Below are 55,451 nucleotides of genomic sequence, written 5' to 3'. Positions count from 1 at the left end.
GACGGGCTGATCATCGCCTTCAACCGCAAGGCGGGCGGCGGCCGCGTCGACCAGCAGGGCGGGCTCCTGCTCACCTCGGTGTCGGGCGACGACTGCCGGGTGCTGCTGCCCGCCGCCGGCCGCGGTCTGCCGGGCGCCTGCCGCCGGGAGCTGCCGGACGCCTCGGCCACGGGTCCGTTCCAGCCGCGTGACGCCGCCTGGACGGCCGACGGCACCGGCCTGGTGTTCAGCTCGCGTGCCCAGCTCGCGGCGAACAGCCCGGAGAAGCTGAGCCGGCTGGAGGTGGAGTCGGGTGCCCTGACTCCGCTCACCACCGGGCTGGGGGGCCGCCAGAAGGAGCCCTCGGTGCAGCAGTCCGTGGACCTGGCGGTACGGGCTCCGGACACGTCGGGGCAGGTGGTCGTCGGCCGTACCGGCACCGTCCGCGTCGACGTCGTGAACCAGGGCCCCGCGGCCTCGCCCGGCACCCGGTTCACCGTGGCGCCGCCCCTCGGGGCGACCGTCACCGGGCTGACCGCGCCCGGCCGGAACTGCGACGTGCGCGGGCTCACCTGCGACCTCGGCGTGGTGCCGCCCGGCGCCACCGTCCCGGTGACCGTCACCGTCACCGGGGTCACGCCCGGCGCCCAGCCCGTGGACTGGTCGGTGACCGGCGCCGTGATCGACCCCGACCCGAGCGACAACACCGACCGCACGGTGGTGCCGGTGCGTGAGGCACCCACGCCGCCCGACCCGACGCCGACGCCGAGCCCGACCCCGCCCACTCCGACCCCGCCCACCACGCCGCCGGTGCCGCCCGCGCCCCCGGCACCCCCGGCTCCGGAACCCCCGGCGCCGAAGGCCGGCCCGGGCGTCCAGGTCACCGCGAACCCGAACCCCGGCTATGTCGGCGGCCGCGTCGTCGTCACGTACACCGTCCGCAACGGCCGCAACGCGCTGGCCACCGGGCTCCGGCTGCGCATCGGGCTGCCCGCGAACGTGCCGAACAACGGGCGCCCGCCCGGCTGCGACACGAACTGGCTGTGCGCGCTGCCCGACCTCGCGCCCGGCGCCCGCAGCACCCTCCAGGTCGTGCTCAGCCCGAAGAGGGCGCTGACCGCCGAGGTGACCGGCACCCTGACCACCACCGGCACGGACGCCGACCGGAGCGACAACTCCGCCCGGCAGCGGCTGCGTGTCCTCCAGCCCCGGATCGTCGCCGTGCCGCCGATCGGCAAGCCCGGCTTCGTGACCTCGGTGCGCGGCAAGGACTTCCCGCCGGGCGTGCCGGTCCGGTTCCGCTGGAAGCCCGGCATCACGGCCGCCGCCGCGCCGACGGTGCCGCTGCCGGACGGCACGTTCATCGGACAGCTCCTGATCCTCGCCAAGGACCAGACGGGCCCGCGCACCATCACCGCGAGCGGCCCCGGCTTCTCCCCGGTGAAGACGGACTTCCTGGTCGTCAACGGCAGTGTGCAGCCCCCGGACGAGGTGACCCGCCGGTGATCCACGAGGTCGACGAGGCCCTGCGGGGCCTGCTGGAGGAGTCCGGGCTGGCCGCGTCGGGCGTCGAGGTGGTCTTCGACGCGCCGACCAGCGACTGGGCGGCCCGGCGCAGCGCGCCCACGGTGTGCGCGTTCCTGTACGACATCCGCGAGGACAACTCCCGGCGCAACAGCAGCGCGGGCGAGATCTACGACGAGGACGGCTTCGTCGTCGCCCGCCGCTCGCCCGCCCGCTGGTTCGAGCTGACGTATCTGGTCACCGCGTGGGCGAGCCGCCCGCAGGACGAGCACCGGCTGCTGTCCCAGGTGCTGTCCACCCTGGCCTCCACGGACACCCTGGCCCCGCATCTGCTGACCGGCACGCTCGCCGAACTGGGCCTGATCGTGGGCCTGGACGCGGGCGGTACCGGCCTGGACGCCCCGGCCGCGTCCGACGTGTGGTCCGCGCTGGGCGGCGAGCTGAAGCCGTCGCTCGGGGTACGGGTACGCGCCCCGCTGGCCGGCATCGAGCGGGTGGCCGCGCCCCCGGTCACCGAGGGCCTGGTCGTCCGGTCGGTGCCCCAGTCCCTGCCGGACGAGGCGGAGTCGGCGCGCCGGCTGCGCTACGCGGAGATCGACGACCCCGGCGGGGAGGGCTTCGGCGGGTCCCGGGAGCGGCGCCCCGCGCCCGCCCGGCGCCGCAGGAGGGGTGACCGCCAGCCATGACGCACACCGTGGAACCGGAGCTGTGGCGGCGGCTGCACACCGTGGAGGAGCGGGTACGGAAGGCGGTCGCCGCGCGGCGGGCCGTCGACCCCGACCCGGACGACCCCTACCGCGGCCAGTACCTCACCCCCGAGGCGGCCCAGCGCGTCCTCGACACGCGCCCCGAGCCGTCCGCCGCCGAGCCGGAGCAGTCGGCGGAGGACTCTCCACTGGGCCGTCTGGCGCGGGAGTTCGGCCTCTCCCCGCTCGACCTTGACCTGTTGCTGGTCGCCCTGGCCCCGGATCTGGACGCCCGCTTCGAGCAGCTCTACGGCTACCTGAACGACGACCTCACCCGGCGCCGGCCCACGGTCGGACTGGCCCTCGAACTGTGCGGCCACACCGGGCTCTCCCCGGCCCGATTCCGCCTCTCCCCCGGCGCCCCGCTGCTCACGGGCGGTCTGCTGGAGGTCCAGGAGCCGGAACGGCCACCTCTGTCACGGGTGTTGACGGTGCCCGACCGGGTGACCGCGCATCTGCTGGGCGACACCGCGCCGGACGCCCGCGTGGGTTCCGTGCTCGGGGAGCACACGGCCGACCCGGCGGCCGACCCCGTGCTGGTCCGGCGGGCCGCCGCCGGGGTCCAAAGCGGCACCGGGCATGTGCACCTGCGGGCAGTCGGCGGTGCCCCCGAGGGCCTGGCGGACGCGGCCCTGCGCGAGGCGGGCCGCGCCCCGCTGGTCCTGGACGCGGTGGCGCTCGCCCGGCACGCCCGTGACCTGCCCGGACTGGCCGCGGCCGCCGCCCGCGAGGCCCGGCTGACCGGCGCCGGGGTGGTGCTCGGCCCGCTGGACGACCTCCCGGACAAGCCCTCCGAGCGGACCCACGTGCTGCGCACGGTGTGCGCGGCGCTGTCCGGCATCCCGCTGTTCACCTACGGCTCGCAGGTCTGGGACCCGGGGTGGGCCGTGCGTACCCCGGTGTCCTTCACGGTGGGCACCTCCTCGCCGGAGCAGCAGGCCGTGCGGTGGCGGTTCGCGCTGGAGGCGGCCGGGGCTCCGGCCGACGGGTCGGGCGGCGAGGACCTGGCCCGTGCCGTGGCCGCGCACCGGCTCGACTCGGGCCAGCTCCGGCGTGCGGCCGACGCCGCGGTACGCACGGCGGCACTCGCCGGGCGCCCGGTGGGCGCGGAGGACGTACGGGCCGCGGTGCGGGCGCAGAACGGCGCGGGGCTCGCCCGGCTGGCGCGCCGGGTGGAGCCCGCGGTCGGCTGGGACGACCTGGTGCTGCCGCCGAGGACCCTGCGGGGCCTGCGCGAACTCGCGGTGCGCGCCCGCCACCGCGACCAGGTGCTCGGCCGGTGGGGGATGCGGCCGGGCGGCGGCCGGGGGCGTGGCGTGATCGCGCTGTTCGCCGGGGAGTCCGGCACCGGCAAGACGATGTCCGCCGAGGTGGTCGCCACCGACCTGGGCATGGATCTGTACGTGGTCGACCTGTCGACCGTGGTGGACAAGTACATCGGGGAGACCGAGAAGAACCTGGAGCGGATCTTCACCGAGGCGTCGGCGGTCAACGCGGTGCTGCTGTTCGACGAGGCCGACGCGATCTTCGGCAAGCGCTCCGAGGTGAAGGACGCCCGCGACCGGCACGCCAACATCGAGTCGGCGTACCTGCTCCAGCGCATGGAGTCCTTCGACGGCATCGCCGTCCTGACCACCAATCTCCGGGCCAACCTGGACGAGGCGTTCACCCGGCGGCTCGACGTGGTGGCCGACTTCCCGATGCCGGACGCGGCGCAGCGGCTCGCGCTGTGGGAGCGGTGCCTGGGCGAGCGGCTGCCGCGCGCCGAGGACGTCGACCTGAAGTTCTGCGCGGACCGGTTCGAGCTGGCGGGCGGCTCGATCCGGTCGTGTGCGGTGACGGCCGCGTATCTCGCGGCGGATTCGGGGAATGAGCTGACGATGCGGCAGGTGGTGGAGTCGGTGGCGCAGGAGTACCGCAAGCTCGGCCGGCTGGTGCTGGCCGCCGAGTTCGGTCCCTGGCTCGCGCAGGTCACGGCCACCTGACCCTGCACGCGCGGTGCGGCCTGCCCGCCCGCGCGGGCAGCCGTGCTGCCCCCGGGCAGGGCCCGATGTCCCCTGCCCCGGGGCACGGTCCGAGGAAAGGGTGAGGGAGACCCGGACCGCAGGACCCGTGAAGGAGCGAGCATGCCGACGTACCTCACCCCAGGTGTTTACGTGGAGGAGGTGCAGTCCGGTGCTCGCCCGATCGAGGGTGTGGGCACCGCGGTCGCCGCGTTCGTCGGCTTCGCCGAGGACGGCCCGTTCCACGAGCCCACGCTGGTGACGAGCTGGGACCAGTACAGCCGGATCTTCGGCGGTTTCGTGCAGGGCGCGTACCTGCCGCACTCCGTCTACGGCTACTTCGCCAACGGCGGCGGCTCCGCCTACGTCGTACGCATCGGCGGCTCCGCCGACGACTCCTCCGCCCCGGCCGGGAACGGCGACGGAGCGCGGCGCGAGCAGGCGGCGCTCGCCGTCGAGGTGGGCGGCTTCCAGATCGCGGCCAAGCCCGGCGTGAGCGGCGTGTCCATCGAGATCGCCGACCCGGAGGGCGAGAACCCGCCGGAGGACCGCTTCCGCGTCCTGGTCCGCCAGGGCGAGCAGGTGGCCGAGACCTACGACGCCTCGACCCGCCGGAACGTCAAGGGCTACCTGCCCACCCAGGTCCGCACCTCGAAGCTGATCGAGGTGACCGAGCAGCGCGGCGGGAACGCGACCCGGCCGGCCGCGCAGACGATCGCCGTGCCGGACGCCCCGGCCACGCCCGCGCCTTCGGCCTCCGGCCAGGTGGCCCGGCTGGACCCGGCCGAGTACGTCGGTGACGCCGACGCGCGCACCGGTTTCGCCGGTCTGGAGAGCGTGGACGAGATCACGATGGTCGCCGTCCCCGACCTGATGAGCGCCTACCAGCGCGGCGACATCGACGCCGAGGGCCTGCGCACGGTGCAGCTCGCCGTCATCTCGCACTGCGAGCAGATGGGCGACCGGGTCGCCGTCCTCGACGCCCCTCCCGGCCTCTCCGCGCAGGCGGTACGCAACTGGCGCAACGACGAGGCGGGTTACGACTCCCGCTACGCCACCCTGTACTACCCCTGGGTCCGGGTGCTGGACCCGGCCGCCGGCCGCAACATCACCGTCCCGCCGAGCGGGCACGTCGCCGGCCTGTGGGCGCGCAGCGACGCCGAGCGCGGGGTGCACAAGGCGCCCGCGAACGAGGTGATCCGGGGCGCGGTCGACCTGGAGCTGCGGCTGAGCAAGGGCGAGCAGGACCTGCTCAACCCGATCGGTGTGAACTGCATCCGTACCTTCCCCGGCCGGGGTGTGCGGGTCTGGGGTGCGCGCACCCTCTCCTCCGACCCGGCGTGGCGCTACCTGAACGTGCGCCGGCTGTTCAACTACCTGGAGGAGTCGATCCTGCTCGGCACCCAGTGGGTGGTGTTCGAGCCGAACGACGACCGGCTCTGGTCGAGCATCCGGCGCAACGTCAGCGCCTTCCTCACCGAGGAGTGGCGCCGGGGCGCGCTGTTCGGGCGGACGGCGGCCGAGGCGTTCTACGTCAAGTGCGACCGGGACAACAATCCGCAGGAGTCCATCGACCAGGGACGCGTGGTCTGCGAGATCGGCGTCTCGCCGGTCAAGCCGGCCGAGTTCGTGGTGTTCCGGCTGGCGCAGTTCTCCGACAGCACCAGCCTCGTCGACGAGTGACCTCCGTCGCTTCCGGCACTTATCCACCCAGAAAGGTGACAGACAGTCATGGCTGAGGGCGATGCTCTTTCCACCCATATCTTCGGCGTCCAGCTCGGCGGCTACCTGGTCGAATCCATCCAGGAGATCAGCGGCCTGAGCGTCGAGGAGGAGGTGGTCGAGGTCCGGCAGGTCAGCTCCGAGGGCAAGCAGATCATCCGCAAGCAGCCGGGCGCCCGCCAGGCCGGCGAGATCACGATCACCCGGGGACTCGACCAGAGCAGCGAGTTCACCTCGTGGATCAAGGAGACGCTGAACAACGGCGCGGTGGACACGGCGCGGCAGAACCTCACCATCGAGATCAAGGACTCCACCGGTGAGACCGTGCGGCGCATCCAGCTCATGCAGGGCTGGGCGTCCAAGTGGGAGGGCCCGTCCCTCAAGGCGGGCGAGTCGTCTGCCGCCACCGAGTCCGTGACCATCGTGTTCGAGGAGATCATCGTCGAATGAGGCGCCGTACGGTCACCGCGGGCAACCTGGACGAGATCCTCCAGGCCACGGCTCCCGCGAAGGACGAGGCGGAGGCGGTGTCCAAGCCGTTCACGCCTTCGCCCCCTCCGCGCCAGGAGCCCGCGCTGCGCACGGAGTTCGAGTTCGAGCTGCCGCGCGGGTACGTCGACGAGGCGGGCACCGTGCACCGGCACGGCTCGATGCGCCTGGCCACGGCCCGCGACGAGCTGCGTCCGCAGATCGACCTGCGGGTCAAGGAGAACCCCGCGTACCTCAGTGTCGTGCTGCTCAGCCAGGTGATCACCCGGATCGGCACGGTCACCGATGTGCACGCGGGGGTCGTGGAGCGGATGTACGCGACCGACGTCGCGTTCCTCCAGGACTTCTACCGGCGCGTCAACAGCGAGGGCCACACGCGTGCGGCGGTCACCTGCCCGCACTGCGAGGGCGCCTTCGAGGTCGACCTCTCGGGTGGGCGCCTGGGGGAATCGTGACGTACGCGCCTTCCCGGCTGCGGGAGGAGATCGCGTACGTCGCCTACCACTTCCACTGGAGCCGCGAGGAGATCCTCGACCTCACCCATGCCGAGCGCCGGGAGTGGGTCACCGAGATTGCCCGCATCAACACCCGCGTGAACGAAGGCGGTTGACCGCATGGGATGGCGAGACAGGGTGCGTCGGCCCCGGCCGCCCGCCGTCGAGAACGTCGGCAGCGCCGGCTCCGGTCCAGTGGAGCAGGGGCCGGCCGGCGTCGGCGTGCCCGAGGGCTGGGACGGCGGCTGGCGTGCGGCTGCCGCGCCTGAACTGACGGTCTCCCGCGCACCGTTGGCGGTCAGCGACGGGCTCGGCTTCCGTGCCGGGCTGGCCGCCTGGCGGGACCCGTCGTTCGATACGGGGCTCGCGCACGGGGTGCTGCCTTCGGCTCCGGCCGGTCTGGTGCGGGGGGTCGCCCGGCCCGCCTCGGGGTCCGCGGAGACGTTCAGTGGCGGTGGGCCGCTGCTCTTGCGTGCGGTGCGGCGGGTGGAAGCGGAGGAGGTCGCGCCTGCGGTTGGGGAGCGGCTGGAGAGGGTTGTCGCCGGTCGGCCCCGGCAGGGGGAGCGACCGGCGGGGTCCGGGTCGGTCTCCGGCAAGGGCGCCGAGGCCGGGCGCGGCGGTGTGCCTGGGGTACAGCGGCGTCAGGCTGCGTCGGAGGCTGTCGAGGGGCAGCGGGGGCTTACATCCGGGGCCTCTCCGGCTGTACTTGGCGCGGGTGCGGCGGAGGCTCCGGTGCGGCGGGCGGCGACCACGCCGGCTGCGGGGGCGCTTCCGGTCGTGCGGCGCGTTGCGGTGGTGGAACCCCGTACGGGTGGAGCTGCTGCGGCTGTTTCGCCAGGTCCCGTGCGGACACGTCCGGCTGCTCGTCCCGAGAACGTTTCGGCGCCGTCCGGCCGCGACAGCGGGCGAACCATCGCCCCCTCCACCGCTTCCGTGCGTGCGCTGCCCGTAGGCCGCTCACTGATCGTCGCTCGGCGGCCCGTCGGTCCCATGCGCCGGGTGGCTCCTGTGCCGACCGCCGCCCCGAAGGCGGCCGCGCCCACTCCGCAGGCCGAACGGGAGCCGCAGGCCGCTCGGGTGGAGCAGACCGCTCGGGCGGGGCAGGCGGACCGGGCCACGGTTCAGCGGCGCGAGGGGAGCCGTCCGCCGCTGGGTGAGCCCATGACCCAACTCCCGCCCACCGCCCTTCCGATGAAGCCGGAGGCCGCGGAGGGGAACACCCCGGGGCCCGCGCTTCCCGTGGTGCAGAGCCGGGCGGAGACGACGGCGACCGGGGATCGGCCCGTGCCGTCCACCGAGCCCGTCCAGCGCCGGGTCGAACCCCAGGCTCCCCGTACCCGTACGGGTCTGGGGGCACCGCTGTCGGAGCTGCCTCCGACGGCCGACGTGCCCGGTGACCGACAGCGGTCCGGGCGAACGCCGGTGCAGCGGTCTGCTGCGCCCACCCCTCAACAGCCCTCGCAGAAGCCCCTGTTGGGTGGTCAGCAGCCTCATGGCGCCGGCGAGCCGTCAGCCGACGCCCTCGTCCCGCGCCGCACCACCACGGAGCCCGCCCCGAGCGGCGGCCCCGCCGACTCCGCGCCGCTGACCGTGGCCCGGACGAGCACCCCCGCGCCCGAGACGCCCGGCACCGCCCCCAGGGACGCCCCCGCGCGCCGCACGGCACCCGAGGACACGCGTCGTACGGCCCAGAGGGCCCCGGCGACCCCGGGCACGCCCCGCACCCCCGAGCGCCCGACCCTGGGGGCCCCGGAGCGCCGGAGTCCCGCGTCCCCCGGCGGCCAGAGCCCCGCACCCGGTGTCCGCCAGGGCGCGGTGCCCATGCCCCCGGTGCGTCCAGGCACGTCGGCCCCTCAGGCGTCCGGCACCGACCAGGCTTCCGTACCGCCGGCTTCGGCACGCCCGAGCACGCCCGGCCACGCGTCCGACCCCGGCCAGAGTTCGGTCCCCCTGACCCCCGCCCGGCCGGTCACGCCCACCGTCCAGACATCCCGTACCGAGCAGAACCCGGCGCGCCCCGGCACCCCGGCCCACGGCGCACCCGGTACCGCCCAGCCCCCGGCAGCCTCGGCTCCGGGACACCCCGGCATGCCCACCCGCCGGACGCCCAGCGCACCCGGCACCCCGGAGACTTCGGCATCCCGTGCACCCGGCGCCACCCCGCCTTCGACACCCCGTGCGCCCGGCCCCACGTCGGCCTGGGCACCCCGAGCCGCCGCGCCGCGCACCCCCGCACGCCCCACCCCCGGCACCACCCCCCTGGTCGTAGCCCGGTCCGTAACCCTCACCGGCCAGCCCACGCCCACGGCCATCACCAAGCCCTCCCCCACCCTGAACCTCCTCCCCGCCCGCCCCCTCACCCTCAGCACCGAGGCGGCACCCCCCATAGCCGCACCCGCCCAGCGCAAGGCCGCCGAACGCCCGGTGGTGTCCCCCCGCTGGGCACGCGAGACGGCGGCACAAGCGTCGACCCCGGTCCAGCGCGCCCCCCAGCCACCGGTCACCCCCTCCCCCGCCCGCACCGCCCGCCCCACCCCGTTGGCCGCGACCCCCAGCGCCCCCGCGCCACGCCCCCTCCCAGTCACGGCCCCCCAGCCCCCCGCCGTACAACCCTTCCTGGTGAACGCCCCCACCCGCGAAGCCACCCGACCGGCCCCCGCTCCCGTGGTCCGCCCCACGCACAGCGGAGCCCCCACCGCGCCGAACGCCGCTCCCCCGCTGGTCCGCCCCGCTCAGATCCAACGGGACATCGGCGGACCCTCCGCTCCACCGAACCCCACGCCCCCGGTGGTCCGCACCCGGATCCAGCGGGACGTTAGCGGCGCCACCACGACCCCGCCCGCCCAGGGCAAACCCGCCACCCAGCCGGCGAACACGACCACGACCACGAAGCCGCAGACCAACAACACCACCCGAGCCAAACCCCCCACCCCCGACTCCGCCCCAGATCTCGACGACCTGGCCCGCCGCCTGCTGGACCCCGTCTCCCGTCTGCTGCGCAACGAGCTGCGCCGGGGCCGGGACCGTACGGGCCGGCCCTTCGACGGCCGCCGTTGAGACACCCGCCCCACAGACCCCACGCCACCCCTGAACGCCCCACGGACGGAACACGAGCAGCATGACGGACAACATCTTCGCCACGAGCGTGTTCTTCCGGCTCGCCATCGGCGGGAACGACCTCGGTGCCTTCCACACGTGTTCCGGCATGGGGGCGCAGGTCGAGATGGAGACGTACGCGGAGGGCGGCAACAACGGGTTCACCTGGCAGTTGCCGGGCCGGGTGACCTGGTCGAACATCACGCTGACCCGGCCGGTGACGGCGGACACGGCGAAGATCGGCCGCTGGCTGGACGAGACGCTGCGCCGGGTGGAGCCGAAGGACGGCGAGATCGTGGCGCTGCGCCCCGACCTGAGCCGGATCATCGGCTGGCAGGTGTACGGGATCGTGCCGGTGCGCTGGCAGGGCCCGTCGTTCGACCCGGCCAGTTCGCAGGCGGCGGTGGAGACGCTGGAGATCGCGCACGAGGGGCTGGTTCCTTCCTGACCGCCCGCTCGCCCCGAGAAGCCCCCGTTTCCCAGGAAGGAACCACCCCATGTCCCCATCGGTCCGCGCCAGCCGGGCCAGGGCGCAGCTCACCCTCAAGGAGCCGCCGGCCTCGGTCGGCGCCAAGCCCGGCGGCACGCTCGCGCGGCTCGACCTCCAGTTCAACCCGTCGACGCTGGAGCTGAGCAAGTCCACCGAGTGGCGGCGCTCCCCGGCGCGCATGGCGGGCGAGTCGGCGCTGCCGGAGTTCGTCGGCAGTGGTCCGCGGGTGCTGAGCCTGGAGGTGTTCCTGGACGCGACGGCCACCCACGACAACTCCGTGGAGCAGGCCGTGGAGAAGCTGATGAAGGCGTGCGTGCCCACGCAGGCGAGCCTCGGCCGGAAGAAGCCGGCGAGTCCCTGGGTGCGGTTCGAGTGGGGCACGGCGCGTACGACGTCGTTCGACGGCGTGATGTCCAGCCTGTCGGTGTCGTACACGCTGTTCGACGTGGACGGGAAGCCGCTCCGGGCCACCTGCTCGCTGTCCATCGAGGAGGCGAGCGTCGACCCGCCGGGGCAGAACCCCACCTCGGGCGCGCGGACGGCGCGCAGCACGCACACGCTGGTGGCCGGCGACAGCCTGGCGATGCTCGCCTGGCGGGAGTACGGGGACGCGACGGCCTGGCGGGCCATCGCCGAGGCGAACGGCATCGACGACCCGATGGCACTCACGCCCGGCACCGAACTGATGGTGCCCGGACTGCGGGACGCCGGGTACGAGGAGGAGGAGCGGTGACGGCTGCCGAGTCGGGTGACGTCCGGTCGTTCGCGGCCGATCCGGTGGTCGAGGCGCCGGGTGAGCTGCCGAAGACGTGGGCGACACAGCTCGTGAGCTGTGTGATCGAGGAGAGCGTGGGGCTGCCGGACACGGCGGTGCTGACCTACCGCGATCCGCAGCACGAGTTCCTCGCGGCGACCGGTGTCACGATCGGCACGCCGCTGCGGGTGTCGGTGGTGACGGTGAAGGGGCAGGCACGGGAGCCGCTGTTCAGCGGTGAGGTGACGGCGCTGGAGCTGGACCGGGACGGCACCGGCACGTTCACCGTCGTGCGGGCCTACTCCAAGGCGCACCGGCTGCAGCGCGGCCGGAAGGTGGTGGCGTACCGGAACATGACGACGGCGGCGATCATCCGCAAGGTCGCCACGTCGGCGGGGCTGGCCTGCGGCAAGGTGGAGGCTCCCGCGGTCACGCACAAGCAGCTCTCGCAGGCGAACGTCTCCGACTGGGACTTCCTGCAGTATCTGGCGGGCGAGTGCGGTGCGCAGGTACGGGTGGACGACAAGGGTGTCCTGCAGTTCACCCGCCCGGTGAAGGCGTCCGGCGCGCCCGCTCCGTCGACGCCCGCGACCCGCAGCCCGCTGGTGCTGGAGTACGGGCGGAACCTGCTGGCGCTGCGGGCGTCGCTGTCGATGGCGGACGCGGCACAGAAGGTGCAGGTGCGCGGCTGGGACGCGACCACCAAGCGGGCCGTGGTGGCCGAGCAGGCGTCCATCACCAGCGGCACGGTCGTGCCGGGTCTGAACCCGGCGTCGGTGAACCGGTTCGGGAAGAAGACCCAGGTGACGGTGGCCGACACCCCGTACCGCACCCAGGCGGAGGCCGCGGCGGTGGCGCGGGCGACGGCGGAGCAGGTGAGCGCGTCCTACGGGGACCTGGAGGCGCTGACCACCGGCAATCCGGCGCTGCGTGCGGGCAAGGCGGTCGCGTTGGGCAATGTGGGCCCGGCGTTCTCGGGCCGGTACACGGCGACGGCGGTGCAGCACGTGCTGGAGCCGCACGGCGGGTACCGGACGACCCTGTGGGTCAGTTCCCGCCCGGACCCCTCGCTGACCGGGCTGGCCGGTGCCGGGGCCGCGGGCTCGCGCGGTGCGCGCATCCCGGGTCTGGCGATCGGCGTGGTGACCGATGTGCGGGAGCCGAACGGCGCGGAGCAGGGCGCGGTGCGGCTCACGTTCCCCTGGCTGGACGACACCTACGTCTCGGACTGGGTGCGTACGGTGCAGTGGGGCGGCAAGGGCGGCGGCGGGGTGGTCAGCCCCGAGGTCAACGACGAGGTGCTGGTCGGGTTCGAGCAGGGGCTGCTGGACAGTCCGTACGTCCTGGGCGGGCTCTACAACGGGGTGGACAAGCCGTCGAAGCATGATGTGCCGCTGGTGGACAAGACCAGCGGGAAGGTCAACCGGCGTTCCTTCGTGTCACGTTCGGGGCACCGGCTGGAGCTGCTGGACGCGCCCCGGCCGGGTCCGTCGGGGTTGCGGCTGGTGACGGCGGACAAGCGTCTGGAGGTCCGGATGGACGACCGCGAGGACCGGATCGAGGTGACCGTGTACCGGTCGCCGGGGCAGGTGGGCACGTCGATGGTGCTGGACAAGCAGGACATCACGCTGAGCGCGCCCCAGGGCCAAGTCACCTTGCAGGGGCGCCGGGTGGTGCTCGAAGGCCAGTCGCGGGTGTCCGTGTCCGGGCGCGCGGTGGCGGTGTCCGGGCGCTCGTCGGTCGAGGTGGACGGTGGTCTGCTGGGTGTCCTGAAGGCCAAGCTCATCCGGATCAACTGAAGCCGCCCCGCCTGTCTGTTGTTGTCGATTACCGAGGAGTTCACGATGCCGGCCGCAGCCCGTACCGGTGATCCGACGAGCCATGGCGGCCGGATCACCACCCCGCCGCCCGCGGCCGCCGCGAGGGTGGCGACCGTGCTCATCGGGGGCCGTCCGGCTGCCGTCGTGGGCAGCCTGCACGTGTGCGTGGTCCCGCCGCACGCGGCCACCGGGCCGCTGAACGTGATCGTGCCGGACCCGATGGCGGTGGTCGGTGAGGGTGTCCTGATCGGCGGGCTGCCGGCCGCGCGGATGGGTGACAAGACGGCGTGCCAGGCGCAGATCGTGATGGGTGAGTTGAGCGTGGAGATAGGTGGCGTGCTGTGAGCGAGCGGTTCATCGGCCGGGGCTGGGCGTTCCCGCTGCGGGTCGGCCCCACCGGCGGCATCGCCATGGTGGAACGGGCGCGGGAGATCGAGGAGGCCATCCGGCTGGTCCTCGGCACCGCGCCCGGAGAGCGGCCGATGCGGCCCGAGTTCGGCTGCGGCATCCACGACTACGTGTTCGCGCCGGGCGACGGCGACACGGCGGGCCGGGTGGCGCAGCAGGTGCGGGAGGCGCTGGAGCGGTGGGAGCCGCGGATCTCGGTGGACGAGGTGGTGGTGGCCTTCGACGCGGTGGACGCCGGGACGCTCTACATCGACGTGCATTACACGGTGCGTTCCACCAACGACCGGCGCAATCTGGTGTTTCCGTTCTACACGATCCCCTCCGAGGAGGGTGTCGAGGAAGTGGTCGGCGACTGATGGTCCTGCCCTCCCCCAATCTGGACGACCGGCGCTTCCAGCAGCTCGTCGACGAGGCGAAACGGTATGTGCAGCAGCGTGCCCCCGAGTGGACCGACCACAATGTGTCGGACCCCGGTGTCACGCTGATCGAGACGTTCGCCTATCTGGTGGACCAGTTGCTGTACCGGCTGAACCGGGTGCCGGAGAAGAACTACCTAGCCTTCCTGGACTTGCTGGGCATCCGGCTGTTCCCGCCGTCGGCGGCGGCCGCCGAGGTCGACTTCTGGCTCTCCGCGCCGCAGCCGGAGCCGGTGACGCTGACCGCGGGCACCGAGGTGACGACGGCGGCGGGTGAGGACGAGGACGCCGTCGTCTTCGCCACGACCGGTGAACTGCGCATCCTTCCCAGCGAGTTGATCCGGCTGGTGACGGCGCCGCGCGGCGGTGAGCAGACCGACCGGACCAACGCGCTGGCCGAGGGCCGGGACGTGCCCTGTTTCCAGGCGGTGCCCGAGCCCGGTGACGCGCTGCTGTTCGGGCTGCCGACGGCCGTGCCGCGCTGTGTGGTCGCCGTCCGCCTGGACAGCCGGGTCGAGGGCGTCGGCGTCGACCCGCGTCAGCCCCCGCTGACCTGGGAGGCGTGGGACGGCACGCGCTGGCTGCGGTGCGAGACCGGCGAGGACACCACGGGCGGTCTGAACCGGCCCGGCGAGGTCGTCGTGTACATCCCGGCGTCGCACACGGCGTCCGTGATCGGCGGGACGCACGCGGGCTGGCTGCGCTGCCGGGTCGTGCCGGCCGAGCCCGGCCAGCCGTTCTACTCCGAGTCGCCGACCGTGCGGGAGGCCGCCGTGTTCACGATGGGCGGCACCATGACGGTGGAGCACGCGGAGACGGTGACGGACGTGCCGCTCGGCGTCTCCGAGGGGGTCGCCGGGCAGACGTTCCGCCTGGACCGGCCGCCGGTGCTGCTCGACGGCGAGCCGCCCTTGGTGGAGGTGTCCTCCGCCGACGGCTGGCAGCGCTGGCAGGTCGTCGAGCACTTCGGCCGCTCCGGCCCCGAGGACCGGCACGTACGGGTCGACGCCACGTCGGGCGAGTTCGGTTTCGCGCCCGCGCTGCGCGAACCCGACGGCACGCTGCGCCCGTGCGGCGCGGTGCCGCCCAAGGGCGCCCAGGTGCGCGTGGCCCGCTACCGCACCGGCGGCGGCCCGGCGGGCAATGTGGCGCGCGGCGCGATCAACGTGTTGCGCAGTTCGGTGCCGTACGTCGCCCGCGTCGGCAACCGGGAGGCGGCCCGCGGCGGGGTCGCGGGCGAGACCGTGGCCAACGCCCGGCTGCGCGCCCCGCAGGCGCTGCGCATGCAGGAGCGCGCGGTGACCGCCGAGGACCACGAGATCATCGCGCGGCAGGCGGCGCCCTCGGTTCGCCGGGTGCGCTGTCTGCCCGCCGCCGACGAGCCGGGCGCGGTCCGGGTCCTGGTGGTGCCGGACGCGGTGCCCGACGACGACGGCCGGGTCCGTTTCGAGCAGCTCATCCCGTCCGACCAGGTGCTCGCCGCGATCACGGAGGCCCTGGACGAGCGGCGCCTGATCGGCACCCGTCTCGTGGTGGAACCGCCGGTCTACCAGGGCGTCACCGTGGTGGCCCGGCTCACCGCCCCGGCCGCCGTCGCCGACCGGGTACGGGCCACCGCCCTGGCCGCGCTCTACGACCACCTGGACCCGCTGCACGGCGGTCCCGACGGCACGGGCTGGCCGTTCGGGCGGCCGGTGCAGTACGGGGAGGTGTTCGGCGTGCTCCAGCGTGCCGTGGGGGACGTCCTGGTGGAGGACATCCGGCTGTTCCCGGCCGACCCGGTGACCGGGCGGCGCGGTACGCCGGTCGACCGGGTGGACATCGGGGCGGGCGCGCTGGTCTTCCCGTACCAGCACCAGGTGGTCGTCACGGCGGCGGAGCCGGAGGCACGGGTATGAGCCGCGCCGCGATCCCCGGTCTGCCCAGCCGCCATCCGATCGGCGGCCAACTGCCCGCGCTGTACGCGGAGGACGACTTCGCCCAGCGGTTCACCGCCGGGCTGGACACCGTCCTGGCCCCGGTGTTCAGCACGCTCGACAACCTGCCCGCCTACCTCGACCCTCGGGTGGCCCCGGCCGACTTCGTGGCCTGGCTCGCCTCCTGGGTGGGCGGTGTCGACGATCCGAGCTGGCCGCTGGAGCTGCGCCGCGAGGCCACGGTCCGGGCGATGGAACTGCACCGGCGGCGCGGTACGAAGCGTGGTCTGGTGGACGCCCTCCATCTGATCCTCGGGGTACGGGCCGAGGTGGTGGGCGACGGCGCCGCCGTCTGGTCCGGCACCCCCGGCAGCGAGCTGCCACCCGCGCCCGACGCCGAGATCGTCGTACGGGTGTGGCCCGGCCGGGAGGCGCCCGTCGAGGCGTCACAGGTCCATGAACTGGTCCGGGCCCTGGTCCCGGTGCACACACGATGCCGGGTGGAGGTCCTTTCCGCCGCGCCCTCCGGCTCCGGCGAAGGGGAGTGACGGCATGCGCGAATGTCCCGCCTGCGGGGCGTCGAACGAGGCGACGGACGACTTCTGCGGGAACTGCGGGAGTTACCTGGGCTGGTCGGAGGGGTCGGGACGGTCGTCACGCCGGGCGGCCGCCGACGTCCCTGCGGAGGCGGAACCGGAGCCGGAACCTGCGCCCGAGCCGGTCGCCGAGCCCGCCCCGGCCCGGACCGACGAAGCCGAGCCGCCCACGCCGGCACCCGTACCGGCCCCGGCACCGGCACCACCCCCCGAGCGCACCCCGGACCCGCCCCGCCCGGTGACCCCCGAGCCCCCCGCTCCCCCGACCGCCCCCCAGCCCGTCAAGCCGGCCAAGGCGGTCGCCCCGCGCCCGGTGGTGCGCCCGCTCCCGGCGGACGAGGACACGTCCGGCATCCCGTGTCCCGTCTGCCGCACGCCCAACCCCCCACACCGCCGTTTCTGCCGCAAGTGCGCCGCGCCGCTGGCGCCCGTGGCGGAGACCCAGCCGCTGCCGTGGTGGCGCACCGTGTGGCCGTTCCGGCGGCGCACCCGGGGCGGCTCGGGCGCCCTGACGCGGCTGCTGGTGATCCTCGCCGTGGTGCTGGCGCTGTGCGTGGGGGCGTTCCTGCTGCTCCCGGCCGGACGGAAGTTGATCGAGGACACGCGGGACAAGCTGGGCACCCCCAAGGCGGTGAGTCCGTCCCGCGTCACCGCCACGGCCGAGCTCCCCGGGCACTCCGCGCGGCTCACCACGGACGGGCTGACCAACCGCTACTGGGCGATCCCCGGCAAGGGCGCGTCGGTGACGTACGCCTTCGCCAAGCCGTTCCGGTTCGTGGACGTGATCGTCACCAACGGCGCGTCCAAGAACGCCGAGGACTACGGCACCCAGGCCCGCGCCCTCCATCTGGACATGGACGTCTATTCCGAGGACGGTCAAGTCCAGCGCAGGAAGATCGACTTGAGCGACAAGCCCGGCCCGCAGCCCATCGCGGTCGGCATGAGCCGGGTCACCTCGGTCCGGCTGACGCTCAGCGAACCGGTCGGCCTGTCCGGCGGGCGGCACGTCGCGCTGGCGGAGGTGGAGTTCTTCCAGCGGACGTGACGCGGCGGACCTGACGCTCAGGAGGCCGGGGAGTCCAGCTCGCGCAGGGCGTTCTCCACGACCTCCGTCAGGGCCGGGTGAATCCACAGCGGCTTCTCAGCGAGGGCGCGCGCGGTGATGCCGAAGGTCTGGGCCACGACCAGCGGCTGGACGAGGGTGGCCGCCTGCGGGCCCAGCAGATGGGCACCGAGCAGGCGGCCGGTGCCGCGGTCGACGAGCACCTTGCAGAAGCCCTGGGTCTCCTCCAGCGCCCAGCCGTAGGCCACGTCCTCGTACCGGTGCGTGGCGACGGCGTAGTCGAGGCCCTGCTCGCGGGCCTCCTGTTCGGTGAGGCCGACCTGGGCGATCTGCGGGCGGGTGAACACCGCGGCGGGCACCGCGTCGTAGCTCATGGTGCGCGGGTCGCCGGGGTGCAGGAGGTTGTGCGCCACCACCTCGGCCTCGCGGTTGGCGACATGCTTGAGCGGTACGGGCGTGGACACGTCCCCGAGCGCCCACACGCCCTCGGCGCTGGTGCGCAGGTGCTCGTCCACGGTGATCCGGCCGTCCTCGGCGTCGATCCCGGCCGCGTCCAGGCCGAGGCCGTCGCCGGCGGGGCGGCGGCCGACCGCCACGAGCAGGGTGCCGGCGCGCAGTTCGGTGCCGTCGTCCAGCGTGAGCCGGAGGTCGCCCGGCTCCCCCGAGACCTCGGTCAGCTCGCGGCCCAGGCGCAGGTCCCACTGGTCACGCACGAGGTCGGTGAACGCCTCGGAGACCGACTCGTCCTGCTGGGCCAGCAGCCGGTCCTGCTGCTCGACCACGGTGACGTGGCTGCCCGCCGAGTGGAACACGTGGGCGAGTTCGGCCGCGATGTACCCGCCGCCGAGCACGACGAGCCGCTCCGGCGGGGTGTCGAGCCGCATCACCGTGTCGGAGGTCTCGTACGGCAGCCCGGAGTCGGCGATCAGCGGGGGTACGACGGGCCGTCCGCCCGCCGCGACCACGATCCGGTCGGCGCGCAGCTCCACCGGCCCGCTCTCTGTCTCCACGCTGAGCCGGCGCTCGCCGGTGAAGCGGGCCCGGCCCCGGTACACGGTGACGTTGTCCGAGGCCCGCCGCCCCTCCTCGCCCTCCTTGGCGGCGGCGTCGAGCCGGCCGAACACCCGCTCGCGGGCGTCGGCCCAGCGCACCCGGCGCAGCTCGGCGTCCACGTCGTGGCGACCGGCCTCGCGGACGGCGTCGGCCACGTCGGCGGTGGCGGCGAGCATCTTGCTCGGGATGCAGCCCGCGTTGAGGCAGGTGCCGCCGAAGGGGCCCTCGGCGACGACGGCGACGTCCAGATGGGCGAAGCGGTCGTCGACGAGGGCGTTGCCCGTGCCGGCTCCGATGACGATCAGGTCATGAGTGCGCATGCCGGGAACGTGTCCCTGCGGTCGGCGTTCATGCCCGTTCGCCCGGTCAGCGGGTGATGCGGACCAGCTTGTGGTTGGCGAACTCCTCCATGCCGAAGCGGCCCAGTTCGCGGCCGAAGCCGGACCGCTTGACCCCGCCGAAGGGCAGCTCGGGGGCGGTGCCCGCCGGGCCGCCGAGGAAGACCATGCCGGTGGCGAGGCGCTGGGCCACCCGCTCGGCCTGCTCGTCGTCGTCGGTCTGCACCGAGGCGCTCAGCCCGTACGGCGAGTTGTTGGCGAACTCGACCGCCTCGTCCTCGGAGCCCACCTTGAAGAGCAGCGCGACCGGACCGAACAGCTCCTCCTTGTAGGCCCGCATGTCGGGCGTGATGCCGGCGAGCACCGTCGGCTCGTACCAGGCGCCCGGCCGGTCCATGCGGCGGCCGCCGGCCAGGACGGTCGCGCCCTTGGACACGGCGTCCTGAACCTGCTCGTCCAGGGTCTCGACGGCCTTCTCCGAGGAGAGCGGGCCCATGAAGGTGCCGGGGTCGGTGGGGTCGCCGGGGACGATGCGGCGGATCGCCTCGGTGTACTGCTCGGCGAAGTCGTCGTAGTGCTCGTCCAGCGCGATGATCCGCTTGGAGGCGTTGCACGCCTGGCCCGCGTTGAGCATGCGGCCCTGGAGGGTGTTCTTCACGACGCGGGACATGTCCGAGACGCCGAGGATCAGATACGGGTCGGAGCCGCCCAGTTCGAGCACGACCTTCTTCAGGTTCCGGCCCGCGATCTCGGCGACGGCCGCGCCCGCCCGCTCAGAGCCGGTGAGGGAGACGCCCTGGATGCGGTCGTCGGCGATCACGTCCTCGATCTGCTCGTTGGTGGCGAAGATGTTGATGTACGCCCCCTTCGGCAGCCCGGCGTCCTGGAAGATCCGCTCCATCTCCAGCGCGGACTCCGGACACTGCGGGGCGTGCTTGAGCAGGATCGCGTTGCCCAGCATCAGGTTGGGCGCGGCGAAGCGGGCGACCTGGTAGTACGGGAAGTTCCACGGCATGATCCCGAGCAGGGTGCCGACGGCCTCCTTGCGGATGACGGCCCGGCCGCCGGAGGCCACGTCCAGCTCCTCCTCCTTCAGGAACTCCTCGCCGTGGTCGGCGTAGTAGCGGTAGATCGAGACGACGATGTCGATCTCGCCGAGGCCCTGCCTGACCGGCTTGCCCATCTCGCGGGTGATGATCGCGGCGAGCTGGTCCTTGCGCTCCTCGTAGAGGTCGGCCACCCGGTGCAGTACGGCCGCGCGCTCCTCGGGCGGCCGGGCGGCCCACTCGCGCTGGGCGTTGTCGGCGGACTCGAGCGCGTCCCGCAGTTCGGCGTCGGTGGCGGTCGGGTACTCCCGCTCGGTCTCGCCGGTGGCGGGGTTGACGATTCGGTAGTGCTCCATGACGTCCTCTCGTTCTGCCGGTCCGGAAAGCCGCGGGTCGGGTGGCGGCGGCCGGGCATTACCGGACGGTACGGCCAACCGGCTACCCGTGGGCAGGCCCGGAACACCCATCCCCCCGCACCCCAATATGTGCTGATGATCCACAGAAGGGCGATTCCGACTACGCTGGAACGATGGCGATCGACTACGCGGCGGTGTTCCAGGCGCTGCCGGGTGCGGTCGCGCTGCTCAGTGTCGATCTGGTCTTCGTCGATGCCAACCTGGCCTTCCTGTCGCAGGCGGGCCGCAGCCGGGATCAGGTGGTCGGCCGGTATCTCTTCGACGCCTTCCCCGAAAATCCGGGCGAGCCCGGCGCCTCCGGTGCGCGGAACCTGGAGGCGTCCCTGCGCCGGGTGCTGCTGAACCGCGAGGCCGACACCATGGCGCTGCAACGGTACGACGTGGAGTCCGCCGAGCGGGACGGCCGGTGGGAGGAGCGGTACTGGAGCCCCGTCAACGCGCCGGTGTTCGCGCCGGACGGGCAGATCGCCGTACTGATCCACCGGGTGGAGGAGGTCACCGAGCTGCTGCGGGTCAGCGGGCGGGCGGGCGGTGAGCGCAATCTGGAGGCCGAGCTGTACAGCCGGATGCGGGAGCTGCACCAGGTCAACGAGCGTCTCCGCAAGGCGCACGCCCGCGAGCGCGAGGTCGCCCTCGCCCTCCAGCGCGCCATGCTCCCGGTGTCCGCTCCGGTCGACCCCCACCGGGTCGCCGTCCGCTACCGGCCCGCCGTCGGCTCGCTCAATGTGTGCGGGGACTGGTACGACCTGGTCAAGCTGGTCGGCGGGGACCGGATCGCCGTCGCGGTCGGCGATGTCGTCGGCCACGGCCTGGAGGCCGCCGGTGTGATGGGCCAGCTCCGCAGCGCGCTGTCCGCCACCTCAGGGGTCGCCAAGGGGCCCGCCCAGGCCCTGGAGGTCCTCGGCCGTTACGCCCACTCGGTGGAGGGCGCCCAGTCCACGAGCGTGGTGACCGTCTTCATCGACTGGGACCACCACACCCTCGCCTACTCCAGCGCCGGACACCCCCCGCCCGTGCTCCTGCGCGGCGCCGGGGGCGCGGACCTCCTCGACCAGGCGACCGATCCGCCGCTGGACGCCGCTTTCGAGCCGCGCCCCCGCCCGGAGGCCACCGTCGGCTTCGCCGAGGGCGACACCCTCGTGCTGTACACCGACGGCCTCATCGAGCGGCGGCACCAGGACATCGACACCGGGCTGGACCGGCTCGTCGAGTCCCTCGAAGCGGGCCGGCACATCGCCTCCCCCGAGGCGCTGGCCGACGCCGTTCTGTCCGACATGCTCCCCGCCGAGGGCATGACGGACGACACCGCCCTGGTCGTCGTATGCCTCTGACCAGGGCGAAGTTGCCGAACGACAAGAGTGTGCGATCAAGGGGTCGTGCGGGGCGGGATCGGGGGTACAGGGGCCGCATGGCAGCGAAGACCGATCACTCCCGAATCCTGCGAGCCGTGCGGCAGTTGCGCAGGGTACGTGCCTTCTACGCGACCGGCGTGGCCCTGTGGCTCACCGCCGCGATCTGGACGGGCTGGATGCATCCCGGCAGTCGTCAGATGTGGGTCTCCGTGCTCCTCCTCGCGCTGTTCGCGGGGTTGCTGGTCACAGCGACGCTCTGGCTCCAGCGGCTGCGCACCTCGGACAAGGACGCTCCGGCCCACCATGCGGCGCCGGGGCGGAAGATCACCGCCCAGCACGCCTGACCGGCGGGCCGGAGCCCCGGTTCACGCCGCGAGGTCGTGGCCGGGGTGCAGTACCACCTTGGTGTAGCCCTCGATCCGCTTGTCGAACTTGTCGTACGCCCGCGGGGCGTCCTCCAGCGGCAGTTCGTGGGAGACCACGAAGCTGGGCCGGGCGCGGCCGGAGGCGATCAGGTCGCGCAACTGGCGGTTGTACTTCTTGACGTTGCACTGGCCGGTGCCCATCTTCTGGCCCTTCTCGAACATCTTGCCGATGGAGACCAGGAGTTGACCGTGCTTGGCGTTCTCGTCGGGCCCGCCGGGGTCGGACGGCACGTACAGGCCCGGTATGCCGAGCCGGCCGGTGGGACGGACCGTCTCCACCAGTTGGTTGAGGACGATCGCGGGTTCCTCGTGGCCGCTCTCGTCGCCCTTCTGGGCCTGGTAGCCGACGGCGTCGATGCCCTTGTCGGTGCCCTCTCCGTTCGTCTGCGCCTTGATCTGCTCGGCCGGGTCGCCCTGGGTGAAGTCGATCGGGATGGCCCCGATCTCCTCGGCCTTGGCGAGCCGTTCGGGCACCCGGTCGACCACGAACACCTTGGACGCGCCGCGCAGCAGCGCCGAGTAGGCGGCCATCAGGCCCACCGGGCCGGCCCCGTACACCGCGACCGTCTCGCCGGGTGAGACCTGGGCGAGTTCGCAGCCGTGGTAGCCGGTCGGGAAGATGTCGGCCAGCAGGACGTAGTCGGTCTCGTTCTCGTCGCCCTCGGGCAGCTTCAGGCAGTTGAAGTCGGCGAAGGGCACCCGCAGCCGCTCCGCCTGGCCGCCCGTGTACGGGCCCATGGCCACATAGCCGTACGCGCCGCCCGCGAAGCCGGGGTTCACCGTCAGGCAGAACCCGGTCTCGCCGGCGAGGCAGTTCTTGCAGAACCCGCACGCCACGTTGAACGGCATCACGACGCGGTCCCCCACGGACAGCGAGACCACGCCGTCGCCGACCTCCTCGATCACGCCCAGGTTCTCGTGGCCGAACACGATGCCCGGTTCGGCCGCCGTGCGCCCCTCGTACATGTGCAGGTCGGAGCCGCAGATCGCGGACGAGGTGATGCGGACGATCACGTCGTTGGGGTGCTGGATCTGCGGATCGTCGACTTCTGTCACCGTGACGCTGAAGGGCCTTTCGTAGACAACGGCTTTCACCTGTGTCACCTCCGCGTCTCGTGCGCGTCTCGCGCCGGATGACGGTGGCGGGGCCCGGCCGATGCCGGACGCGCGGGAGGGCGCGTCCGTGCCCGGGGCCCATGGCCCTCGCTTCACCGCCGTTGCTTCCAGGTAACGCCCCTCGGGCGGGCGCTGCAACCCGCCTCCGGAGCGGCCCACGGTCGTTGTCGATCACCACTGGGCCGCCGGGTAGGGCCACCTGGGGATTGGTGAAGTTTTTGCCTGTGGCCGGTTCGCGGTGCCGCCACGCTGCTCACCCGGCATGCGCCGGTTTTCGCTTCGGCAAAGTACGGCCGAAACCGGCGGTGGTTCGTGTCGTGGAGGTTACGGGGGCCGTTGACCGGCGCCGGTGCCGGGCGGAGGCTCGTCACATAGGTGCTCGATACAACCGGTTTGCCGACCGGGTCCGGTGCTCGCGGGGAAACCGCAGATCAGCAGCGGGTCGGCGGTGTGCCGGAGGCAGGAGGCAGCGCATGTGCGGCATCACCGGCTGGGTGTCCTTCGACCGTGATCTCGGCGCCGAGGACTCCGTATTGGATGCGATGACCGAGACGATGGCCTGCCGGGGCCCGGACGACCGCGGCGTCTGGGCGGAGGGGCCCGCCGCGCTCGGGCACCGCCGGCTCGCCATCATCGACCTGCCCGGCGGACGCCAGCCGATGTCGGTGCGCACGCCCCAGGGGAACGTCGCCCTGGTCTACTCGGGAGAGGCGTACAACTTCACCGAGCTGCGGCGCGAACTCACCGACCGGGGGCACCGGTTCATCACCGACTCCGATACCGAGGTCGTGCTGCGCGGCTACCTGGAGTGGGGCGACACGGTGGCCGAGCGGCTCAACGGCATGTACGCGTTCGCCGTGTGGGACGGGCGGCACGACAAGCTGGTGATGATCCGCGACCGGATGGGCATCAAGCCGTTCTACTACCACCCGACCGCCGACGGCGTCCTCTTCGGCTCCGAGCCCAAGGCGATCCTCGCCAACCCGCTGGTCCGCCCCCGGGTCACGCCGGGCGGGCTGCGGGAGCTGTTCACCATGGTCAAGACCCCGGGCCACGCGGTGTGGGACGGCATGCGCGAGGTCGAGCCGGGCACCGTCGTCACCGTCGACCGCTCCGGCCTGCACACGCGGGTGTACTGGCGGCTGGAGACCCGTCCGCACACCGACGACCGGGAAACGACGATCGCCACCGTCCGCACACTGCTGGACGACATCGTGCGCCGTCAGCTCGTCGCGGACGTGCCGCGCTGCACCCTGCTCTCCGGCGGCCTGGACTCCTCGGCCATGACCGCGCTGGCCGCCCAACAGCTCGCGGAGCGGGGCGAGAAGGTACGCAGCTTCGCGGTCGACTTCGCCGGACAGGCCGACAACTTCGTCGCGGACGAGCTGCGCAGGACCCCGGACACCCCCTTCGTCCACGACGTGGCCCGGCTCGCCGGGACCGACCACCAGGACATCGTCCTCGACGTGCAGTCCCTCGCCGATCCCGCCGCCCGCGAGAAGGTGATCCGCGCCCGTGATCTGCCCGCCGGGTTCGGTGACATGGACGCCTCTCTGCTGCTGCTCTTCCGCGCCATCCGGGACCGGTCCACGGTGGCCCTGTCGGGCGAGTCGGCGGACGAGGTGTTCGGCGGGTACCTCCAGTTCTTCGACGAGGAGGCACGGCACGCGGACACGTTCCCCTGGCTGGTGGCCTTCGGCCGTCACTTCGGGGACGACACCGGTGTGCTGCGCCCCGAGCTGGCGGAGGCGCTGGACTTGAAGGGGTACGTCGCGGACGGGTTCCGTACGGCCGCCGCCGGGGTCGAACGGCTCGACGGCGAGAGCGACTTCGAGTTCCGCATGCGGCGGATGTCCCACCTGCACCTCACCCGGTTCGTGCGCGTCCTGCTCGACCGGAAGGACCGGATGAGCATGGCGGTCGGGCTGGAGGTGCGGGTGCCGTTCTGCGACCACCGGCTCGTGGAGTACGTCTACAACACCCCCTGGGCCCTGAAGTCGTTCGACGGCCGCGAGAAGAGCCTGCTCCGTGAGGCCACGGCGGACGTGCTTCCCCGCTCGGTGTACGACCGGGTCAAGAGCCCCTATCCCTCCACCCAGGACCCCGGCTACGGCCGAGCCCTCCAGACCCAGGTCAAGGACCTGCTGGCCAAGCCGTCCCACCGGGTCTTCGACCTGCTGGACCGGGAGAAGGTGCGGCGGATCGCGGAGAGGGAGTCCCTGGCCGGTACGCAGGCGGCCCGGCGCGGGCTGGAGCGGACGCTCGATCTGGCTCTGTGGCTGGACCTCTATTCGCCCGAGGTGAGCATCGGCTGAGATCCGGAAAAGGGGTGCGGAGGGCATCGAGGATGCCCTCCGCACCCTTTTGTCTGCCGTCGTCCGACCACTCGACTCCCCTGACCCACAAGGAAGTTGACCGAACTTCGCCCCTCCTCCGCGCATCCTCTTGACTGGTACAGACCAATGCGTTTGAGTGTGGCCTCACACCCCCCATCACGGCCGCCCCCCACGCCTTCGCCGGTGTCTTCGGCATGCACGCAGTGAGCGCGCCCGCGTTCCGCCCTGCGCTGGAACGGCCGTGGCATCCCTAGGAGTTGATTCAGTGTCGAGACGGCACATCTCCGCCGCGCTGGCCGCGCTCGCCCTCGCCGTGGCACCCGTGCTGCTGCCGGCGCCGGCCGCTTCCGCCGCTCCGGCGGCCTCCTGTTCGAGCTACCCGAACTGGGTGGCCGGCAACTCTTACCGGGCCGGTGACATCGTCCGGTACACCGACGGCAAGGCGTACATCGCCGAGCACGACAACCCGGGCTACGACCCGATCATCAGCACCTGGTACTGGGACCCGTACAACTGCGACGGCGGCGGGACCACGCCCGTCGGCAACTTCGTGGTCACCGAGGCCCAGTTCAACCAGATGTTCCCGAACCGGAACTCGTTCTACTCGTACAGCGGGCTGGTGAACGCGCTCGGCGCGTACCCCGGCTTCGCCAACACCGGCAGCGACACGGTGAAGAAGCAGGAGGCCGCGGCCTTCCTCGCCAACGTGAACCACGAGACCGGCGGCCTGGTCTACGTGGTCGAGCAGAACACCGCCAACTACCCGACGTACTGCGACTGGAGCCAGTCGTACGGCTGCCCGGCCGGGCAGGCGGCGTACTACGGGCGCGGTCCGATCCAGTTGAGCTGGAACTTCAACTACAAGGCGGCCGGTGACGCGCTCGGCATCGACCTGCTGCACAACCCGAACCTGGTGCAGAACGACAGCGCCGTCGCCTGGAAGACCGGCCTCTGGTACTGGAACACCCAGTCCGGACCGGGCTCCATGACGCCGCACAACGCCATGGTGAACCAGGCGGGCTTCGGGCAGACCATCCGCAGCATCAACGGCTCCCTGGAGTGCGACGGCCGCAACCCCGCCCAGGTGCAGAGCCGCGTCGACGCCTACCAGCGCTTCTCGCAGATCCTCGGCGTCTCCCCCGGCGGCAACCTCTACTGCTGACGTCACGACGCTCCCGGCGCGCCACGGCCATCCCGGCCGTGGCGCGCTTGTGCGTCATTGAAAGCTTCCGTCCAATAACTCAGGGTAACGTCACGGCTCCCCGAGGTGTGCCGATCGCTACGCAGGGCACTCAGAAACGGCACGAGGAACGATCAGCGCCCTGGAGGCCGACATGGGACCCCTGGCAGCCCTGCCGACACCGCCGGGCGTGTACACCCCGCAGCACGACACCGATCTCATCGCACGCGTCATGGAGAAGGAGCACCTGGACGCCGACTCCTGCGTGCTCGACCTGTGCACCGGCAGCGGCGCGCTGGCCGTGCGGGCCGCCGCGCGCGGGGCACGGGTCACCGCGGTCGACATCTCCCGGCGGGCCCTGGCCACCGCCTGGTGCAACGCGCTGCTCGCCGGGCAGCGCATCACGGTGCGCCGCGGCGACCTCGTCTCGGCCGTGCCGGGCCGCAGGTACGACCTGGTGGTGAGCAACCCGCCCTACGTCCCCGCGCCCGCCCCGAGGCCGCCGAGCCGGGGTTCCGCCCGTGCCTGGGACGCCGGGCCGGACGGGCGGCTCTTCGTGGACCGGATCTGCGACACCAGCGCCGGTGCGCTGAAGCGGGGCGGGGCCCTGCTTCTGGTGCACTCCGCGCTGTGCGGCACCGCGCCGACCCTGGACCGGCTCACCGCCGCGGGGCTGGACGCCACCGTGGTGGACCGGGCCACCGTGCCCTTCGGCCCCGTACTGCGCGAGCGCCGTTCCTGGCTGCACAGCCGGGGCATGCTGCGCGACCGGCACGAGGACCAGGAGGAGCTGGTGGTGGTGCGCGCCGTGCGCCGTTGACCCGGTCGGCCCGTTTCGGCGGCTTTCAGCGGGTACTCGTGCAGCACGGACCCCAGTACCCGAGCCGAGAGGACGGTGGTCAGCAGTGGGCCGAGAAGCCGAGGACGCGACGAGCGTGACGATCACGCCCGACGGCCCGCTGCTCCTGCCCGGCCCGGTCGAGGTGACCCTCCCGGACGGCACGATCGTCACCTCGCGGCGCTTCACGGTCGCGCTCTGCACCTGCCGCCGCAGCCGTATCTACCCCTGGTGCGACACCAGCCACCGCCGCCGTACGAAGAACGCGAAGGAGACCCGTTGACCGCGCCCGCACTCCCCCAGCCGCGCGGCGACCTGTCCGCCACCGTCATCGCCACGCTGACCAGTGGTGACACCGCGCTGAACAGCACGCTTCCGCCCACCGTCGACCCGTACGGCGACGACCTCCAGCTCGCCCTGTACGTCCTCTACGAGCTGCACTACCGGGGCTTCGCGGGCGTGCCCGACGAGCTGGAGTGGGACCCGGGTCTGCTGGCGCTGCGCCGCGCGCTGGAGCGGCCGTTCCTCGCGGCCCTGCGCCGGGACGTGCCGCCGGGCACGAGCGCCGATGAGGCCCTGGACGCGCTGCTGGTCGAGCCCGTCGGGCACGACGACAGCAGCGTCAGCCACCACCTCCAGCGCGACGGCGAGCTGTGGCAGCTCACCGAGTACGCGGCCCTGCGCTCGCTGTACCACCTCAAGGAGGCCGACCCGCACGCCTGGGTCATCCCGAGGCTGAACGGACGGGCCAAGGCGGGCATGGTGGCCGTCGAGTTCGACGAGTTCGGCGCCGGCCGCCCCGAGGAGATCCACGCCCGGCTCTACGCCGACCTGATGGGCGACCTCGGCCTGGACACCACCTACGGCCACTATCTCGACCAGGCACCGGCGGTCGCGCTGGCCACGGTCAACCTGATGTCCCTCTTCGGGCTGCACCGCGCGCTGCGGGGCGCCCTGGTGGGGCACTTCGCCACCGTCGAGGTGACCTCGTCGCCGGGTTCCCGCCGGATGGCGGCCGCCCTGCGCCGTGCCGGCGCGGGGGCGGCCGCGCAGCGGTTCTACGACGAACACGTGGAGGCGGACGCCGTGCACGAGCAGGTGGTCCGCCGGGACGTGGTCGGCGGGCTGCTGGCCGACGAACCGCACCTCGAGGCCGACATCGCCTTCGGCGTGCACGCCACCGGTCTGCTGGAGGACCGGTTCGGCGCGCATGTGCTGAAGGCGTGGCGGCAACAGCACAGCGCCCTGCGGACACTCCCGCACGGCGGAACGGAAAGGAAGTCCCCGTGACCGAGAATCCCCTCCACCGGCATCCCCGCCCCGAGTTCCCGGAGCAGGAGCAGGAACATCCGGGCTGGACCGGCCCGATGGACCCCCCGCCGGACCACGGCGAGGAGTCCTACGAGGGCAGCGGACTGCTGACCGACCGCAAGGCGGTGATCACCGGCGGCGACTCCGGCATCGGCCGGGCCGTGGCACTCGCCTACGCGCGCGAGGGCGCCGACGTGCTCTTCACCTACCTGCCCGAGGAGGGCGACGACGCCGCCGAGACCAGCCGGTTGATCGAGGAGGCCGGCCGCAAGGCGGTGGCCGTGCCCTGTGACATCCGGGACGAGGAGCAGTGCCGCCGGCTGATCGAGCGGGCGGTGGACGAGTTCGGGCACATCGACATCCTGGTGAACAACGCCGCCTACCAGATGTCCCAGCCGGACGGCATCGAGGCGATCACCACCGAGCAGTTCGACCGGGTGGTGCGCACCAACCTCTACGGCATGTTCTGGCTGAGCAAGATGGCGCTGCCGCACATCCCGTCCGGTGGCTCCATCATCAACACCACGTCCGTGCAGGCGTACAAGCCGAGTCCGCATCTGCTGGACTACGCGATGACCAAGGGCGCGATCGTCACCTTCACCCAGGGGCTGGCGCAGATGGTCGCCGACGACGGCATCCGGGTCAACGCCGTGGCGCCGGGCCCGGTGTGGACGCCGCTGATCCCGGCGACGATGCCGGACACGGTCGAGTTCGGCAAGCAGTCCCCGCTCGGCCGCCCGGCCCAGCCGGCCGAAATGGCCCCCGCCTACGTCTTCCTGGCCTCGTCGCACGCCAGCTTCATCACGGCGGAGATCCTGAACGCGACGGGCGGTACGCCGCTGCCGTAACCGCCGTACCACACGACAGCGGCCCGGACCGACGAGGTCCGGGCCGCTTTCGCGTGTGACGTGAGCGGGGCTCAGGCGTCCAGGAGTTGGTTGAAGAAGGTGCGGTACTGCTGGAGCGCCACCCGGAGCCCCTCGGTCTCGACCTGCTCGCCGCGGCTCCACTGGCCCTCGAGTTCCTTCTTGTGGTCAGCGAAGGTCGCGGCCAGCGACTGGATGACGTCCGCGACCAGCGCGTCCGCCGAACGGACCGCGTCCTTGGGGTCGTCGACGAAGGTGCCCTGGATCTTGGCCCAGCGCTCGCGGTAGTCCTGCGCCTCTCCGTGGGCGATCAGGGGGTCGGCGCCCTCGTCCACCGAGCGCGGCTGCCCGCCGCCGTGCCGCTGGTCACCCTCCGGCCGCCGGTCGCGGTCGTCCCCCTCGGCCAGGGGGGTGCGCTCCGGGGCGCCGGTCGGCTCGCCCGCGGCCGTCCGCTCGGGCACGTTCTCCCGCTCGCCGGTGGCGGTCCGCCCGCCGCGCGCGTCCCGAGTCCCGCCGCGCGCGTCCCGAGTGTCGTCGGGGACGGCCGACGCCTCACCGGGGTAGGCCGGCGGGGGCGTGTCGGCGGAGCGGTCGGGCCCGCGGTCGGAGGAGCGGTCGGGGCGCGCCCCGGACAGCGGGCCGGAGCGGGCGTCCGGCGGGGCGTCGCGGCCGGTGTCGGACGGTGCGTCCGGACGCGGCTCGGACAGGGGGCCGGAGCGGGCGTCGGGACGGCTGTCCCGGCCGGGGTGGGCCAGGTCCTCCGTGGTCAACTCACCCTCGCCGGGACCGCTGTTGGTGTGCCGATCTGACATGACAACCTCGTTTCCGCTGGTGCCGTGGTGGAAGTGCGCGCCGGGTCAGGCCGCGTCGTGCCCGGTGCTCTCGTGGTGCGGGGGACGACCGCTGCCCAGCAGGTCGTCGAAGAGGGCGCGGTAGCGCACCATGGCGCCGCGCAGCTCCTCGGTGGTCGCCTCGCCGTTCTCGTTGCGGAGGCTCACGTCGTGGGCGTCGCGGTAGTGCTCCAACGTCTGCGCGTGCTCGACGGACAGGTCCCTGAGCTGCTGCTCGAAGCCCTCGGTGGGGTAGCCGCGGTCACGCATGAGCTGGGTGACCAGGCGGTCGGCGTCGTCCACGCTCTGCGCCGGGTGGTCGACGAACCGCTCCTGCGTGCCCCTCCACTCGGTGGAGTACCGGTCCCGCTCCTCGGGGGACAGCTCCTTGAGGTCGAGGTCGCGGTGCCGCTTCTCGCGCGCCTGGAGTTCGCGCTCGGCCTCCCGCCTGCTCTCGCCGGACTGCACGGCCCGGTCGTACTCGGGGCCGAACTTCTCCTGGAGGCGGCGCCTGCGGCGGCGCGTCACGAGCCATACTCCGGCGGCGATCAGGATCAGGATGACCACGATGGGGACCACGATGGCGATCAGCGTTTGTGCGGTGGACATCGCCTCTCCCGCTTGGTGAGTTGAGTGGATGGACGGCCGGGTCGACGGCCTGCCGGTTACTCCGCCCGAGTACCCCGGCCTTGTTCTCGCACACCGCCCCGGCCTGGCGCGCGCGGGTGATTGCCGGGGCACGGGGGCGGGTACGCGGAGTCGGCACCGGGCAGCCCGGCCGTCCGTCGGGCGGCGGGCCGCCTCCCTCCCCGGAGTCGTCGACGACTCCTGCGACCTGGACGGGGATGAGGGCATGAGCCGACGACACACTCAGGACGACACGGCACGCGTGCCGCGCGCGCGTTCGGGCACGATCGGCCGCCGCCGGGAACGCACCGGGACCGAACCGGTCACCGCCCGCAGCCCGCTGAAGCTGCGGCTCGTGCTCAGCGTGATCGGGCTGCTGGTCTTCGTGCTCGGTACGGTGCTCTTCGCCGTCTGGGCGGGCACGGTGCGGCAGCAGGACGTGCCGGACCCCACCCAGCTCACGGTCCTGGCCGTCATCTGCGGTGTCCTCGCGCTGTTCGCCGCCGTGGACCTCGTCGTGGTCCTGCTGCGCCTCGCACGCGAGCGGGCCCGCCGGGCCTGAACGGGGCGCCGAAGCCGAGTGCCACGGCTGCCCGCTGTACGAGGACGCCACGCAGCCGGTGTCCGGGGCGGGCGACCCGGACGCGCGGGTCCTGGTGCGGCTGGTGTCATCGGAGGTGGTGGTCGCGCTCGGTGCCACGGCGGGCGAGGCGCCGCTCGGTGCCGGTTCCCGGGTCACCGAGCGGCGCCTCGCCCTGCTGCCCTGCCCCGGCCTCACCGGCCGGGGCCGCGCCTCACCAGGGTTCCAGGACCGCCTTGATCATGCCGTCCTTCTTCGCCTGGAACGTCTCGTACGCCTGCGGGCCCTGCTCCAGCGGGAGGATGTGGGTGGCGAAGGTGTCCACGCCCAGCGGGTCGTCGTCGGTGAGCAGCGGGAGGATGTCGTCGACCCAGCGGTGCACGTTGGCCTGGCCCATGCGGAGCTGGATCTGCTTGTCGAACAGGGTCAGCATCGGCATCGGGTCGGCCATGCCGCCGTACACGCCGGAGAGCGAGATCGTGCCGCCCCTGCGGACGATGTCGATGGCCAGGTGCAGCGCGCCGAGCCGGTCGACGCCCGCCTTCTCCATCAGGCGCTGGGCGAGGGCGTCGGGGAGCAGGCCGGTGGCCCACTGGGCGGCCTTGGCGAAGGGCGCGCCGTGCGCCTCCATGCCGACGGCGTCGATGACGGCGTCGGCGCCGCGCCCGTCGGTGACGTCGCGGATCGCGTCGGCCAGCTCGTCGCCGTACTCGCCGAGGTCGTAGACCTTGATGCCGTGCTCCCGGGCGCGGGCGAGGCGTTCGGGGACGAGGTCGACGCCGATGACGTTCTCGACGCCACGATGCCGGGCGATGCGGCAGGCCATCTCGCCGATCGGGCCGAGGCCGAGGACCACGAGGGTGCCGCCGGGCGGGACGTCGGCGTACTCGACGGCCTGCCAGGCGGTGGGCAGGACGTCGGAGAGGTAGAGGAAGCGCTGGTCGGGCGGGCCGTCGGGGATCTTGACGGGGAGCTGGTCGCCGAACGGCACCCGGAGGAACTGCGCCTGGCCGCCGGGGACCTGGCCGTACAGCTTGGTGTAACCGAACAGGGAAGCGCCCTTGTCGTGGTCGCGGACCTGGGTGGTCTCGCACTGGGAGTGCAGGCCCTGGCCGCACATGTAGCACTCGCCGCACGAGACGTTGAAGGGCACCACCACGCGGTCGCCGGGGGCGAGGGAGGTCACCTCGGAGCCGGTCTCCTCCACGATGCCCATGGGCTCGTGGCCGAGGATGTCGCCGGCGTCGAGGAACGGGCCGAGGACTTCGTACAGATGCAGGTCCGATCCGCAGATCCCGCTCGACGTCACGCGGACGATGACGTCGGTGGGGTCCTGGAGCTGCGGGTCCGGGACGGTGTCGACCCGGACGTCCCTCCTGCCCTGCCAGGTGAGAGCGCGCATGTCGCCTCCAATGTCGTAGGTACTGCGGCTCGCTGCCGTCCGGGTACCCGGCACTTCCGGTACTTACCCGGTGCTTGACGGGCCGTGCCACGGGTACCCGACGGGCCCTCGATCTCCAGGGAAGGCGGCTGTCATGACCGACACGGCGAGGGACGCGGCGGACGGCGGGCTGCGGGTCGTGGTCACCGGCGCGACCGGCAATGTCGGCACGAGCGTGGTGGAGGCGCTGCGCGGGCGCCCCGAGGTGGCGTCGGTGACCGGCGTGGCCCGCAGGGCCCCCGACTGGCAGCCGGAGGGCACGACCTGGGTGGCGGCCGACGTCGACCCGGACGGCGACGACCTCGTGTCCCTCTTCCGGGGCGCGGACGCGGTGGTGCATCTGGCGTGGAAGTTCCAGCCCACCCACGACCCGGTGACGACCTGGCGGACCAACGTCCTCGGCAGCATCCGGGTGTTCGAGGCCGCCGCGGCAGCGGGAGTGCCCGCGCTGGTCCACGCCTCGTCGGTCGGCGCCTACTCGCCGGGCCCCAAGGACCGCGAGGTGGACGAGTCCTGGCCCACTCACGGCTGGCCGCAGGCCGCGTACTGCCGGGAGAAGTCCTACCTGGAAAGGTACTTGGACGCCTACGAGCTGAAGCATCCGCAGACGCGGGTGGTACGGATGCGGCCGGGTTTCCTCTTCAAGCGGGAGGCGGCGTCGGAGCAGCGGCGGATCTTCGCCGGGTCGTGGCTGCCCACCCAGTGGGTGCGGCCACCGTTCGTGCCGGTGATCCCGGATCTGCCGGGGCTGAAGTTCCAGGCGCTGCACACCGACGACGCGGCCGCCGCGTTCGCCGAGGCGGTGCTCCGCCCGGTGCGCGGGGCCTTCAACCTGGCCGCCGACCCGCCCGTGGACGCGGCCACGCTGGCCGGGCTGCTGGAGGCGCGTCCGCTGCGCGTCCCGCTGCCGCCGGTACGGGCCGCCCTGTCGGCGGCATGGCGGCTGCGGCTGGTGCCCGCCTCGCCGGACCTCTTCGACGCGGTGCTGCGGCTGCCGCTGATGGACTCCGCCCGCGCGCGGACGGAGCTGGACTGGGAGCCCCGGTACACGGCCGTGGAGGCGCTCCGGGAGTTCCTGGAAGGGCTGAGGGAGCACGCGGGGATGGACACCGCGCCGCTCGCCTCGTGAACTCGGACGAGCCAGGGAGGCGGGCATGCCGGAACTGCCCGATGTCGAAGCGTTCCGCGGAGTGCTGCGCTCCTGCGGCCAGGGACACCCCGTGGAGAAGGTGGACGTACGGGACGCGGGCGTGCTGCGCGGGGTCACCGCGCGGCGGCTGCGCAGCGGGGTGGAGGGCCACCGGTTCGCCGAGCCGCGCCGCCACGGCAAGCTGCTGATCGCCCCGCTGGACGACGGGCCGGCCGTGGTCTGGCACTTCGGGATGACCGGCGAGCTGGTCGCCGCCTCCGCCGACGATCCCCCGCACGACCACGACCGGGTGGTCCTGACCCTCGACGGCGGCCGCCAGCTCCGCTACCGCGACCAGCGCAAGCTCCAGGGCATCCGGTTCGCCGAGGACCGGGAGGCGGTGGCCGAGCTGGAGGCGGACCTCGGGCCGGACGCGCTCGACCTGGACCGGACCGAGTTCCTGGAGCTGCTGGCCGGGCGACGGGGCGCGGTCAAGAGCGTGCTGATGGACCAGTCCCTCATCGCGGGCCTGGGCAACCTGCTCAGCGACGAGATCCTGTGGCGGGCCCGCATCGCCCCCGCGCGCCCGGCGAAGAGCCTCGACGAGGCCGAGGCGCGAGGCGTGTACACGGCGATGCGGCGTGTGCTGGCGTCCGCCGTGCGTGCCGGGCGGGTGCCGCCGCGCCGTACGTGGCTCACCGGGCGGCGGGACGACGTGTCCCCGGCCTGCCCGAGCTGCGGCGGGGAGCTGCGCTCCGGGCGCCTCTCCGGCCGCCGCACGCTGTGGTGCCCCAACTGCCAGCACTGAGCCGCCGCGACTTCGAGGGGCGTCAGCCGGAGGGCTCGTCGGGTACGGGCTGGTCCGGGCGCACCCCGGCGGACTCAGGTGCGCCGCGCGGGCCGGCGCCCGCCTCGTCCGTGTCGGGCACCTCGTGGTCGTCGTCCTGCGCGGGGGCGTCCCAGCGGTCGTTGTCGTGGCTCGCCTGCTGGTCGGGCAGGTCCCTCGGAACGCGCCGGGTGTGGGTGTCGTTGTGCTCCGTCATGGCTTCTCCTCGTCTGCCGGGGGTCCGGGCTCGCCGCGCCGGTCGGGCGGTCCGTCGCGGGTACCCCGTGGCCCCGGGAGCATGCGGGGCGGGGTGGCCCGATATGGGAGCCGGCCGTTGCGGAGCCCGCTGCCCCGGATCGGGCGGGCATCGACGCGGACACCGGGACGGAACTCTGACTCGGGCCGGGAGGTCACCCCACGTACTTGCGGGCGGTCGAGCCCCGGCGGGCCCGCTGGAGGATGCTCAGCCGTCGCTCCAGATCGGGCGGGACCGGGTCGCGCTGCCGGAGCACCCAGGGCACCCCGGCCAGCGCTCGGGCGACGGCGCGGGCCGAGGCGGCGTCCCGGGGCACGGTGGCCAGAAGCCCGCCGGTGCGGAACAGCGCGGGCAGCAGGGGGCGCCGCAGCCAGGTGAACCACAGGGTGTTGCGCAGCCCGAGGACCCGGCGCTCGGTGCTGTCGCGCCGTACGGACGCCTCGTGATGGGCGGTCAGGTCGTCCAGGTAGCTGAGCCACCAGCCCTGGCGCAGCAGGTCGGTGGCGAGCAGCTCCTCCTCACCGCCGAGCCACAGCCCCGGATGGAAGCCGCCCGCGCCCCGGAAGGCGTCGGCGCGCAGGACGGTGGCGGCCGCGAGGAACGAGCCCAGGGCCGGGCCGGGCAGCCAGTCGGGGCCGGTGAGCGGCGAGTCCCGCAGTTCCGCCGTGACCGGGTCCTCCGCGCCGGAGGGTTCCATGACGATGCGGGCGGTGACGGCGGCGAGCCCCGGCCGGGCGTCGAGCGCGTCCGCGGCCCGGCGCAGGCTGCCCGGCTCCCACCAGGAGTCGTCGTCGCAGAAGGCGACGTACGGGGTGCGGACCTCGCGCACCGCGAGGTTGCGGCCGACGGCGCCCAGGTTGCGGCCGGGCTCCAGCAGCCGTGTCCCGGGGAAGTCCCGGCGGACCGCCTCGGCCGTGCCGTCGCCCGAGCCGTTGTCGGTGACGATCACCTCGGGCGCCTCCGGCAGCTTCACCAACTGGCCGAGTGTCCGCAGCAGTTCGTCCCGCCGGTTGTGGGTGATGACCACCACGGTCGTACGGGTGTCCGGTCCGGTCGTGGTCATGCCGGTCCCTCCCGCCGGGCGCGGGCGGCCCGGTCGGTGTCGACGAGACGGGCCGCCCGCTCGACGGGGCGGGGCAGCCGGTGGCGGCGGGCCAGGGCGGCGGGCAGCCGGACGAGGAGTTCGCGCAGCGCGGGTGCGGCTCCCGGGCGGCCCGTGGCGGCGGCCACCGCAAGGCGGGCGCTGGCCGCGAGGGCGGCGGACAGCGGACGGCGCAGCCAGAGGGTGAGGACCTCGTTGCGCCACAGCCGGGGATTGCGGCCGTGGCGCCCCGCGGGGGCGGGGTGGTGGCGCGCCGTCAGGGAAGGGTCGTAGGCGACGCCCCAGCCGTCGGCGGCGAGGTCGTAGGCGAGCAGGGTCTCCTCGCCGCCGAAGAAGAGCAGCGGATGGAAGCCGCCGGCCGCGCGGAACGCGTCCTTGCGGACCACGCAGGCGCAGGCGAGGAAGCCGAGTACCGGGCGCCCCGGCAGGTCCGGTTCGGCCGGCAGCGGGGAGGCGGCGAGCACGGTGTTCAGGGGGTCCTCGGTGCCGTCGGGGCCGACCAGGGTGCGGGCGGTCACCAGGCCCAGCCGGGGGTGGGCGTCCAGCAGGTCGGCGGCGCGGCGCAGCGCGCCGGGCTCCCACCAGGAGTCGTCGTCGCTGAACGCGACGTAGGGGGTGTCGGCGCGGTCCACGGCGAGGTTGCGGCCGAGCGCCCCGGTGTTGGCGCGGGGGCGCAGCAGCCGGGGGGCGCCCGGGTGGTGCCGGACGGCGCGGAGCGAGGCGTCACCGGTGCTGTTGTCGACGACGATGACCGGTGGCCGTTCGGGCAGCGCGGTCAGGGCGTCCAGGGTGCGGACGAGGCTGGCGCACCGGTCGCGGGTGATCACGGCGACGGTGACCCGGTCCTCGGCGGTGTCCGGGCGCGTGGCCGAGGGGTCAGAGGTGGAGGGCACCGGCATCGACGCCGTCTCCTCTCGGCGGTCCGGTGGGTGGGGAGGGCCGCAGCAGGGCCAGCGCGGCGACGACGGCCTCCTCGGCACCGATCCTGAGCAGGCCGGGGTCGGTGACCGTGCCGTGCGGGTCGCCGGGCGGGCCGGGCCGCCACAGGGCACGGTGGCGCGGCAGCGGGGGCGGCCCCCACAGGGCGGGCGGTACGGGCCCGAAGAGCGTCACCGAGGGGGTGCCGTGGGCGGCCGCGAGGTGGGCGATCCCGGTGTCGCCGCTGACGACCAGCGCGGCGTGGGCGACGAGCGCGGAGAGGGCGCCGAAGGGCAGCCCGCCGGTGAGCAGGTCCACGTCGGGCACACCCGCGCTGTCGGCGACGTCCTGGACGAGCCGGTCCTCACCGGGCCCGCCCGTGACGACGACCTGGTGTCCGAGGTCGCGCAGCCGCCGGGCGACGGCTCCGAAGCGTTCGGCGGGCCAGCGCCGGGCGACGGCGTCGGCCCCCGGATGGACGACGACGGCGCCCGGTGCCGGTGAGGGTTCGGCCGGCGGGTGCAGCCGCAGGTCGGCCGGGTCGGCGGGGATGCCGTACGCGGCCAGGAAGCGGCACCAGCGCTCCCGTTCGTGCTCGTCGGCCCGCCAGGCGGGGGGCGGCCGGGAGCCGGGGCCCCGGTGGGCGTGGGCCAGCAGGTACCGGGGATGGAGCGCGGCGAGGGCGTCGCGGCTCTCGGGTCCGTTGCCGTGCAGGTCGATCGCCAGGTCGGGGGGCGGGCCCGGCCAGTGGGTCAGTACGGGGACGGCGCGTCCGGGTGCCTCGGCGGGCAGTACGGCGTCGATCGTCCCGGTGGCGAGGGCCGCGTCGGTGAACGCGGGGGGCAGGGCGAGGACGACCCGGTGGGCCGGGAAGGCCCGGCGGATGCCGCGCAGCGCGGGCACTCCGGCCAGCAGGTCGCCCAGGCCCAGGGCGCGCAGCACCAGCAGGCGGGGGCGGTCGGGCGGAGAGGTCATCGGCGCGCTCCGTCCGGGCTGCCGGGGGCGTGGGCGGCGCGTTCGGCGATGCCGCTGGTGGAACGCCCGTCGAGGTACGGGAAGAGCACGACCTGGCCGTCCCAACTGGCCACCAGGGACGCCTCGGGGAGGTCGGTGCGGGCGTAGTCACCGCCCTTGGCCCAGATGTGGGGACGGAGCCGGGCGAGGAGGAGTTCGGGGGTGTCCTCGTCGAAGACGGCCACCGCGTCGACGCACTCCAGGGCGCGCAGGACCCGTACCCGGTCGGCGAGCGGGACGAGCGGGCGGCCGTCGCCCTTGCGGCGGCGTACGGAGGCGTCGGAGTTGACGCACACCACCAGGCAGTCGCCGGTGCGGCGGGCCGCCTGGAGCAGGGCCACATGGCCGGCGTGCAGCAGGTCGAAGCAGCCGCCGGCCGCGACGACGGTCCCGCCCGCGGCCCGTACCCGGGCGGCCGTGCGCAGCGCCTCGTCGGTGGGGGCGCCGACGGCGGCCGGGGGCGCGGGTTCGGGGGTCCGGCCGCCGTCCAGGGTGCGGACGCCGCCCTCGGCGACGTACCGGGTGGCGGCGTGCACGGCGCCGCGCACGGCGGCCTCGATGAGCTGGCCGTCGGCCAGGAGCCCGGCGGCCGTCGCGGCGAAGCGGTCGCCCGCGCCACAGGCGTCGCCCTGGGCGGTGACCGGCGAGGGGACCATGAGCGGGGTGCCGCCGTGCGAGAGGAGCGCGCCGCGCCCGCTCATCGTCACGGCCACGGACGCGGCCCGCCAGTCCCCGACGAGCTGGTGCGCGTCCTGGGCCGCGACGCGCAGTTCGTCGTCGGGGTCCCCCGCCGGACCGCCGCCGCTGCGGGCGGCGAAGGCGTGGGCCTCGGTGGCGGACGGTGTCGCCAGGCGGACGCCGGGGACGGGCGGGCGGCCGCGCGGGTGCGGGTCCCAGACGACGGGGACCCTGGCGGCGGCCTCGGTGAGCGCGGCCCGCAGGACGTCGGCGCAGCCGCGGCCGTAGTCGGCCACCAGGACGGCGCCCGCGGCGGCGACGGCCCGGCGGGCCTCGGCCGTCGCCTCCTCGGCCCGGCCCTCGCCGTCGTCCAGGCGCAGCAGCGGCCTGCCCTCGGCGAGGACGCGGGTCTTGCTGGAGAGGGTGCCGTCAAGGGGCAGCGGCACGAGATGGACCCGGTCGCCGAGCGCGGCGCGGAGTTCGGCGCTGGAGGGGTCGTCGCCGAGCGCGGTGACCAGGGTGACGTCCCGGCCGTCGGCGGCGGCGAGCCAGGCGGCCAGCGCCGCCCCGCCGGGCCGGGTGGCGCGGCGGACGTCACTGACGACGGGTACGGGCGCGTCGGGCGCGAGCCGCTCGACGCGGCCGAACAGGTCGTGGTCGAGGAGGGCGTCCCCCACGACGAGGAGCGGGGCCGGACCGGTCATGGGCGTTCCTTCCCGGTCACCGCCCAGTGCTGCCGGGCCGGTGACCGCCGTGGGCGCGCCGTGTGGCGTTCGATCGCGCTGTCGAAGGACTCGCAGAGCATGTGCACGGCGACCAGGTGCAGTTCCTGCACGGTGGCGGTGCTGTCCGCCCGCACGCACAGGGCGTCGTCGGCGGCGGCCTGGAGGGGGTTGGGGGCGGGGCCGGTCAGCGCCCAGACGGTCATGCCGAGGCGGTGGGCCTCGGTGGCGGCGACGAGCAGGTTGGCGCTGGCGCCGCTGGTGGACAGCAGCATCAGCAGGTCGCCGGCGCGGCCGTGGGCGCCGACCTGGCGGGCGAAGATCTCCTGCACGCCGTAGTCGTTGGCGATGGCCGTGGTGGCGGAGGTGTCGGCGTGCAGGGCGAGCGCGGAGAACGGCGGCCGGTCGGCGCGGTAGCGGCCCACCAGTTCGGCCGTCAGGTGCTGGGCCTGGGCGGCGCTGCCGCCGTTGCCCGCGACCAGGAGCCGGGAGCCGTCGGCGAGATGGGCGGCGAGGGTGCCGCCCCACCGGTGGACGCGGGCGGCGTCCTCGCGGAAGACGGTGAGCGCCGTCATCAGGTCGTCGCAGTGCGTGGTGTCGGTGGCGGTGTTCATCGGACGACTCCGGAGAGCGAGGGGACGGACGACACCGCGCCGTAGACGCGGCTGACCCCGTCGGCGACGCGGTCCCAGGTGTAGCGCTCCAGCACGCGTCGCCGCCCCTCGGCGCCGTAGCGGGCCAGCCGGGCGGGGTCGGCCAGGAGTTCGCGGACGACGGCGCCGATCGCGGCCTCGTCGCCGTCGCCGGGCGGGACCAGGACGCCGGTGCGGCCGTCGACGACGGTGTCGAGCTGTCCGCCGACGGCGGTGGCGACGAGCGGGGTCCCGCAGGCCATGGCCTCGACGGGGACGATGCCGAACGGCTCGTAGCGGGGCAGGGAGAGGACCAGGTCGGCGTCGGACATCAGCGCGGGCATGTCCTCGCGGCCGACCCCGCCGAGCAGGGTGACGCGGTCGGCCACGCCGTACTCCCCGGCGAGGGCCAGCAGCCGTTCCGCCTCGGGCTCGGCGAAGAGCAGGGCCGGTTCCGGGCCGCCCGCGATGAGCAGTTCGGCGTCCGGGATGTGGGCCAGGGCGCGGATCGTACGGTCGAAGCCCTTGCGCGGGACGAGCCGGCCCACGGTGAGCAGGCGGTGCTTCCCGGAGTGTGCGGGCCGGGGGCGCGGGGCGAACTGCTCGGGGTCGACGCCGCAGGGCACGACGTGCATGCGGTCGCGGGGCAGCCCCATGGCCTGAAGTTCCGCCACCTCGTCGGCGCAGGTGGCGATGATGGCGTCGCAGGCCCGGCCGACGACCGTCTCCGTGACGATCCGGTCGGCGGGGCTGGTGTCCGCGGCCCGCTGGTGCCGTCTCTTCACGGTGCCGAGGGCGTGGTAGGTCTGCACCACCGGCACGCCGAGTTCGCGGGCTCCGGCCAGGGCGGCGGTGCCGGACATCCAGAAGTGGGCGTGCACCACATCAGGGCGCCGCTCGGCCCACTCCCGGCCCAGCCAGGCGCCGAACTCAAGCATGTACGGCGGGAGTTCGTCCTTGGGTACGGGTGCGGCCGGTCCCGCCGGGACATGGACCACTTCGACGCCGTCGGCGGTGCGCACCCGGTCCGGCAGCCGGGGCGAGTCGCGGCGGGTGTACACGGTGACGTGGTGGCCGCGGCGGGCCAGCACTCCGGCGAGCTGGGCCACGTAGACGTTCTGGCCGCCCGCGTCCGGGCCGCCGAGTGCGGCCAGGGGGCTGGCGTGTTCGGAGACCATGGCGACGTGGGCCGGGGTGTGGTGGTGAGTCATCGGGTGACCTCCTTGATCAGGCGTTCCCAGTCGTCCAGGAACCGCCGCTCTCCGTAGCGGGCCAGCGCGGCCGCCCGGGCCGCCTCGCCGGTCCGCCGCGCCTGGCCGGGGTCGGCGAGGAAGGCGCGGACGGCGGAGCCGAGCACCTCCAGGCGGTTGGAGACGACCCCCGCGCCGTCGGGCACCGCCTCGCGCACCTCGGTGGTGTCGAGCGCGACCACCGGCATGCCGAGGAACATGGCCTCCAGCAGGGACAGTCCCAGCGAGGTCCAGCGGATCGGGTGCACGTACAGCCGGCAGCGGGCCATCGCCGAGTGCAGGTCGTCCTGGGCGAGGTCCCGGCTGCGGCAGCGTTCGGGCGGCAGGCCGAGGTGCCCGGCGAGATCCTCGGTGCGCATGCCGAAGACGTCCAGCGGCGCCCAGGACGCGAACCGGGGCAGCAGGTCCGTGCCGGTGGTACGGCCCCTGCGCACGGGCTCGTTGACGACGACGGCGGCCCGCGGCTCCTCCCCCGTCCACCGGTGGCCGGGATCGATGATCCCGTGCTCGATCACCGTCGTCGGTGCCCGTCCGTTGTCCCACATCAGGTGGTTGAAGTGGGTGACGTGCACGAGGGGTACGTCGGACCGGCCGGCCAGCGGGTGCCGGGTGTCCACGGCCGACTCGTGGGGGCTGTTGTGCTCGACGTAGACGGCGGGCGCGTCGATGCCGGGGCGGCGGCCGGTCCAGCGGTGGGCCAGGTCGAGTTCGTGCGGCCGCTGGAGCACCATCAGGTCGATGTCGACGTCCCGCAGTTGCTCCGGGGTGCGTTCGAGCACGGTGTCGGGCCACTGCCAGGTGCGGGCGCGGCCGAGTCCGTCGGGTCCGCGGTCCTCGGTGACCGGGACGAGGAAGGTGGCGCGGCCCTGCACGAACGCCGTCAGCCATGAGCCGTGCACATGCCATACCAGGATGTTCATGGTTCTCCCTCCTCACATCGCGGGCTGGAGCAGCTTCTGGACGGCGCTGAGCACGTCGTGCGCCGTCACCTCGTCCAGGCACGGATGGCCGGGGACCGGGCACTGCCGGGCCCTGCTGTCCGCGCAGGGGGCGTCCTGACGGCCGAGCAGCACGCTGGGCACCCCGTACGGGCCCCAGCGCTCGGCCGGGACCACCGGGGCGAAGAGCGACACGACCGGTGTCCCGACGGCGGCCGCCAGATGGGCCGGGCCGGTGTTGCCGCACACCACCGCGCCGGCCAGGCGCAGCACGCCGGACAGGGTGCGCGGGTCGGTGCGGCCGCCCAGGTCGATCGCGGTGCCGCCGCTCACCCGCCGGGTCAGCTCGCTCTCGTCGGGTCCGCCCGTGACGACCACCCGGTGTCCCGCGTCGGTGAGCAGGGCGACGGCCTCGGCGCACCGTTCGGGGCTCCAGGCGCGCGCCGGTGCGCTGGCGCCGGGGTGGACGACGACGTAGGGGCCGTTGCCGGTGAGGGCGGCGGTGTCGGGGGGCGGCAGCACGCGCAGCCGCCCGTCGTCGCCGGGGCGCGGGGTGAACCCCATGGCGAGGGCGGTGTCGAGCGCGGCCTCGGCCTCGTGCCGCCCCGGCAGCCGCCGGTGCCGTACGTCGAGCAGCCGGCCGGGGTGGTCGGTGCTGTCGGCGCCGGTGCGGGCGACTCCGGCCAGGCGCAGCAGCAGGGCGGTGGGCAGGGGGCTCTGGTGGAAGGAGGTGAGAATGAGCGCGTCGTCCGCCGCGACCGCCCGCAGACGGCTCAACAGGTCGTCGATGTCGGCCTGTCGGACGTCGGGCGGGTCGAAGCCCTCCCAGGGCGCCTCCCACACCAGTACCTCGTCGACGCCGGGCAGCAGCCGGGCGGCCGGTGCCCCGCGCGGGCCGCAGAGCAGGGCGACGTGCTCGTGGTGCGCGGCGACCGCGCGCACGGCGGGCCCGGCGAGCAGTACGTCACCGAAGCTGTCGAGCCGTACGACCAGTGCCGTCATGTCCGCCCACCCCCCGTCCGGGGCAGCAGCGACCGTACGGCCGCGAGCAGGTCGGCGGCGGTGTCGGGTTCCGCCGCGACCTCCTCGGGCCGGGTGGCCGCGTTGGCGACGAGGATGGCGCGGGCCCCGGCGGCCCGGCCGGCCCGCACATCGGCGGCGATGTCCCCGATGACCACGCAGTCGTGCGGCGCCTGTCCGAGGGTCTCGGCGGCCCGGAGCACCAGTCCCGGCCGGGGTTTGCGGCAGTCGCAGCCCGCGTCGGGGGTGTGCGGGCAGTAGACCCAGACGCCGAGACCGCCGAGCAGTTCGTCGGCGCGGGCGTTGACGCGGCGGACGGCGGCGTCGGAGATCAGGCCCCGGCCGACGCCCGACTGGTTGCTCACCACACCGGTGGCGATCCCGGCGGCGCGCAGCAGGTCCACGGCCTGCCAGGCGCCGGGCAGCAGCCGGACCCGGCCGGGGTCGCCGTTGTAGGGGACGTCGGCGACCAGGGTGCCGTCGCGGTCGAAGAGGACGGCGGCGGGGGTGTCCCGGCGGTTCATGGCACCCTCCTCAGCGGTGCGGCGTCGCGGTGGCGTATCCGGCCGGTGAGCCGGTGGCCGACGGCGAGCGGGGGGATGACGACGCTGGTCGCGGCCATGGTCGCGGTCTCGCGCGCGGTGCGCGGGCCGGGCAGGATGCGGGCGAGGGCGAACTCGGCGGTGCCCGCCGCCCACAGGGCCCCGGCGACGGCGGCGGCACGGCGCCGCCCGGCGAGCGCGAGGGCGGGTGCGGCGAGTCCGGCGGCCGTGACCAGCGCGTGCAGCGGCAGCCGTCCGCGCGGCGCCTGGGCGCGGGCCCACCAGTCCCGGCCGTGCAGCCGGTTCATCAGCGCGTCGTCGGCGTTGCCCCGCTGCGCCCGCACCGAAACCCAGGGGTCGGCGGCCCGCACCGGATGCCGGGTGGTGCGCACGCCCCGGTGCAGCGTCCAGCCCGCGGCCAGCACGCGCAGCGCGAGGTCGGCGTCCTCGCGGAACGCGCGGCGGAACCGTTCGTCGAAGCCGCCGGCGGCGGCGAGCGCCGCCGTCCGGTACGCCATGTCGGCCGTGGCCCAGGCGGCCGACTCCAGCCCGGCGGTGCCGCGTTCGAAGTCGGTGGGCCTGCGCCCGGCCGGGAGCGGCACGGTCAGCCGGCCCTGGATGCCCCCGGTGGCCCTTCCCGCCCGCGCGAGGTCCTCGGCGAGTCCGCGGGACCAGTCGGGCAGCACCTGGACGTCGTCGTCGAGGAAGACGGTCCAGGGCGTGTTCACCGTGCGCCACCCGGTGTTGCGGGCGGCGGCTGGTCCCCGGCCCCCGGTGCCGAGGACGCGTACCCGTTCGCGCAGCGCTCCGGCGGCGGCGAGCGGCAGCGGGGCGGCGGGGTCGGGCCGGTCGTCCACGACGACGATCTCCTCGGGCGGGTGCCCGGCGGCCTCGGCCAGCGCGCACAGGCAGTCCGCGAGGCAGGCGCGGCCGATCGTCGGGACGACGACGCTGTAGGCGGGCGCGGCCGTCATGCGAAGACCTCCGCGCGCCGGACGGCGAAGGGGCCTAGGGCGAGCAGGTCGACGGGGGCGGAGCCGAAGCACTCCAGCGCGTCACGCGGGTCGTCGACCATCGGACGGCCCGCGGTGTTGAGGCTGGTGTTGACCACCACCGGCAGCCCGGTGCGTCGCTCGAACCCCTCGATCATGCGGGCCACCAGGGGCTCCTCGGCCCGGTCGACGGTCTGGATGCGCGCGGTGCCGTCCACGTGCACGACGGCCGGGATGCGCGCCCGCCACGCCTCGGCGACCTCGTGCACGAAGAGCATGTACGGGCTGGGCAGCGGACCGTCGAAGAGTTCGGCGGCGCGTTCGGCCAGCACCATCGGCGCGACGGGCCGGAACTCCTCGCGCCCCTTGACCGCGTTGAGGCGTTCGAGGTTGGCGGCGCGGCCCGGGTGGGCCAGCAGCGACCGGTGCCCGAGGGCGCGCGGCCCGTACTCGCTGCGCCCCTGGAACCAGGCCACGATGCCGTCGCGGGCGAGTTCCTCCGCGACCGTCTCCGCGATGTCCTCGGGTTCCTCGTACGGTACGGCGGCCCGCTCCAGCCAGGCGCGCAGCTCGGGCACGCTCCATTCCCGGCCGAGCGCGGCGGTCGGCATCGCCTCCACCGGCTCCTGTTGGTGGGCGACGTGCAGGGCGGCGCCGAGTGCGGTACCGGCGTCCCCGGCGGCGGGCTGCACCCAGACGGTGTCGAAGGGGCCCTCGCGGTGCAGCCGGGTGTTGGCCACACAGTTGAGGGCGACGCCCCCGGCGAGGGTGAGCACCCGGTCACCGGTGCGCTCGTGCAGCCACCGGGCGAGGCCGAGCAGTACCTCCTCCAGGCATGCCTGGGCGCTGGCGGCGAGGTCGGCGTGCTCCTCGGTCCACGGTTCCCCGGCGGGCCGGGGCGGGGCGAGTTCGGCCCAGGGCACCGAGCGGGCCCGGAACCGTCCCTGGCCGTCCGTGCCGACGTATTCGCGCAGTTCGTCGAGGAAGCGGGGCTTGCCGTACGAGGCGAGCGCCATCACCTTGAACTCGTCGCTGCTGCGCAGGAATCCGAGGTGTTCGGTGAGTTCCTCGTAGAACAGGCCCATCGAGTCGGGCAGGGACTGCGCGGCCAGCACGTCGAGTTGGCGGGCGGTGTAGCGGCCGGCCAGGTGGGAGCCGCATTCGCCGCGGCCGTCCAGCACCAGGACGGCGCAGTCCGGGTAGGGGGACGCCTGTCCGGCGGAGGCGGCGTGGGCCACGTGGTGGGGGACGAAGCGCACTTTGTCCGGGTCGAGCCCGGGCAGCGCCTCGGCCAGGAATCCGGGTGCCTCGCGGGCGTATTCCTGCCGTAGCCGGTCCCAGGGGTCGTTCAGACCCAACTGCTCTGCCGGGAGGGCCAGTTCAGGGTCGTAGGAGTAGGCGACGGCGTCCAGCGCGGAGGGGTCGAGCCCGGCGCGGTCCAGACACCAGCGGGCGGACAGCTCCGGCAGTTCCCAGGCCGAGAAGGGCACCGGGCGCTTGCCGTGCTTGCGCCGGCTGAACCGCTCCTCCTCCGCCGCCGCCACGACGCGGCCGTCCACGATCAGGGCGGCGGCCGGGTCGTGGAAGAGGGAGTTGATGCCGAGGACGCGCATGCGGATGCCTCCGTGAGCTGGGGGGATGGGGCGCGGGCGCTACGAGGGCAGGCGGCTGGGCGCGGGGTGCTCGTACGGCTCCGGGTGGTCGCCGTTGGGCGACGCGGGCGACGGGGCGGGCGCGGGTGCGCCGAAGCGGGCGGCGGCGAAGTGGTCGATGGTCCGCCGGATGCCCTCCTCCCAGGGCACCCGCGGGGTCCAGCCCAGCAGTTCGCGCGCCAGGGTGGTGTCGGGGCGGCGGCGCTGCGGGTCGTCGGCCGGGCGGTCCACGTACTCGATCCGGGAGGCGGAGCGGGCGAGTTCCACCACGCGCAGCGCGATGTCGCGGACGGTCACCTCGTCGGTGCCGCCGATGTTGACCGGCCGTACCGACCGGCTGGCCGCGACCAGCAGGATGCCGTCCACCGTGTCGTCGACGTAGCACAGCGACCGGGTCTGGCTGCCGTCACCGGCCACCGGCAGCGGCTCCCCGGCCAGGGCCCGGCAGACGAAGACGGGCACGGCCCGGCCGTCCAGCGGGCGCATGCGCGGACCGTAGGTGTTGAACAGGCGGACGATGCCGGCGTCCGCGCCGTGGGCGCCCACATGGGCGGTGACCAGCGCCTCGGAGAACCGTTTGGACTCGTCGTAGACGCTGCGCGGGCCGACCGGGTTGACGTTGCCCCAGTAGTCCTCGCGCTGGGGGTGCACCAGGGGGTCGCCGTACACCTCGGAGGTGGAGGCCAGCAGGAAGCGGGCACCGTCACGCTCCGCGACGGCCAGCATGTTGCGCGTGCCGAGGCTCCCGCAGTCCAGGGTCTCCAGCGGCAGCCGTAGGTAGTCGGCCGGGGAGGCGGGGCAGGCGAAGTGCAGGACCAGGTCGTAGGGGCCCGGCAGCCGGTCCGGGGTGCCGTCGGCACACACGTCCTGCTCGTAGTACCGGAAGCCGGGGCGGCCGACGAGGTGGGCGACGTTGGCGCGGGAACCGGACGACAGGTTGTCGACGCAGTCGACCGCGACGCCGTGCTCCACGAGGTGCTCGCACAGATGGCTGCCGAGGAAACCGGCACCGCCGGTCACCACGGCGCGCCGCCAGGGTGTGGAAGGCGTGGCATCAGTCATGGGAGTCCTCGGTCCCGCGCCGAGTCGCACCGGTCCGCACGTCAGGGGGCGGACCGTCGCTGAGGGGGGAGATGCGCGCTCGCACGGGGAGGTGTGGGGAGCTGCGGATGTGAAGTGATCGCAGGAGCGATGCGGAACGTGGCCCGCTCCGCGGTCCGCCGTTCAGGGCGGCACTGTCCCGGTGTTCCCATGCCGGCAGAGTTCACACGTTGATTCCTGCTGCGGTGTCGCGGGGCCCCTCCATCGGCGCCGGGCCCCCGGGATCGCCGGATTCCGCGCACGGGCGGGCCCGGCGGCGATGCCACGTTCGTCTCTTGAAACGTACTGCCTGAGACGTCCTGCCCGCCGCCGGGCCCGTGCCCTCGCTCAGTCGCCCTGCGATTCCCGCTGCGCCTCGGTGTTCGGCGTGATCGCGTCGGCCCCCTCCCCCTCGTGCCGCCGCTCCTCCGCGCGTTTCTTCGGCGTCCCGGGCTTCTCGGCGTCGGCGATCTCCCGCATCGTCTCCCCCACGGCGGTGGTGGGCCGCTTCGTACGGTCGTCGTCAGGCATAGGTGTCTCCCTTTTCCGTGGCGTCTTACGTCGTGCCGTCCGCACGGGTACCCGGAGCCGCACCGGATGTGCCTGCCGATGCGGGCATGACGGGCTGACGACCGGGAACTCCGGGACACATGGCCTTCGATCACGAGGAAGCACCCGTACTCGACGCGCTGACCGACTACCACGCGGCGAAGGAGCTGGGCTTCACCCCGCCCGGCCACAAGCAGGCGCGCGGAGCCGATCCGCGGGCGGTGGCCGTGCTGGGCGAGGCGGTGTTCGCCGGGGACGTCCTGGCCAGCGGCGGCCTGGACAGCAGGCTCAGCGGCGGCCGCGTCCTCGAACGGGCCGAGGCGCTGATGGCGGACGCGGTCCGTGCCGAGCACACCTTCTTCTCCACCTGCGGCAGCTCGCTGTCGGTGAAGGCGGCGATGCTGGCCGTGACCCGGCCGCACCGCAAGCTGCTCGTCGGCCGGGACGCCCACAAGTCGGTGATCGCCGGGCTGATCCTCTCCGGGGTGTGCCCGGTCTGGGTGGAACCCCAGTGGGACCCGGAGCGGCACCTGGCCCATCCGCCGTCCTCCGACGCCTACGAGCGGGCCTTCGCCGAGCATCCCGAGGCCGACGGCGCCTTGGTCACCAGCCCGACGCCGTACGGCGCGGTGGCGGACCTGCGCGCCATCGCCCAGGTCTGCCACCGCCGGGGCAAACCGCTCATCGTCGACGAGGCGTGGGGCGCGCATCTGCCGTTCCACGACGACCTGCCGAGCTGGGCGATGGACGCGGGGGCGGACGTCTGCGTCACCAGCATCCACAAGATGGGCAGTGGTCTGGAGCAGGGGTCGGTCTTCCACCTCCAGGGCGATCTCATCGACCCGGCCGAGCTGGCCTCCCGCGCCGATCTGCTCGGCACCACCAGCCCGAGCGTGCTGCTGTACGCGGGGATGGACGCCTGGCGGCGGCAGATGGTGCAGCACGGGGACGAGCTGATCGGCCGCGCCCTGGGACTCGCCGCCCAGGTCCGGGAGGAGATCGAGTCCGTCGACGGCATCCACGTCAACGACGCCGACGACTTCTGCGGTCCCCGACTCGCCGCCGACTTCGATCCGCTGCCCTCCGTCATGGACATCGGCGCCCTGGGCACGACCGGCTACCGGGCCGGTGACTGGATTCGCGAGCACCACCACATCGACCTGCACCTGTTCGACCACCGGCGGATCAGCGCCCAGTTCACCCACGCCGACGACGCCGAGACCGCGGACCGGCTGCTGACGGCGCTGAACGACCTGGTGCGGCACGCCGACTCCCTGCGCGACGCACCTGGGGTGTACGTGCCCGGGCCGGACGAACTCCGCATGGACCAGGCCGCGTTGCCGCGGGACGCCTACTTCGACGACCACACCGACGTGCCGGTGGAGCAGGCGGCGGGGCGCATCGCCGCCGAGATGATCACGCCGTACCCGCCGGGCATCCCGGCCGTGCTGCCGGGCGAACGGCTCACCGAGCCGGTGCTGCGCTACCTCGTCACCGGCGTCCGGGCGGGCATGAACCTCCCGGACGCGGCCGACCCCGGTCTGAAGACCGTACGGGTGGTCGCGGAACACGGCGGGTGAGCGCCGCGGCCGATCGGTACAGATGATTGAACGTTTCGCGTTTCAGGTCAAAACAGGCGGATACCCGCACGCAGTCGTACCAACAGCTCAGAGGAAGTGTTCACGGTGGGCGCAGCGAGCCTTACCCCGCAGGAATTGCGCAGACTGGCCGAGATAGAGGAAAGCCTGGGAGCGGACGAGGTGCTCGCCTGGCGCCTGAGCACCATGCGCGTCTCGAGTCGGCCGGTGACCTGGGCGCGGCGGGCACGGCGCCGGGCGCTCGCGCTGTGGGTGACCCTCGGTGCCGTGGTGACCCTGACGCTGCTCGGCCTCGACATCGTCCTGCGGCAGTCGTACCTGACCTGGGCGATCGCGGCCGTGTGGCTGCTCACCGTGGCCGGTCTCGTGGGTCTGGTGGTGCGGGCGTGCCGTCGCTGGGAGGCGGCGGAGCGGGCCGGCCGGAAGACGCCGTGGCCGATAGATCCGTCGCAGGTGTGAGGGGGGACCGCGAGATGCCGGAAGAACGGGACAGCGAGGAACCCGCGGAAACGGATCTGCCCCGCCCCCGGCGCCGGCTCACGGAGGAGGAGTTCCGTGAGCTGATGCGGGAGGCCCGGCAGGAGGCACGCCGGCTGCGGTACGGCCGGCCGCCCGAGGAGGACTCGGCGGTGGCGTTGCGTACCCAGCACGCCGAGTTCGGCGGCGCCGCCCATTGAACGCCTTCGCCCGGCGGCCTTCGACGCGGCCGCCGGGCGGAGGATGTGGCCGTCAGGAGTTCGGCTTGGCCGCGCTGATGTCACCGAGGGCCGAGGTCTCGTCCCGCTCGATGGCCAGGTCGCCGAGCGCGATGATGCCCACCGCCTCGTCGCCCTCCACCACGGGCAGCCGGCGGACGGCGTGCTCACGCATCAACTCCACGGCGTGGTCGATGCTGTCGTCCGGCCCGATGGTGACCAGGTCGTCCGAGGCGGCCTGGATCACGGTGGTCTGGTCCGGGTCCACGCCCTCGGCGAAGGCGCGTACCACCAGATCGCGGTCGCTCACCAGGCACTTCAACTGGCCTTCCTCGGTCACCAGGACGGTGCCCACGTCCTCGTCGCGCATCAGCCGGGCCACGGACGCCACCGACGCCTGCGGTTCCACGGTCACGAGTTCGCTGGTCATGATGTCGCGCACATGCTGAGCCATCACAAGCCTCCCTTCTCGTCGCTTCCTGCGAGGCGTCTGCCGGGTAACCCCACGGCGCCGCTTCACACCACTTCCGGGAAGCGGGTACTCGGCCGGAGGCGAACGGAAAGGAGCAAGATGACCGACCGCGCACTGATCGTGATCGACATGATCAACACGTACGAGCACCAGGACGCCGAACTGCTGGTGCCCTCGGCCGAGCGGGTGGTACCCGTGGTGGCCGACCTGATCGCCCGCGCCCGGACGGCGGACGCGCCGGTGATCTACGCCAACGACACCTTCGGCCAGTGGCGCTCCCACCACGGCGAACTGGTCGACACCGCGCTGGCCGGCCCGCACCGCGAACTCGTCGAGCCCATCCTGCCGGACGACGCCTCGTTGTTCGTGGTGAAGGCCCGCCACTCCATCTTCTACGAGACGCCGATGACGTACCTGCTGTGGCAACTGGGCGTCCGGCACGTGGTGCTGTGCGGCCAGGTCACCGAACAGTGCGTGCTGTACTCCGCGCTGGACGCCCACATCCGCCACCTGGAGGTCACCGTGCCTCCGGACGCCGTCGCCTCCATCCACCCCCATCTGGAGTCGGCCGCGCTGGAGATGATGGAGCGCAACATGGGCGCCAGGCTCGTCCCGGCCAAGGAGATCGACTTCTAGGCCGGACACGCGCCTGCGGATACGCTCCCACGGACGGACCACGTCAGGGGAGAGCGGGAGGGTGCGGGGTGACGGATCTGGACATGGCCGAGTACCTGGGCGGGTACGCCCGGATGCTGGCCGAGGTCTCCCACACCGGGCGGCGCCCCACCCGTACGGAACTGGACGAGCGCCGCGCCCTGGGGGAACGGGCCGCCGAGGCGGGGCACAGTCTCCGGGCCCTGGTGCACGGGCACCTGACGGCCACCCGGACCGCATGGCCCGACGGCACCCCGGCGCGGTCGGTGGGCGGGGTGCTGGCCGCCGTCGAGCAGGCGGTGGACGCCTTCGCCGAGGGCTACGAGCGGGCGCAGCGGCTCGCCGTACGGCAGGAGGAGGCGGCGCGGCGGGAGTTCATCGACGACCTGCTGTACGGCCGCAGCGACCTGGGCCGGCTGGCCGAGCGCGCCGAGCGGTTCGGTCTCGTCCTGTCCCACGCCCACGCGGTCGCGGTCGCGGAGGGCCCGGAGGCGTACGCCGACACCGCCCCGGTGACCCGGCAGGTGGAGTCGGCCCTGCTCACCCGGTTCAGTGAGCGGCGCGTCCTGCTGACCACGAAGAACGGCAAGCTGATCTGCATCGCCCCCGGCGACCAGGAGGAGGTGCTGTCCTGCTTCGCCGAGCAGGTGCGCGCCACCCCGGCCTGCGGCCGCGTCGCCGTCGGCCGCCCCCGGCAGGGCGCGGGCGGCGTGGTGCAGTCGTACGAGGAGGCGCTGAGCACGCTGGAGCTGGCGGAGCGGCTGGAGCTGCCGGAGCCGGTGGTGCGCGCGGCCGACCTGCTGGTGTACCCGGTGCTGCTGCGGGACCGGCAGGCGATGGCCGACCTGGTGCTCAGCGCGCTGGGCCCGCTGCGGGACGCGCGTGGGGGCGCCGAGCCGCTGCTGCGGACCCTGGAGGCGTACTTCGACTCGGGATGCCGGGGTGCCGAGGCCGCGCGGCGGCTGGCACTGAGCGTGCGCGCGCTGACATACCGGCTGGAGCGCGTCCACCAGCTGACCGGCAACAACCCGGCCGACCCGGTGCACCGGTACACCTTGCAGACGGCCGTCATCGGGGCCCGGCTGCTGGGGTGGCCCACGCGGGAGCTGTGAGAGGGCCCGCCACCGAGGCAGGCCCCCCTTGGTTCTCCCGGCTCAGCCGGTGATCTCGACCTTGCCGTTGCCCTGGGCGGGGCGCTCCACGCTCGCGGCGGCGCGCTCGGTGACGCCCTTGAGGAGCTGGGTCAGGTCGACGCCGGTGGTGGAGCCGAGCAGTTCCAGGCCCTGGGCCACGTTGTCGGCGACCGCGCGGGGAATCCGGCCGGCGCCGTCGGTGGAGATGACCGTCATCTTGTCCACGGCGCTGAGCGGCTCGGACGCCTTGGCGACGACCTCGGGCAGCACGGAGACCAGCATCTGCAGGACGGCCGCGTCGCCGTACTGCTCGTACGCGTCCGCCTTCTTGCGCATGGCCTCGGCCTCGGCGCTGCCCTTGGCGGTGATGGCCGCGGCCTCCGCGTCACCCTCCAGCCGGACCGCCTCGGCGGCCGCCGCACGGCGGGACCGCTCGGCCTCACCCTGCTTGAGACCCTCGATGGCGTCCGCCTCGGCCAGCGCGCCGCGGCGCTGCTTCTCGCCCTCACCGGTGAGCCGGGCCCGCTCCGCCTCGGCCTCGGCCGCCGCGATGGCCGCCAGCCGCTCCCCCTCGGCCTGCTTGACACGGGCGACCCGGCGGGCCTCCGCCTCCTGCTCGGCGGCGTAGCGCTGGGCGTCGGCGGGCTTGCGGACCTGGGCGTCGAGCTGACGGTCCGTCAGCGCGGCCTGGCGCTCGGCGACCCGCTCCTGCTCGATGAGGATCTCCTGCTGGCGGGCGGCCTCCGCGAGCGGTCCGGCGGCGGCCGCGCGGGCGGCGGCCTCGTCGGTCTCGGCCTTGATCTCCGCCTGCTTCAGCGCGAACGTCCGCTGGGCGACGGCGATCTCCTCCGCGGCCTTGAGCCGGGCCTGCTCGGCGGCCCGCTGGGCGACGGCCTCCGCGATGTCGGCCTCCTGCCGGGCGCGGGCGGCCTCGGGACGGCCGAGGTCCTCCAGGTAGGAGCCCTCGGTGGTGATGTCCTGGATCTGGAAGGCGTCCAGCACCAGCCCCTGCCCGGACAGGCTGGCCTCGGCCTCCTCGGCGACCTGCCCGGCGAAGGCGGCGCGGTCGCGGATGACGTCCTCCACGGACATCCGGCCGACGATGGCGCGCAGCGCGCCGGAGAGCACTTCCTGGGTGAAACCGACGATGCCGTCCTGCTGCATCAGGAACCGCTGGGCGGCGGCGCGGATGGAGTCCTCGGTGCCGCCGACCTTGACGATGGCGACACCGTCCAGGTTGGCCTTCACCCCGCGCAGGGTGACCGCCCCGCGTACCGCGACCGGGATGTGCCGCGAGGACAGGTCGAGGGTGAACCGCTGCTGCACGAACGGGACGACGAACACGCCACCGCCGACGACGACCTTCTGGCCGCTGTTGTCGGTGAAGACGCGCCCCGTCTCCGGATCGGTGGACTTCTTGCCCCGGCGCCCGGTGACGATGAACGCCTCGCTCGGCCCCGCCACCTTGTAGCGGCTGACCACGGTGAGCGCCAGCAGCACCAGGAGTACGAGGACTCCGGCCACGGCGATGAACACAGGACTCATATCAAGGCCCCCCTACGTAAGACACAGACATGTGACACCCCGTCAGGGGTGGGAGAAAGCCGGGCGGTGAGCCGGGTTCAGCGCTCCACCGGACGCACCACGACCGAGGTCGGCGACGGCACCGCCTCGACCCACACCTCGCTGCCGCGCGCCACCGGCACCGCGCTGCGGGCGGCGAACTTGACGGTCTGCCCGCCGAGCCGGACGAGGATCTCGCCGAAGCCGCCGGCCGGGATGGCCGTCACCACGTCGCCCGAGGTGCCGATCAGGTCGTTGCCGGTCGGGGTCGCGTCCGTCTGGTCGCGCAGCAGCAGCCGGCTCAGGCGGTAGGTCAGCCAGGCCGTGCCCGCCCCCGCCACCGCGCCGGTCACGGTGGCCCCCAGCGGGGCGACGCCCAGGCCCTCGTGGGCGATGACTGCGCCGAAGCCGGTCATCGACAGGAACCCCGCGATGACCGGCAGCGACAGCCAGCCGTCGAGCGCGCCGTCGAACAGGCCGTCCAGCAGCCCGTCGAAGATCAGCGACAGGACGAGCAGCACGACCCCCGTGATGCCGATTCCAAGAAACCAGGCCATCCGCGCCGTCCCCCTTCCGCCCGCCGCTGATCTCCGGCTTGGCGGAATGTTCACACAGCGTCTTGGTCATTTCATTGCCAGTTTCCGGCAGTTTTTACGCTTCTTTTATGCCGCCTTGCCGCCGGACCGGCCCGGCGCCCCGACGGCCGCTTCCGTCACCCGTTCGGGTCGGGGACGCGTGATCCGTGGTCACCGGGTTACTCGTGCC

General features: G+C 73.8%; 55 protein-coding genes (1 of these 55 running past the window's edge). 32 read left to right on the top strand and 23 right to left on the bottom strand.

Annotation, left to right across the window (positions count from 1 at the left end):
• The 16 genes from OG448_RS27140 to OG448_RS27065 form a co-directional block, all read left to right on the top strand.
• On the top strand, positions 1-1,485 hold the final stretch of the coding sequence (locus OG448_RS27140; protein WP_405557631.1) for a hypothetical protein. 1,719 nt of this gene lie to the left of the window's left edge; 1,485 of the gene's 3,204 nt are visible here — the last part of the coding sequence; its start codon lies beyond the left edge, outside the window; it ends in the stop codon at positions 1,483-1,485.
• Positions 1,482-2,189 carry a DUF4255 domain-containing protein gene (locus OG448_RS27135; RefSeq protein WP_405557629.1) on the top strand — a complete coding sequence of 236 codons (708 nt, stop codon included), beginning with the start codon at positions 1,482-1,484 and terminating at the stop codon, positions 2,187-2,189. The genes OG448_RS27140 and OG448_RS27135 overlap by 4 nt, the downstream gene beginning before the upstream one ends.
• A complete protein-coding gene (locus OG448_RS27130) occupies positions 2,186-4,234 on the top strand; it encodes an ATP-binding protein (protein ID WP_405557628.1) in 2,049 nt (682 codons plus the stop codon). The genes OG448_RS27135 and OG448_RS27130 overlap by 4 nt, the downstream gene beginning before the upstream one ends.
• Positions 4,235-4,375: 141 nt before the next feature.
• Positions 4,376-5,935: a phage tail sheath family protein gene (locus OG448_RS27125; RefSeq protein ID WP_405557627.1), complete on the top strand. Its 1,560-nt coding sequence runs from the start codon at positions 4,376-4,378 to the stop codon at positions 5,933-5,935.
• A 48-nt stretch (positions 5,936-5,983) separates the two neighbouring features.
• Complete coding sequence (locus OG448_RS27120; RefSeq protein ID WP_030803419.1) at positions 5,984-6,424, top strand: phage tail protein; 441 nt, start codon at positions 5,984-5,986, stop codon at positions 6,422-6,424.
• Positions 6,421-6,918 carry a hypothetical protein gene (locus OG448_RS27115; RefSeq protein ID WP_391298156.1) on the top strand — a complete coding sequence of 166 codons (498 nt, stop codon included), beginning with the start codon at positions 6,421-6,423 and terminating at the stop codon, positions 6,916-6,918. The genes OG448_RS27120 and OG448_RS27115 overlap by 4 nt, the downstream gene beginning before the upstream one ends.
• Positions 6,915-7,073 (top strand): DUF6760 family protein, encoded by a 159-nt coding sequence (locus OG448_RS27110; RefSeq protein ID WP_165507338.1) that lies wholly within the window; start codon positions 6,915-6,917, stop codon positions 7,071-7,073. Before OG448_RS27115 ends, OG448_RS27110 begins: the two co-directional genes overlap by 4 nt.
• Positions 7,074-7,956: 883 nt before the next feature.
• A complete protein-coding gene (locus OG448_RS27105; protein WP_405557625.1) occupies positions 7,957-10,014 on the top strand; it encodes a hypothetical protein in 2,058 nt (685 codons plus the stop codon).
• Between the two features lie 61 nt (positions 10,015-10,075).
• Positions 10,076-10,501, top strand: a complete 426-nt coding sequence (locus OG448_RS27100) for a phage tail protein (protein WP_031181814.1) — start codon at positions 10,076-10,078, stop codon at positions 10,499-10,501.
• A 49-nt stretch (positions 10,502-10,550) separates the two neighbouring features.
• The gene (locus OG448_RS27095) at positions 10,551-11,276 is read left to right on the top strand and encodes a LysM peptidoglycan-binding domain-containing protein (RefSeq protein WP_030809267.1); all 726 of its coding nucleotides are present in this window, start codon (positions 10,551-10,553) and stop codon (positions 11,274-11,276) included.
• Positions 11,273-13,096 carry a VgrG-related protein gene (locus OG448_RS27090; protein ID WP_405557623.1) on the top strand — a complete coding sequence of 608 codons (1,824 nt, stop codon included), beginning with the start codon at positions 11,273-11,275 and terminating at the stop codon, positions 13,094-13,096. The genes OG448_RS27095 and OG448_RS27090 overlap by 4 nt, the downstream gene beginning before the upstream one ends.
• A gap of 45 nt (positions 13,097-13,141) precedes the next feature.
• Positions 13,142-13,462, top strand: a complete 321-nt coding sequence (locus OG448_RS27085) for a PAAR domain-containing protein (protein ID WP_391298147.1) — start codon at positions 13,142-13,144, stop codon at positions 13,460-13,462.
• Entirely contained in the window at positions 13,459-13,881 is a 423-nt protein-coding gene (locus OG448_RS27080) for a GPW/gp25 family protein (RefSeq protein WP_350907100.1), read from the top strand. Before OG448_RS27085 ends, OG448_RS27080 begins: the two co-directional genes overlap by 4 nt.
• On the top strand, positions 13,881-15,839 hold the full coding sequence (locus OG448_RS27075) for a putative baseplate assembly protein (RefSeq protein ID WP_405557621.1): 1,959 nt from the start codon (positions 13,881-13,883) through the stop codon (positions 15,837-15,839). The genes OG448_RS27080 and OG448_RS27075 overlap by 1 nt, the downstream gene beginning before the upstream one ends.
• Entirely contained in the window at positions 15,836-16,405 is a 570-nt protein-coding gene (locus tag OG448_RS27070) for a phage tail protein (protein WP_405557619.1), read from the top strand. Before OG448_RS27075 ends, OG448_RS27070 begins: the two co-directional genes overlap by 4 nt.
• Before the next feature lie 4 nt (positions 16,406-16,409).
• Complete coding sequence (locus OG448_RS27065) at positions 16,410-17,498, top strand: NADase-type glycan-binding domain-containing protein (protein ID WP_405557618.1); 1,089 nt, start codon at positions 16,410-16,412, stop codon at positions 17,496-17,498.
• A 17-nt stretch (positions 17,499-17,515) separates the two neighbouring features.
• Here OG448_RS27065 and OG448_RS27060 read toward each other — a convergent pair whose 3' ends face one another.
• Positions 17,516-18,889 carry a mycothione reductase gene (locus tag OG448_RS27060; protein WP_405557616.1) on the bottom strand — a complete coding sequence of 458 codons (1,374 nt, stop codon included), beginning with the start codon at positions 18,887-18,889 and terminating at the stop codon, positions 17,516-17,518.
• A 46-nt stretch (positions 18,890-18,935) separates the two neighbouring features.
• Positions 18,936-20,309 carry an NAD-dependent succinate-semialdehyde dehydrogenase gene (locus OG448_RS27055; RefSeq protein WP_405557614.1) on the bottom strand — a complete coding sequence of 458 codons (1,374 nt, stop codon included), beginning with the start codon at positions 20,307-20,309 and terminating at the stop codon, positions 18,936-18,938.
• Positions 20,310-20,482: 173 nt separating this feature from the next.
• Between OG448_RS27055 and OG448_RS27050 the strand changes: the two genes are divergently transcribed.
• A complete protein-coding gene (locus OG448_RS27050) occupies positions 20,483-21,700 on the top strand; it encodes a PP2C family protein-serine/threonine phosphatase (RefSeq protein WP_405557612.1) in 1,218 nt (405 codons plus the stop codon).
• Between the two features lie 77 nt (positions 21,701-21,777).
• Positions 21,778-22,065 (top strand): hypothetical protein, encoded by a 288-nt coding sequence (locus OG448_RS27045; protein ID WP_405557610.1) that lies wholly within the window; start codon positions 21,778-21,780, stop codon positions 22,063-22,065.
• A gap of 21 nt (positions 22,066-22,086) precedes the next feature.
• Here OG448_RS27045 and OG448_RS27040 read toward each other — a convergent pair whose 3' ends face one another.
• The gene (locus OG448_RS27040) at positions 22,087-23,241 is read right to left on the bottom strand and encodes a glutathione-independent formaldehyde dehydrogenase (RefSeq protein ID WP_405557608.1); all 1,155 of its coding nucleotides are present in this window, start codon (positions 23,239-23,241) and stop codon (positions 22,087-22,089) included.
• A gap of 494 nt (positions 23,242-23,735) precedes the next feature.
• Between OG448_RS27040 and asnB the strand changes: the two genes are divergently transcribed.
• From asnB to OG448_RS27010, 6 genes are all read left to right on the top strand, one after another.
• Positions 23,736-25,577: an asparagine synthase (glutamine-hydrolyzing) gene (gene asnB / locus OG448_RS27035; RefSeq protein ID WP_405557606.1), complete on the top strand. Its 1,842-nt coding sequence runs from the start codon at positions 23,736-23,738 to the stop codon at positions 25,575-25,577.
• A 286-nt stretch (positions 25,578-25,863) separates the two neighbouring features.
• Positions 25,864-26,760, top strand: coding sequence for a glycoside hydrolase family 19 protein (locus tag OG448_RS27030; protein WP_405557604.1), 897 nt, complete (start codon positions 25,864-25,866; stop codon positions 26,758-26,760).
• A 172-nt stretch (positions 26,761-26,932) separates the two neighbouring features.
• Positions 26,933-27,598 carry a HemK2/MTQ2 family protein methyltransferase gene (locus OG448_RS27025; RefSeq protein ID WP_405557602.1) on the top strand — a complete coding sequence of 222 codons (666 nt, stop codon included), beginning with the start codon at positions 26,933-26,935 and terminating at the stop codon, positions 27,596-27,598.
• A 115-nt stretch (positions 27,599-27,713) separates the two neighbouring features.
• A complete protein-coding gene (locus tag OG448_RS27020; RefSeq protein ID WP_405557600.1) occupies positions 27,714-27,899 on the top strand; it encodes a CDGSH iron-sulfur domain-containing protein in 186 nt (61 codons plus the stop codon).
• Positions 27,896-28,906 carry an iron-containing redox enzyme family protein gene (locus OG448_RS27015; RefSeq protein ID WP_405557598.1) on the top strand — a complete coding sequence of 337 codons (1,011 nt, stop codon included), beginning with the start codon at positions 27,896-27,898 and terminating at the stop codon, positions 28,904-28,906. The genes OG448_RS27020 and OG448_RS27015 overlap by 4 nt, the downstream gene beginning before the upstream one ends.
• Positions 28,903-29,775 carry an SDR family oxidoreductase gene (locus OG448_RS27010; RefSeq protein WP_405557596.1) on the top strand — a complete coding sequence of 291 codons (873 nt, stop codon included), beginning with the start codon at positions 28,903-28,905 and terminating at the stop codon, positions 29,773-29,775. The genes OG448_RS27015 and OG448_RS27010 overlap by 4 nt, the downstream gene beginning before the upstream one ends.
• A gap of 71 nt (positions 29,776-29,846) precedes the next feature.
• Here the strand turns inward: OG448_RS27010 and OG448_RS27005 are convergent, their stop codons facing one another.
• Both OG448_RS27005 and OG448_RS27000 read right to left on the bottom strand, forming a co-directional pair.
• Positions 29,847-30,605, bottom strand: a complete 759-nt coding sequence (locus OG448_RS27005; RefSeq protein WP_405557594.1) for a hypothetical protein — start codon at positions 30,603-30,605, stop codon at positions 29,847-29,849.
• A 45-nt stretch (positions 30,606-30,650) separates the two neighbouring features.
• Positions 30,651-31,232, bottom strand: coding sequence for a hypothetical protein (locus OG448_RS27000; protein WP_405557592.1), 582 nt, complete (start codon positions 31,230-31,232; stop codon positions 30,651-30,653).
• A gap of 244 nt (positions 31,233-31,476) precedes the next feature.
• Here OG448_RS27000 and OG448_RS26995 point away from each other — a divergent pair, with 244 nt between their 5' ends.
• Positions 31,477-31,812, top strand: a complete 336-nt coding sequence (locus tag OG448_RS26995) for a DUF6343 family protein (RefSeq protein ID WP_405557590.1) — start codon at positions 31,477-31,479, stop codon at positions 31,810-31,812.
• 232 nt (positions 31,813-32,044) lie between these two features.
• Here the strand turns inward: OG448_RS26995 and OG448_RS26990 are convergent, their stop codons facing one another.
• Entirely contained in the window at positions 32,045-33,232 is a 1,188-nt protein-coding gene (locus OG448_RS26990) for a zinc-dependent alcohol dehydrogenase (RefSeq protein ID WP_405557588.1), read from the bottom strand.
• Between the two features lie 133 nt (positions 33,233-33,365).
• Here OG448_RS26990 and OG448_RS26985 point away from each other — a divergent pair, with 133 nt between their 5' ends.
• On the top strand, positions 33,366-34,400 hold the full coding sequence (locus OG448_RS26985; protein WP_405557586.1) for an NAD-dependent epimerase/dehydratase family protein: 1,035 nt from the start codon (positions 33,366-33,368) through the stop codon (positions 34,398-34,400).
• 25 nt (positions 34,401-34,425) lie between these two features.
• On the top strand, positions 34,426-35,208 hold the full coding sequence (locus tag OG448_RS26980) for an Fpg/Nei family DNA glycosylase (RefSeq protein ID WP_405557584.1): 783 nt from the start codon (positions 34,426-34,428) through the stop codon (positions 35,206-35,208).
• Between the two features lie 22 nt (positions 35,209-35,230).
• On the opposite strand, the gene OG448_RS26975 is transcribed toward OG448_RS26980, so the two are convergent.
• The 14 genes from OG448_RS26975 to OG448_RS26910 form a co-directional block, all read right to left on the bottom strand.
• Entirely contained in the window at positions 35,231-35,443 is a 213-nt protein-coding gene (locus OG448_RS26975; protein ID WP_405557583.1) for a hypothetical protein, read from the bottom strand.
• Positions 35,444-35,636: 193 nt separating this feature from the next.
• Positions 35,637-36,545 (bottom strand): glycosyltransferase family 2 protein, encoded by a 909-nt coding sequence (locus OG448_RS26970; RefSeq protein WP_405557582.1) that lies wholly within the window; start codon positions 36,543-36,545, stop codon positions 35,637-35,639.
• Complete coding sequence (locus OG448_RS26965; protein WP_405557580.1) at positions 36,542-37,483, bottom strand: glycosyltransferase family 2 protein; 942 nt, start codon at positions 37,481-37,483, stop codon at positions 36,542-36,544. Before OG448_RS26965 ends, OG448_RS26970 begins: the two co-directional genes overlap by 4 nt.
• Positions 37,461-38,477: a glycosyltransferase family 9 protein gene (locus tag OG448_RS26960; protein ID WP_405557578.1), complete on the bottom strand. Its 1,017-nt coding sequence runs from the start codon at positions 38,475-38,477 to the stop codon at positions 37,461-37,463. The genes OG448_RS26965 and OG448_RS26960 overlap by 23 nt, the downstream gene beginning before the upstream one ends.
• Positions 38,474-39,898 (bottom strand): PfkB family carbohydrate kinase, encoded by a 1,425-nt coding sequence (locus OG448_RS26955; RefSeq protein ID WP_405557576.1) that lies wholly within the window; start codon positions 39,896-39,898, stop codon positions 38,474-38,476. The genes OG448_RS26960 and OG448_RS26955 overlap by 4 nt, the downstream gene beginning before the upstream one ends.
• A complete protein-coding gene (locus OG448_RS26950; RefSeq protein ID WP_356426879.1) occupies positions 39,895-40,530 on the bottom strand; it encodes an SIS domain-containing protein in 636 nt (211 codons plus the stop codon). The genes OG448_RS26955 and OG448_RS26950 overlap by 4 nt, the downstream gene beginning before the upstream one ends.
• Entirely contained in the window at positions 40,527-41,759 is a 1,233-nt protein-coding gene (locus OG448_RS26945; RefSeq protein ID WP_405557574.1) for a glycosyltransferase, read from the bottom strand. Before OG448_RS26945 ends, OG448_RS26950 begins: the two co-directional genes overlap by 4 nt.
• On the bottom strand, positions 41,756-42,718 hold the full coding sequence (locus OG448_RS26940; protein WP_405557572.1) for a glycosyltransferase: 963 nt from the start codon (positions 42,716-42,718) through the stop codon (positions 41,756-41,758). Before OG448_RS26940 ends, OG448_RS26945 begins: the two co-directional genes overlap by 4 nt.
• Positions 42,719-42,730: 12 nt before the next feature.
• Positions 42,731-43,738: a glycosyltransferase family 9 protein gene (locus OG448_RS26935; RefSeq protein WP_405557570.1), complete on the bottom strand. Its 1,008-nt coding sequence runs from the start codon at positions 43,736-43,738 to the stop codon at positions 42,731-42,733.
• A complete protein-coding gene (locus tag OG448_RS26930; RefSeq protein WP_405557568.1) occupies positions 43,735-44,280 on the bottom strand; it encodes a D-glycero-alpha-D-manno-heptose-1,7-bisphosphate 7-phosphatase in 546 nt (181 codons plus the stop codon). Before OG448_RS26930 ends, OG448_RS26935 begins: the two co-directional genes overlap by 4 nt.
• Positions 44,277-45,272, bottom strand: a complete 996-nt coding sequence (locus OG448_RS26925) for a glycosyltransferase family 2 protein (RefSeq protein ID WP_405557566.1) — start codon at positions 45,270-45,272, stop codon at positions 44,277-44,279. The genes OG448_RS26930 and OG448_RS26925 overlap by 4 nt, the downstream gene beginning before the upstream one ends.
• Positions 45,269-46,903, bottom strand: coding sequence for a carbamoyltransferase (locus tag OG448_RS26920; protein WP_405557565.1), 1,635 nt, complete (start codon positions 46,901-46,903; stop codon positions 45,269-45,271). The genes OG448_RS26925 and OG448_RS26920 overlap by 4 nt, the downstream gene beginning before the upstream one ends.
• A 39-nt stretch (positions 46,904-46,942) precedes the next feature.
• Positions 46,943-48,004 (bottom strand): NAD-dependent epimerase/dehydratase family protein, encoded by a 1,062-nt coding sequence (locus OG448_RS26915; RefSeq protein ID WP_405557563.1) that lies wholly within the window; start codon positions 48,002-48,004, stop codon positions 46,943-46,945.
• 366 nt (positions 48,005-48,370) lie between these two features.
• A complete protein-coding gene (locus OG448_RS26910) occupies positions 48,371-48,553 on the bottom strand; it encodes a hypothetical protein (RefSeq protein ID WP_405557561.1) in 183 nt (60 codons plus the stop codon).
• 119 nt (positions 48,554-48,672) lie between these two features.
• Between OG448_RS26910 and OG448_RS26905 the strand changes: the two genes are divergently transcribed.
• The 3 genes from OG448_RS26905 (at position 48,673) to OG448_RS26895 (ending at position 50,846) form a co-directional block, all read left to right on the top strand.
• Entirely contained in the window at positions 48,673-50,151 is a 1,479-nt protein-coding gene (locus tag OG448_RS26905; protein WP_405557559.1) for an aminotransferase class I/II-fold pyridoxal phosphate-dependent enzyme, read from the top strand.
• 105 nt (positions 50,152-50,256) lie between these two features.
• Complete coding sequence (locus OG448_RS26900) at positions 50,257-50,628, top strand: hypothetical protein (RefSeq protein WP_405557557.1); 372 nt, start codon at positions 50,257-50,259, stop codon at positions 50,626-50,628.
• Positions 50,629-50,642: 14 nt separating this feature from the next.
• Positions 50,643-50,846 (top strand): hypothetical protein, encoded by a 204-nt coding sequence (locus OG448_RS26895; protein WP_391298078.1) that lies wholly within the window; start codon positions 50,643-50,645, stop codon positions 50,844-50,846.
• A gap of 52 nt (positions 50,847-50,898) precedes the next feature.
• Here the strand turns inward: OG448_RS26895 and OG448_RS26890 are convergent, their stop codons facing one another.
• A complete protein-coding gene (locus OG448_RS26890) occupies positions 50,899-51,318 on the bottom strand; it encodes a CBS domain-containing protein (RefSeq protein ID WP_405557555.1) in 420 nt (139 codons plus the stop codon).
• Positions 51,319-51,435: 117 nt separating this feature from the next.
• Here OG448_RS26890 and OG448_RS26885 point away from each other — a divergent pair, with 117 nt between their 5' ends.
• On the top strand, positions 51,436-51,972 hold the full coding sequence (locus OG448_RS26885) for a cysteine hydrolase family protein (RefSeq protein ID WP_405557553.1): 537 nt from the start codon (positions 51,436-51,438) through the stop codon (positions 51,970-51,972).
• Between the two features lie 83 nt (positions 51,973-52,055).
• A complete protein-coding gene (locus OG448_RS26880) occupies positions 52,056-53,102 on the top strand; it encodes a PucR family transcriptional regulator (protein ID WP_405558984.1) in 1,047 nt (348 codons plus the stop codon).
• A 42-nt stretch (positions 53,103-53,144) separates the two neighbouring features.
• Here OG448_RS26880 and OG448_RS26875 read toward each other — a convergent pair whose 3' ends face one another.
• Positions 53,145-54,668 carry a flotillin family protein gene (locus tag OG448_RS26875; RefSeq protein WP_405557551.1) on the bottom strand — a complete coding sequence of 508 codons (1,524 nt, stop codon included), beginning with the start codon at positions 54,666-54,668 and terminating at the stop codon, positions 53,145-53,147.
• A gap of 77 nt (positions 54,669-54,745) precedes the next feature.
• On the bottom strand, positions 54,746-55,243 hold the full coding sequence (locus OG448_RS26870; RefSeq protein WP_405557549.1) for an NfeD family protein: 498 nt from the start codon (positions 55,241-55,243) through the stop codon (positions 54,746-54,748).
• Between the last annotated feature and the right edge of the window lie 208 nt (positions 55,244-55,451).

The sequence above is a fragment of the Streptomyces sp. NBC_01171 genome, assembly GCF_045039805.1.
Taxonomy (GTDB): Bacteria; Actinomycetota; Actinomycetes; order Streptomycetales; family Streptomycetaceae; genus Streptomyces.
This window is presented reverse-complemented; position numbering and strand designations above follow the sequence as displayed.

Coding starts and splice junctions, on each gene's coding strand:
- OG448_RS27130 (WP_405557628.1), top strand. CDS start 2,186: ATGACGCACACCGTGGAACCGGAGCTGTGGCGGCGGCTGCACACCGTG.
- OG448_RS27125 (WP_405557627.1), top strand. CDS start 4,376: ATGCCGACGTACCTCACCCCAGGTGTTTACGTGGAGGAGGTGCAGTCC.
- OG448_RS27120 (WP_030803419.1), top strand. CDS start 5,984: ATGGCTGAGGGCGATGCTCTTTCCACCCATATCTTCGGCGTCCAGCTC.
- OG448_RS27115 (WP_391298156.1), top strand. CDS start 6,421: ATGAGGCGCCGTACGGTCACCGCGGGCAACCTGGACGAGATCCTCCAG.
- OG448_RS27100 (WP_031181814.1), top strand. CDS start 10,076: ATGACGGACAACATCTTCGCCACGAGCGTGTTCTTCCGGCTCGCCATC.
- OG448_RS27095 (WP_030809267.1), top strand. CDS start 10,551: ATGTCCCCATCGGTCCGCGCCAGCCGGGCCAGGGCGCAGCTCACCCTC.
- OG448_RS27085 (WP_391298147.1), top strand. CDS start 13,142: ATGCCGGCCGCAGCCCGTACCGGTGATCCGACGAGCCATGGCGGCCGG.
- OG448_RS27075 (WP_405557621.1), top strand. CDS start 13,881: ATGGTCCTGCCCTCCCCCAATCTGGACGACCGGCGCTTCCAGCAGCTC.
- OG448_RS27070 (WP_405557619.1), top strand. CDS start 15,836: ATGAGCCGCGCCGCGATCCCCGGTCTGCCCAGCCGCCATCCGATCGGC.
- OG448_RS27065 (WP_405557618.1), top strand. CDS start 16,410: ATGCGCGAATGTCCCGCCTGCGGGGCGTCGAACGAGGCGACGGACGAC.
- OG448_RS27060 (WP_405557616.1), bottom strand. CDS start 18,889: ATGCGCACTCATGACCTGATCGTCATCGGAGCCGGCACGGGCAACGCC.
- OG448_RS27055 (WP_405557614.1), bottom strand. CDS start 20,309: ATGGAGCACTACCGAATCGTCAACCCCGCCACCGGCGAGACCGAGCGG.
- OG448_RS27050 (WP_405557612.1), top strand. CDS start 20,483: ATGGCGATCGACTACGCGGCGGTGTTCCAGGCGCTGCCGGGTGCGGTC.
- OG448_RS27045 (WP_405557610.1), top strand. CDS start 21,778: ATGGCAGCGAAGACCGATCACTCCCGAATCCTGCGAGCCGTGCGGCAG.
- asnB (WP_405557606.1), top strand. CDS start 23,736: ATGTGCGGCATCACCGGCTGGGTGTCCTTCGACCGTGATCTCGGCGCC.
- OG448_RS27025 (WP_405557602.1), top strand. CDS start 26,933: ATGGGACCCCTGGCAGCCCTGCCGACACCGCCGGGCGTGTACACCCCG.
- OG448_RS27005 (WP_405557594.1), bottom strand. CDS start 30,605: ATGTCAGATCGGCACACCAACAGCGGTCCCGGCGAGGGTGAGTTGACC.
- OG448_RS27000 (WP_405557592.1), bottom strand. CDS start 31,232: ATGTCCACCGCACAAACGCTGATCGCCATCGTGGTCCCCATCGTGGTC.
- OG448_RS26995 (WP_405557590.1), top strand. CDS start 31,477: ATGAGCCGACGACACACTCAGGACGACACGGCACGCGTGCCGCGCGCG.
- OG448_RS26990 (WP_405557588.1), bottom strand. CDS start 33,232: ATGCGCGCTCTCACCTGGCAGGGCAGGAGGGACGTCCGGGTCGACACC.
- OG448_RS26985 (WP_405557586.1), top strand. CDS start 33,366: ATGACCGACACGGCGAGGGACGCGGCGGACGGCGGGCTGCGGGTCGTG.
- OG448_RS26980 (WP_405557584.1), top strand. CDS start 34,426: ATGCCGGAACTGCCCGATGTCGAAGCGTTCCGCGGAGTGCTGCGCTCC.
- OG448_RS26975 (WP_405557583.1), bottom strand. CDS start 35,443: ATGACGGAGCACAACGACACCCACACCCGGCGCGTTCCGAGGGACCTG.
- OG448_RS26970 (WP_405557582.1), bottom strand. CDS start 36,545: ATGACCACGACCGGACCGGACACCCGTACGACCGTGGTGGTCATCACC.
- OG448_RS26965 (WP_405557580.1), bottom strand. CDS start 37,483: ATGCCGGTGCCCTCCACCTCTGACCCCTCGGCCACGCGCCCGGACACC.
- OG448_RS26960 (WP_405557578.1), bottom strand. CDS start 38,477: ATGACCTCTCCGCCCGACCGCCCCCGCCTGCTGGTGCTGCGCGCCCTG.
- OG448_RS26955 (WP_405557576.1), bottom strand. CDS start 39,898: ATGACCGGTCCGGCCCCGCTCCTCGTCGTGGGGGACGCCCTCCTCGAC.
- OG448_RS26950 (WP_356426879.1), bottom strand. CDS start 40,530: ATGAACACCGCCACCGACACCACGCACTGCGACGACCTGATGACGGCG.
- OG448_RS26945 (WP_405557574.1), bottom strand. CDS start 41,759: ATGACTCACCACCACACCCCGGCCCACGTCGCCATGGTCTCCGAACAC.
- OG448_RS26940 (WP_405557572.1), bottom strand. CDS start 42,718: ATGAACATCCTGGTATGGCATGTGCACGGCTCATGGCTGACGGCGTTC.
- OG448_RS26935 (WP_405557570.1), bottom strand. CDS start 43,738: ATGACGGCACTGGTCGTACGGCTCGACAGCTTCGGTGACGTACTGCTC.
- OG448_RS26930 (WP_405557568.1), bottom strand. CDS start 44,280: ATGAACCGCCGGGACACCCCCGCCGCCGTCCTCTTCGACCGCGACGGC.
- OG448_RS26925 (WP_405557566.1), bottom strand. CDS start 45,272: ATGACGGCCGCGCCCGCCTACAGCGTCGTCGTCCCGACGATCGGCCGC.
- OG448_RS26920 (WP_405557565.1), bottom strand. CDS start 46,903: ATGCGCGTCCTCGGCATCAACTCCCTCTTCCACGACCCGGCCGCCGCC.
- OG448_RS26915 (WP_405557563.1), bottom strand. CDS start 48,004: ATGACTGATGCCACGCCTTCCACACCCTGGCGGCGCGCCGTGGTGACC.
- OG448_RS26910 (WP_405557561.1), bottom strand. CDS start 48,553: ATGCCTGACGACGACCGTACGAAGCGGCCCACCACCGCCGTGGGGGAG.
- OG448_RS26905 (WP_405557559.1), top strand. CDS start 48,673: ATGGCCTTCGATCACGAGGAAGCACCCGTACTCGACGCGCTGACCGAC.
- OG448_RS26895 (WP_391298078.1), top strand. CDS start 50,643: ATGCCGGAAGAACGGGACAGCGAGGAACCCGCGGAAACGGATCTGCCC.
- OG448_RS26890 (WP_405557555.1), bottom strand. CDS start 51,318: ATGGCTCAGCATGTGCGCGACATCATGACCAGCGAACTCGTGACCGTG.
- OG448_RS26885 (WP_405557553.1), top strand. CDS start 51,436: ATGACCGACCGCGCACTGATCGTGATCGACATGATCAACACGTACGAG.
- OG448_RS26880 (WP_405558984.1), top strand. CDS start 52,056: ATGGCCGAGTACCTGGGCGGGTACGCCCGGATGCTGGCCGAGGTCTCC.
- OG448_RS26875 (WP_405557551.1), bottom strand. CDS start 54,668: ATGAGTCCTGTGTTCATCGCCGTGGCCGGAGTCCTCGTACTCCTGGTG.
- OG448_RS26870 (WP_405557549.1), bottom strand. CDS start 55,243: ATGGCCTGGTTTCTTGGAATCGGCATCACGGGGGTCGTGCTGCTCGTC.